At 72.0% G+C, this 54,880-nt stretch carries 54 protein-coding genes (2 of these 54 running past the window's edge); 19 read left to right on the top strand and 35 right to left on the bottom strand.

All coding sequences use genetic code 11. From position 1 onward, the window contains the following. Both pheA and AC1DWJ_RS04280 read right to left on the bottom strand, forming a co-directional pair. Positions 1-357 carry the 5' portion of a prephenate dehydratase gene (pheA, locus tag AC1DWJ_RS04285; RefSeq protein WP_457254336.1) on the bottom strand. The gene continues 582 nt to the left of window position 1, outside the view, so 357 of the gene's 939 nt are visible here — the first part of the coding sequence; the start codon lies at positions 355-357; its stop codon lies off the left edge, out of view. After that, on the bottom strand, positions 354-770 hold the full coding sequence (locus AC1DWJ_RS04280) for a DUF4446 family protein (RefSeq protein WP_457254338.1): 417 nt from the start codon (positions 768-770) through the stop codon (positions 354-356). Before AC1DWJ_RS04280 ends, pheA begins: the two co-directional genes overlap by 4 nt. Before the next feature lie 42 nt (positions 771-812). Between AC1DWJ_RS04280 and AC1DWJ_RS04275 the strand changes: the two genes are divergently transcribed. Next, a complete protein-coding gene (locus tag AC1DWJ_RS04275) occupies positions 813-1,433 on the top strand; it encodes a TMEM165/GDT1 family protein (RefSeq protein ID WP_477620061.1) in 621 nt (206 codons plus the stop codon). A gap of 5 nt (positions 1,434-1,438) precedes the next feature. Here AC1DWJ_RS04275 and AC1DWJ_RS04270 read toward each other — a convergent pair whose 3' ends face one another. The 4 genes from AC1DWJ_RS04270 to AC1DWJ_RS04255 all read right to left on the bottom strand — a co-directional run bounded on the left by AC1DWJ_RS04270 (position 1,439) and on the right by AC1DWJ_RS04255 (position 6,813). Beyond that, positions 1,439-2,839 (bottom strand): ATP-binding protein, encoded by a 1,401-nt coding sequence (locus AC1DWJ_RS04270; protein ID WP_477620060.1) that lies wholly within the window; start codon positions 2,837-2,839, stop codon positions 1,439-1,441. Positions 2,840-2,849: 10 nt separating this feature from the next. Beyond that, positions 2,850-4,508, bottom strand: a complete 1,659-nt coding sequence (locus tag AC1DWJ_RS04265) for an FAD-dependent oxidoreductase (protein WP_477620059.1) — start codon at positions 4,506-4,508, stop codon at positions 2,850-2,852. Positions 4,509-4,633: 125 nt separating this feature from the next. Next, positions 4,634-5,587: a D-2-hydroxyacid dehydrogenase family protein gene (locus AC1DWJ_RS04260; protein WP_477620058.1), complete on the bottom strand. Its 954-nt coding sequence runs from the start codon at positions 5,585-5,587 to the stop codon at positions 4,634-4,636. Next, a complete protein-coding gene (locus tag AC1DWJ_RS04255) occupies positions 5,584-6,813 on the bottom strand; it encodes a glycosyltransferase 87 family protein (protein WP_477620057.1) in 1,230 nt (409 codons plus the stop codon). Before AC1DWJ_RS04255 ends, AC1DWJ_RS04260 begins: the two co-directional genes overlap by 4 nt. Before the next feature lie 41 nt (positions 6,814-6,854). Here AC1DWJ_RS04255 and AC1DWJ_RS04250 point away from each other — a divergent pair, with 41 nt between their 5' ends. Continuing rightward, positions 6,855-9,092, top strand: a complete 2,238-nt coding sequence (locus AC1DWJ_RS04250; protein ID WP_477620056.1) for a hypothetical protein — start codon at positions 6,855-6,857, stop codon at positions 9,090-9,092. On the opposite strand, the gene AC1DWJ_RS04245 is transcribed toward AC1DWJ_RS04250, so the two are convergent. The 5 genes from AC1DWJ_RS04245 to AC1DWJ_RS04225 are packed head-to-tail and all read right to left on the bottom strand — an operon-like array spanning position 9,031 to position 13,596. Further along, complete coding sequence (locus tag AC1DWJ_RS04245) at positions 9,031-10,551, bottom strand: MptA/MptB family glycosyltransferase (protein WP_477620055.1); 1,521 nt, start codon at positions 10,549-10,551, stop codon at positions 9,031-9,033. The two genes, AC1DWJ_RS04250 and AC1DWJ_RS04245, sit on opposite strands and share 62 nt — an antisense overlap. An 8-nt stretch (positions 10,552-10,559) precedes the next feature. Beyond that, on the bottom strand, positions 10,560-11,300 hold the full coding sequence (locus AC1DWJ_RS04240; RefSeq protein WP_477620054.1) for a glycosyltransferase: 741 nt from the start codon (positions 11,298-11,300) through the stop codon (positions 10,560-10,562). Positions 11,301-11,314: 14 nt separating this feature from the next. Beyond that, positions 11,315-12,205 carry a DUF5926 family protein gene (locus AC1DWJ_RS04235; protein WP_477620053.1) on the bottom strand — a complete coding sequence of 297 codons (891 nt, stop codon included), beginning with the start codon at positions 12,203-12,205 and terminating at the stop codon, positions 11,315-11,317. A gap of 25 nt (positions 12,206-12,230) precedes the next feature. Further along, the gene (locus AC1DWJ_RS04230) at positions 12,231-12,704 is read right to left on the bottom strand and encodes an ATP-binding protein (RefSeq protein WP_457254348.1); all 474 of its coding nucleotides are present in this window, start codon (positions 12,702-12,704) and stop codon (positions 12,231-12,233) included. Between the two features lie 40 nt (positions 12,705-12,744). Continuing rightward, positions 12,745-13,596 carry a glycerophosphodiester phosphodiesterase gene (locus AC1DWJ_RS04225; RefSeq protein ID WP_457254349.1) on the bottom strand — a complete coding sequence of 284 codons (852 nt, stop codon included), beginning with the start codon at positions 13,594-13,596 and terminating at the stop codon, positions 12,745-12,747. A 161-nt stretch (positions 13,597-13,757) separates the two neighbouring features. Between AC1DWJ_RS04225 and AC1DWJ_RS04220 the strand changes: the two genes are divergently transcribed. Genes AC1DWJ_RS04220 through AC1DWJ_RS04210 form a run of 3 tightly spaced genes read left to right on the top strand, consistent with a single transcriptional unit; the run spans position 13,758 to position 15,352 of the window. After that, positions 13,758-14,243, top strand: a complete 486-nt coding sequence (locus tag AC1DWJ_RS04220) for an RNA polymerase sigma factor (protein WP_457254350.1) — start codon at positions 13,758-13,760, stop codon at positions 14,241-14,243. Next, positions 14,240-14,830: a methylated-DNA--[protein]-cysteine S-methyltransferase gene (locus AC1DWJ_RS04215; RefSeq protein ID WP_457254351.1), complete on the top strand. Its 591-nt coding sequence runs from the start codon at positions 14,240-14,242 to the stop codon at positions 14,828-14,830. Before AC1DWJ_RS04220 ends, AC1DWJ_RS04215 begins: the two co-directional genes overlap by 4 nt. A 30-nt stretch (positions 14,831-14,860) precedes the next feature. Then, complete coding sequence (locus AC1DWJ_RS04210) at positions 14,861-15,352, top strand: nucleoside deaminase (RefSeq protein ID WP_457254352.1); 492 nt, start codon at positions 14,861-14,863, stop codon at positions 15,350-15,352. Here AC1DWJ_RS04210 and AC1DWJ_RS04205 read toward each other — a convergent pair. From AC1DWJ_RS04205 to AC1DWJ_RS04190, 4 genes are read right to left on the bottom strand one after another with little or no spacing between them, the layout of a single operon-like run. Further along, positions 15,349-15,951 (bottom strand): DUF421 domain-containing protein, encoded by a 603-nt coding sequence (locus tag AC1DWJ_RS04205; protein WP_457254353.1) that lies wholly within the window; start codon positions 15,949-15,951, stop codon positions 15,349-15,351. The two genes, AC1DWJ_RS04210 and AC1DWJ_RS04205, sit on opposite strands and share 4 nt — an antisense overlap. 21 nt (positions 15,952-15,972) lie before the next feature. After that, complete coding sequence (locus tag AC1DWJ_RS04200; RefSeq protein ID WP_477620052.1) at positions 15,973-17,013, bottom strand: aldo/keto reductase; 1,041 nt, start codon at positions 17,011-17,013, stop codon at positions 15,973-15,975. After that, positions 17,010-17,582 (bottom strand): dihydrofolate reductase family protein, encoded by a 573-nt coding sequence (locus tag AC1DWJ_RS04195; protein ID WP_457254355.1) that lies wholly within the window; start codon positions 17,580-17,582, stop codon positions 17,010-17,012. The genes AC1DWJ_RS04200 and AC1DWJ_RS04195 overlap by 4 nt, the downstream gene beginning before the upstream one ends. Positions 17,583-17,603: 21 nt before the next feature. Further along, positions 17,604-20,198: a glucosidase family protein gene (locus tag AC1DWJ_RS04190; RefSeq protein ID WP_477620051.1), complete on the bottom strand. Its 2,595-nt coding sequence runs from the start codon at positions 20,196-20,198 to the stop codon at positions 17,604-17,606. A 265-nt stretch (positions 20,199-20,463) separates the two neighbouring features. On the opposite strand from AC1DWJ_RS04190, the gene AC1DWJ_RS04185 reads away from it, so the two are divergent. Genes AC1DWJ_RS04185 through AC1DWJ_RS04175 form a run of 3 tightly spaced genes read left to right on the top strand, consistent with a single transcriptional unit; the run spans position 20,464 to position 22,710 of the window. Further along, the gene (locus AC1DWJ_RS04185) at positions 20,464-21,012 is read left to right on the top strand and encodes a dihydrofolate reductase family protein (RefSeq protein ID WP_477620050.1); all 549 of its coding nucleotides are present in this window, start codon (positions 20,464-20,466) and stop codon (positions 21,010-21,012) included. 6 nt (positions 21,013-21,018) lie between these two features. Beyond that, positions 21,019-21,420, top strand: coding sequence for a YciI family protein (locus tag AC1DWJ_RS04180; RefSeq protein ID WP_457254358.1), 402 nt, complete (start codon positions 21,019-21,021; stop codon positions 21,418-21,420). A 27-nt stretch (positions 21,421-21,447) separates the two neighbouring features. Next, a complete protein-coding gene (locus AC1DWJ_RS04175; RefSeq protein WP_477620049.1) occupies positions 21,448-22,710 on the top strand; it encodes an RNA polymerase sigma factor in 1,263 nt (420 codons plus the stop codon). Positions 22,711-22,746: 36 nt separating this feature from the next. On the opposite strand, the gene AC1DWJ_RS04170 is transcribed toward AC1DWJ_RS04175, so the two are convergent. The 4 genes from AC1DWJ_RS04170 to AC1DWJ_RS04155 all read right to left on the bottom strand — a co-directional run bounded on the left by AC1DWJ_RS04170 (position 22,747) and on the right by AC1DWJ_RS04155 (position 25,441). Next, positions 22,747-23,184 carry a VOC family protein gene (locus AC1DWJ_RS04170; RefSeq protein WP_477620048.1) on the bottom strand — a complete coding sequence of 146 codons (438 nt, stop codon included), beginning with the start codon at positions 23,182-23,184 and terminating at the stop codon, positions 22,747-22,749. Between the two features lie 63 nt (positions 23,185-23,247). Further along, on the bottom strand, positions 23,248-24,459 hold the full coding sequence (locus AC1DWJ_RS04165; protein WP_477620047.1) for an ATP-binding protein: 1,212 nt from the start codon (positions 24,457-24,459) through the stop codon (positions 23,248-23,250). Positions 24,460-24,588: 129 nt separating this feature from the next. After that, complete coding sequence (locus tag AC1DWJ_RS04160; protein WP_457254362.1) at positions 24,589-25,104, bottom strand: DUF3806 domain-containing protein; 516 nt, start codon at positions 25,102-25,104, stop codon at positions 24,589-24,591. Positions 25,105-25,114: 10 nt separating this feature from the next. Next, positions 25,115-25,441, bottom strand: coding sequence for a rhodanese-like domain-containing protein (locus AC1DWJ_RS04155; protein WP_477620046.1), 327 nt, complete (start codon positions 25,439-25,441; stop codon positions 25,115-25,117). An 82-nt stretch (positions 25,442-25,523) separates the two neighbouring features. Between AC1DWJ_RS04155 and AC1DWJ_RS04150 the strand changes: the two genes are divergently transcribed. The 3 genes from AC1DWJ_RS04150 (at position 25,524) to AC1DWJ_RS04140 (ending at position 29,627) form a co-directional block, all read left to right on the top strand. Continuing rightward, a complete protein-coding gene (locus AC1DWJ_RS04150; protein ID WP_477620045.1) occupies positions 25,524-26,468 on the top strand; it encodes an aminoglycoside phosphotransferase family protein in 945 nt (314 codons plus the stop codon). A 62-nt stretch (positions 26,469-26,530) separates the two neighbouring features. Beyond that, the gene (locus AC1DWJ_RS04145) at positions 26,531-29,482 is read left to right on the top strand and encodes a helix-turn-helix transcriptional regulator (RefSeq protein ID WP_477620044.1); all 2,952 of its coding nucleotides are present in this window, start codon (positions 26,531-26,533) and stop codon (positions 29,480-29,482) included. A 4-nt stretch (positions 29,483-29,486) separates the two neighbouring features. Further along, positions 29,487-29,627 (top strand): hypothetical protein, encoded by a 141-nt coding sequence (locus tag AC1DWJ_RS04140; RefSeq protein ID WP_477620043.1) that lies wholly within the window; start codon positions 29,487-29,489, stop codon positions 29,625-29,627. Here the strand turns inward: AC1DWJ_RS04140 and AC1DWJ_RS04135 are convergent. Next, positions 29,620-30,480: an Fpg/Nei family DNA glycosylase gene (locus AC1DWJ_RS04135; protein ID WP_457254366.1), complete on the bottom strand. Its 861-nt coding sequence runs from the start codon at positions 30,478-30,480 to the stop codon at positions 29,620-29,622. The two genes, AC1DWJ_RS04140 and AC1DWJ_RS04135, sit on opposite strands and share 8 nt — an antisense overlap. A gap of 83 nt (positions 30,481-30,563) precedes the next feature. On the opposite strand from AC1DWJ_RS04135, the gene AC1DWJ_RS04130 reads away from it, so the two are divergent. Continuing rightward, positions 30,564-32,009 carry an MFS transporter gene (locus tag AC1DWJ_RS04130; protein ID WP_477620042.1) on the top strand — a complete coding sequence of 482 codons (1,446 nt, stop codon included), beginning with the start codon at positions 30,564-30,566 and terminating at the stop codon, positions 32,007-32,009. Positions 32,010-32,014: 5 nt separating this feature from the next. On the opposite strand, the gene AC1DWJ_RS04125 is transcribed toward AC1DWJ_RS04130, so the two are convergent. The 4 genes from AC1DWJ_RS04125 to AC1DWJ_RS04110 all read right to left on the bottom strand — a co-directional run bounded on the left by AC1DWJ_RS04125 (position 32,015) and on the right by AC1DWJ_RS04110 (position 35,848). Continuing rightward, positions 32,015-33,103, bottom strand: a complete 1,089-nt coding sequence (locus AC1DWJ_RS04125) for an App1 family protein (protein ID WP_457254368.1) — start codon at positions 33,101-33,103, stop codon at positions 32,015-32,017. Positions 33,104-33,112: 9 nt separating this feature from the next. Then, the gene (locus AC1DWJ_RS04120) at positions 33,113-33,763 is read right to left on the bottom strand and encodes a DsbA family protein (RefSeq protein WP_457254369.1); all 651 of its coding nucleotides are present in this window, start codon (positions 33,761-33,763) and stop codon (positions 33,113-33,115) included. Between the two features lie 81 nt (positions 33,764-33,844). Next, positions 33,845-34,624: a GAF and ANTAR domain-containing protein gene (locus AC1DWJ_RS04115; RefSeq protein ID WP_457254370.1), complete on the bottom strand. Its 780-nt coding sequence runs from the start codon at positions 34,622-34,624 to the stop codon at positions 33,845-33,847. 54 nt (positions 34,625-34,678) lie between these two features. Then, positions 34,679-35,848 carry an endonuclease gene (locus tag AC1DWJ_RS04110; protein WP_457254371.1) on the bottom strand — a complete coding sequence of 390 codons (1,170 nt, stop codon included), beginning with the start codon at positions 35,846-35,848 and terminating at the stop codon, positions 34,679-34,681. A gap of 160 nt (positions 35,849-36,008) precedes the next feature. On the opposite strand from AC1DWJ_RS04110, the gene AC1DWJ_RS04105 reads away from it, so the two are divergent. After that, positions 36,009-36,794: a fructosamine kinase family protein gene (locus AC1DWJ_RS04105; protein WP_457254372.1), complete on the top strand. Its 786-nt coding sequence runs from the start codon at positions 36,009-36,011 to the stop codon at positions 36,792-36,794. 12 nt (positions 36,795-36,806) lie between these two features. On the opposite strand, the gene AC1DWJ_RS04100 is transcribed toward AC1DWJ_RS04105, so the two are convergent. Genes AC1DWJ_RS04100 through AC1DWJ_RS04090 form a run of 3 tightly spaced genes read right to left on the bottom strand, consistent with a single transcriptional unit; the run spans position 36,807 to position 39,154 of the window. Continuing rightward, on the bottom strand, positions 36,807-37,313 hold the full coding sequence (locus AC1DWJ_RS04100) for a mycothiol transferase (protein WP_477620041.1): 507 nt from the start codon (positions 37,311-37,313) through the stop codon (positions 36,807-36,809). Between the two features lie 18 nt (positions 37,314-37,331). Further along, positions 37,332-38,441: an S-adenosylmethionine:tRNA ribosyltransferase-isomerase gene (locus AC1DWJ_RS04095; RefSeq protein ID WP_477620040.1), complete on the bottom strand. Its 1,110-nt coding sequence runs from the start codon at positions 38,439-38,441 to the stop codon at positions 37,332-37,334. Further along, positions 38,438-39,154 (bottom strand): SDR family NAD(P)-dependent oxidoreductase, encoded by a 717-nt coding sequence (locus AC1DWJ_RS04090; RefSeq protein WP_457254375.1) that lies wholly within the window; start codon positions 39,152-39,154, stop codon positions 38,438-38,440. The genes AC1DWJ_RS04095 and AC1DWJ_RS04090 overlap by 4 nt, the downstream gene beginning before the upstream one ends. A gap of 66 nt (positions 39,155-39,220) precedes the next feature. On the opposite strand from AC1DWJ_RS04090, the gene soxR reads away from it, so the two are divergent. Both soxR and AC1DWJ_RS04080 read left to right on the top strand, forming a co-directional pair. Continuing rightward, entirely contained in the window at positions 39,221-39,688 is a 468-nt protein-coding gene (gene soxR / locus AC1DWJ_RS04085; protein ID WP_457254376.1) for a redox-sensitive transcriptional activator SoxR, read from the top strand. Between the two features lie 5 nt (positions 39,689-39,693). Then, complete coding sequence (locus tag AC1DWJ_RS04080) at positions 39,694-40,416, top strand: endonuclease/exonuclease/phosphatase family protein (protein WP_477620039.1); 723 nt, start codon at positions 39,694-39,696, stop codon at positions 40,414-40,416. Here AC1DWJ_RS04080 and AC1DWJ_RS04075 read toward each other — a convergent pair. The 3 genes from AC1DWJ_RS04075 to AC1DWJ_RS04065 all read right to left on the bottom strand — a co-directional run bounded on the left by AC1DWJ_RS04075 (position 40,406) and on the right by AC1DWJ_RS04065 (position 42,157). After that, positions 40,406-40,843, bottom strand: a complete 438-nt coding sequence (locus tag AC1DWJ_RS04075; RefSeq protein ID WP_477620038.1) for an HIT family protein — start codon at positions 40,841-40,843, stop codon at positions 40,406-40,408. The two genes, AC1DWJ_RS04080 and AC1DWJ_RS04075, sit on opposite strands and share 11 nt — an antisense overlap. Then, a complete protein-coding gene (locus tag AC1DWJ_RS04070; RefSeq protein WP_477620037.1) occupies positions 40,836-41,048 on the bottom strand; it encodes a hypothetical protein in 213 nt (70 codons plus the stop codon). The genes AC1DWJ_RS04075 and AC1DWJ_RS04070 overlap by 8 nt, the downstream gene beginning before the upstream one ends. A gap of 62 nt (positions 41,049-41,110) precedes the next feature. Further along, the gene (locus AC1DWJ_RS04065) at positions 41,111-42,157 is read right to left on the bottom strand and encodes a hypothetical protein (protein WP_477620036.1); all 1,047 of its coding nucleotides are present in this window, start codon (positions 42,155-42,157) and stop codon (positions 41,111-41,113) included. A gap of 227 nt (positions 42,158-42,384) precedes the next feature. Between AC1DWJ_RS04065 and AC1DWJ_RS04060 the strand changes: the two genes are divergently transcribed. Together AC1DWJ_RS04060 and AC1DWJ_RS04055 are read left to right on the top strand one after the other, a co-directional pair. Then, the gene (locus AC1DWJ_RS04060; RefSeq protein ID WP_477620035.1) at positions 42,385-44,607 is read left to right on the top strand and encodes an MMPL family transporter; all 2,223 of its coding nucleotides are present in this window, start codon (positions 42,385-42,387) and stop codon (positions 44,605-44,607) included. Positions 44,608-44,662: 55 nt separating this feature from the next. After that, the gene (locus AC1DWJ_RS04055) at positions 44,663-45,382 is read left to right on the top strand and encodes a hemerythrin domain-containing protein (protein ID WP_477620034.1); all 720 of its coding nucleotides are present in this window, start codon (positions 44,663-44,665) and stop codon (positions 45,380-45,382) included. A 15-nt stretch (positions 45,383-45,397) separates the two neighbouring features. Here AC1DWJ_RS04055 and AC1DWJ_RS04050 read toward each other — a convergent pair whose 3' ends face one another. From AC1DWJ_RS04050 to AC1DWJ_RS04040, 3 genes are all read right to left on the bottom strand, one after another. After that, positions 45,398-48,742, bottom strand: a complete 3,345-nt coding sequence (locus tag AC1DWJ_RS04050) for a BTAD domain-containing putative transcriptional regulator (protein ID WP_477620033.1) — start codon at positions 48,740-48,742, stop codon at positions 45,398-45,400. Positions 48,743-48,893: 151 nt separating this feature from the next. Beyond that, positions 48,894-50,309, bottom strand: a complete 1,416-nt coding sequence (locus AC1DWJ_RS04045) for an FAD-binding oxidoreductase (RefSeq protein WP_477620032.1) — start codon at positions 50,307-50,309, stop codon at positions 48,894-48,896. A gap of 84 nt (positions 50,310-50,393) precedes the next feature. Further along, on the bottom strand, positions 50,394-51,074 hold the full coding sequence (locus AC1DWJ_RS04040) for a hypothetical protein (RefSeq protein WP_457254382.1): 681 nt from the start codon (positions 51,072-51,074) through the stop codon (positions 50,394-50,396). 352 nt (positions 51,075-51,426) lie between these two features. Between AC1DWJ_RS04040 and AC1DWJ_RS04035 the strand changes: the two genes are divergently transcribed. Then, complete coding sequence (locus tag AC1DWJ_RS04035) at positions 51,427-51,933, top strand: hypothetical protein (protein ID WP_457254383.1); 507 nt, start codon at positions 51,427-51,429, stop codon at positions 51,931-51,933. Here the strand turns inward: AC1DWJ_RS04035 and AC1DWJ_RS04030 are convergent. Further along, complete coding sequence (locus tag AC1DWJ_RS04030; protein ID WP_457254384.1) at positions 51,917-52,288, bottom strand: MmcQ/YjbR family DNA-binding protein; 372 nt, start codon at positions 52,286-52,288, stop codon at positions 51,917-51,919. The genes AC1DWJ_RS04035 and AC1DWJ_RS04030 overlap by 17 nt on opposite strands. 56 nt (positions 52,289-52,344) lie before the next feature. After that, a complete protein-coding gene (locus AC1DWJ_RS04025; protein WP_477620031.1) occupies positions 52,345-54,450 on the bottom strand; it encodes an NAD(+) synthase in 2,106 nt (701 codons plus the stop codon). Between the two features lie 127 nt (positions 54,451-54,577). Between AC1DWJ_RS04025 and AC1DWJ_RS04020 the strand changes: the two genes are divergently transcribed. Continuing rightward, on the top strand, positions 54,578-54,880 hold the 5' portion of the coding sequence (locus AC1DWJ_RS04020; protein WP_457254387.1) for a cyclic nucleotide-binding domain-containing protein. Its footprint extends 90 nt past the window's final position; only the first 303 of its 393 coding nucleotides appear in the window; the start codon lies at positions 54,578-54,580; its stop codon lies beyond the right edge, outside the window.

Below are 54,880 nucleotides of genomic sequence, written 5' to 3'. Positions count from 1 at the left end.
CCAGCCGCGGACCTGGGCCCACGCGTGGCTGTGGGTGCCGACGGCACGGACCTGGCCCAGCGGCATACCGGCCGGCGCAGCCAGCACGAAGGTGATGGGGACCAGGACCTCGCCCACGACGACGAGCGGCTCACCGCTCGCGAGGGCGTCGAGGGTCGCACTCACGCCGCCCTCGACGGAGTTCTCGATGGGCACCATCGCAGCGTCGACCTCGCCGGCGCGCAAGGCGTTGAGGGCGGCCTCGACCGACGGGAGCGGCACGTGCTCCTGCCCCTCGGCAGGGGCCCACGCCTGCAACGCCATCTGGGTGAAGGTGCCTGCGGGGCCGAAGTAGCCGTGTCTGGTCACTGAGGTCATGCTCCTGAGGATCCGGTGCGGGCAGCGGCGAGTGCCTGCTGCTCCTCGGGGGTCAGGGTCGCGTCGGAGCCGCCACCCACGATCCCCTTGGCGTAGGTGCGGGACTCACCACGGGCGTGGATCGAGGAGAACACCAGCCCGTCGCCGCCGTCGTCGATGACGGCCGCGCTGAACGAGAGTCGCCCACCCATGTCGCCGAAGGCGTCGTAGCGCACGACCGCGACGTGCCGCAGCGCCTGCGCGATGTCGGCGCGCAGGGCGGCGAGGTCACCCGTGCCGACGGGGCGCTGCCCCTCGAGCTCGCGCAGCTGCCCGCGCACCCGGTGGAGGACGACGAGGGCGAGCAGGGCCACCAGCAGCGCGAGGCCGGCCACGACGAGCGCGGCCACGGCGAGGGTCTGGGGGTCGGACACCAGGTCAGCGTATTGGGGCGCCGCGGATAGAGTCGACGCGATATGGATTTCGACCTCGCCACCATGGCCATCGTCTTCGGCGCGATCTTCCTCGTCGAGCTGCCGGACAAGACGTTCATCGCGACCCTGGTGCTGGCCACCCGGTTCCGACCGCTCTACGTGTGGATCGGTGTGTCCCTGGCGTTCGCCGTCCAGACGCTGGTGGCCGTGACCGTCGGTGGCCTGCTGGCCCAGCTCCCGAAGCGGCCGGTGGAGGTCTTCGCCGCCGTGATGTTCCTCGTGGGCGGGGTCATCCTCCTCCGCGGGGCGGGCCGGGCCGACGAGGAGGAGGCCGAGACCGAGGAGGAGTTCTCCCACAAGGGGGCGGCGACCGCGGTCGGGCTCCGGGCGGTCGGCGTCTCGTTCGGCGTGCTCTTCCTGGCCGAGTGGGGTGACCTCTCCCAGCTGCTGACCGCGTCGATGGTGCTCCAGTTCAAGGAGCCCGTGTCGGTCTTCATCGGCGCCTTCTTCGCCCTCGCGACCGTGTCGGCCCTCGCGGCCGTGCTCGGGCGCGCGTTGCTGGCCCGGGTCAGGCTCGCCACGATCCGTCGGATCGGCGGTGGCGTCTGCCTGCTCCTGGCGGCGCTGACCGTCCTGCAGATCTTCGAGGTCATCTCGATCTGAGGCGCTCAGCCCTCCGCGGCCCGCAACGGCACGCGCACCCTGACCAGGGCCCCACCACCGTCCCTCGCCTCGAGGGAGATCTCCCCGCCATGGCGTTCGACGATGATCCGGCGGGAGATGTCGAGCCCGAGCCCGGTGCCCTTGCCGACCTCCTTGGTGGTGAAGAACGGCTCGAAGGCGTGTGCCGCGACGTCCTCGGGCACCCCCGGTCCGTCGTCGGCCACCTGGACGTCGACGCCGGCCCCCGACTCCGCGACGAGGACGGTGAGCCACAGGGTGCCGGAGCCGTCCATGGCATCCACGGCGTTGTCGATGAGGTTGGTCCAGACCTGGTTGAGCTCGCCGGGGATGGCCTCGACCCGAGGCAGGTCCGGTGCGTAGTCGCGGACCACGGTGACGCCGCCGCGGAGCTTGTGGCCGAGCATGACCAGGGTGCTCTCCAGGCCTTCGGTGACCTCGGTCTGCTGCACGAGCGCACGGTCCAGCTGGGAGTAGGACCGCACGGCGCCGACGAGCTCGGAGACCCGGTGTGTCGCCTCGCGGATCTCCCCCAGCAGGCCGTCGACGGCCAGTGAGCTGGCCATCCACTCGAGGGCCGGCGCGAGCTGGGCGGGCCCCAGACCCGCCGCGACCCGGTCGAGGAGGGCCACGTCGGCCCCGGCCGCCGCCAACGGTGGGGCGATGACCCAGTCGCGGTCCACGTCATGGCGCACCAACCAGTCGGACAGCTCCTCCTCACGGTCTGCCGCGGCCACCGGATCGAGCTCCGCCCCTGCCTCGGCGATCGACCCGCGCAGGGTGTCGAGGGCGACGAACTGCTCGGGGGTCGCGCCGCTCTCGGCCAGCCGGCGCAACGACGACCCGAGCGCCTCGGTGGCGCGGTCCAGGGCGTCGACGGCGCGAGTGGCTGCCGACGCGGGGTTGTTGATCTCGTGGGCGAGCCCGGCGGCCAACGTGCCGAGCGCGACCAGCGACTCGCGCTGGCGGGCCTTGGCCTCGATGCTGCGCACCGTGTTGACCAACCCGGCGATCAGGTGGACGCCGAAGGGGAACCACGCGCGGGCCGCCTCGCCGAGCGCCTCTGCGGGCACCTTCAACATCCGGCCGGGGGTCACCCCGCGCGCGGTCGCCATGTAGACGCCGTGCGCGTCCCACGCCTGGAACCCCCCGGCCCACTGACCCGGGTTGCTCATCACCCCCAGCTCGGTCTCCTGGTGGCCCACCCGTCGCCCGAGGCTGAGCGACCCCTCGAGCAGCACCCACCAGAAGTCCGCGGGCTTCCCCTCGCGGAAGGCCACGTCGCCGGTGTCGAACGACCACTCGGTCCCGGCCGTCCAGAGCCGCTCCCGCTGCTCGGCGGTGAGCCCGTCGAACAGCGCGATGTGCGCCAGCTCCTCGGCGCTCATGGCTGGGCGCTCACGTCGTCGCCAGGAACCGGTGCACGAGGTGGACGGCCATGCCACCCTCACCCACCGCCGAGGCGACTCGCTTCATCGAGTCGAGCCGCACGTCGCCGGCCGCGAAGACGCCCGGGACGCTCGTCTCCAGCGCAAAGGGGGCCCGGTCCTCCGGCCAGGACGACCGACCGGGTCGCTGCAACAGCTCCGGTCCGGTGACGACGAAGCCGTGGTCGTCGCGCAGCACGTCCTCACCCAGCCAGTCGGTCCGGGGCATCGCGCCGATGAAGATGAACAGCGACGAGGTGTCGACGTCCTCGGTCTCGCCGGTGGCGCGGTCGCGCAGGGTCAGTGACTCGAGGTGCTCCTCGCCCCGGGCGGCAGCGACCTCGCACCCGACCCGGACCTCGATGTTCGTGGCGGCCTCGATGCGCGCGACCAGGTACTGCGACATGGTGAGCTCGAGACCGGCTCCGCGGACCAGCATCACCACCCGCTTGGCGAAGCGCGCCAGGTTGAGTGCCGCTTGGCCAGCGGAGTTGGCCGCCCCGACCAGGTAGACCTCCTCCCCCTCGCACTGGGCCGCCTCGGTGGCGGAGGCGCCGTAGTGCACTCCCCTGGCGCCCAGCTCGTCGAGCCCGGCCGCCTCGAGCCGCCGGTAGGACACGCCCGTCGCGATGACCACCGACCGGGCCTCCAGCTCGTCGGCCCCGTCGATGACGACCGAGCGCACCGGACCCTTCACCCGCAGCCCCACGGCCTCCCGGGCGACCACCATCTCCGCACCGAACCGCGCCACCTGCGCGACCGCACGGTGGGTCAGGTCGGCCCCGGACAGCCCCTTGGGGAAGCCGAGGTAGTTCTCGATCGAGGCGCTCTGCCCGGCCTGGCCACCGGGGGCATCGCGTTCGACCACGACGGTCCGCAGCCCTTCCGAGGACGCGTAGACGGCGGCCGCGAGCCCGGCCGGTCCACCGCCCACGATGCAGAGGTCGTAGAGGGGGGCGTCGGCGAGCGTGTGCAGACCCAGCGCGGCGGCCACCTCGCGGTTGGTGGGGCTGCGCAGCGGCTCCCCCTCGGGCACCAGCACGAGCGGCAGGTCGTCCGGTCGCGCCCCGGCCAGCTCCACGAGCTCGGCCGCTCCGTCGTCCCGCTCCACGTCGAGCCACGCGTAGGGCACGTGGTTGCGGGTGAGGAAGGTCTTGACCTCCTGGCTGCGGTCGGACCAGCGGTGGCCGACCACGCGCACCTGGTCGGCGGTGTCGCGGTGACCGTCCTGCCAGTCGCCGAGCAGGTCCTCGACGACGGGGTAGAGCTTGTCCTGCGGGGGGTCCCAGGGCTTGAGCATGTAGTAGTCGAGGCCGATGTCGTTGATGGCCTTGATGGCGACGTCGGTGTCGGCGTAGGCCGTGAGCAGGAGCAGCTTGGTGTCGGGGCTGATGTTGCGCACCCGCTCCAGCAGCTCGATCCCCGTCATCCCGGGCATCCGCTGGTCCGACAACACGAGGGCGACGGCCCGGCCGCGCAAGGTGAACTCGGTCAGCAGCTCCAGCGCCCCCGGGCCGGAGGTGGCGCCCGCGACCCGGAAGTCCGCACCGAACCGGTAGCGCAGGTCGCGGGTGATCGCCTTGGACACCACGGGGTCGTCGTCGACGGCCAGGATCGTCGGCTTCGCCACGCTCGGAGGCTACCCGCAGCCCCGGACCTGCGCCATGGTCCGACCGCACCAGGGCCGAGCGCAGGGCCGAGCGCAGGGCCGAGCGCAGGGCCGAGCGTGGGGCCGAGCGTGGGGCCGAGCGTGGGTCAGGTCGCGACGACGTCGACCGGTGCGCCGTCCGCGAAGGCCAGGACCTGGTCGACCGCCGCGTCGTAGAGGGCGGCGATGACATCGCGCTCGACGTAGCCGAGGTGGGGGGTTGCCGTCACGGTGGGCAGCGCCAGGAGCGGGTCGGCGGCGTCCAGCACCGGTTCGTGCTCGAAGACGTCCACCGCCGCCCGGCCCGGACGGCCCGCCTCGAGGGCGGCCACCAGCGCACCGGGCGCGACGACCCCGGCGCGGGAGGTGTTCACGAACAATGCGTCGGGCTTCATCAGGGCGAGGTCCTCGGCCGTGACGATGCCCGTGGTGTCGGGGTTGAGCGGCAGGTGCACGGCCAGCACGTCGCACTCGCGGAAGAAGGCCTCGCGACTGGCCGCCGCGGCATACCCGGCCTCGGTGGCTCGCGCGAGGGAGCCCGCTCGACCCCACACCACGACCTGCATGCCGAACGCCCGCCCGACCTCCGCGACGAGCGCACCGATCCGGCCCAGGCCATAGACACCAAGGGTTTTCGCGTGGAGGCCGATGCCGACCGTCGACTGCCAACGACCCTCGAGCAGCGCGGTGACCTCCTGCGGGAGCTGCCGCTGGGCGGCGAGGATGAGCGCCCAGGTGAGCTCGGCCGTCGCGTGCGGGCCACCCGCTCCCCCGGCGCTCACGACGATCCCTCGCGCGGCCAGTGCGGCGAGGTCGAGGTGGCTGGTGTTGCGGCCGGTCTGGCTCACCAACCGCACGGTCGACAGTCGCTCGACCACCTCGCGCGGGAGCGCGGTGCGTTGCTGGAGCAGCACCACGGCATCGAACCCGTCGAGCCGCTCCACGAGCGCGGCGCCGGTCACCGAGTCGGTGAAGGCGACCACGTCGTGGCCGGCCAGCCGCTGCGCGCACGGCAGCGAGCCGAAGGCGTCGGCGTAGTCGTCGAGCACCGCGACCCTCACGGCGCGACCTCGGTATGCCGCGCGGGCGCCGTGCGGTGCAGGGCCCACCAGAGCAGGGCGAGGGCGAGCAGTGACCCGAAGGTGTCGGCGTTCTGGAGCACGCGGCCGATCCAGCGCGGCCAGTCGGGGTGGCTCAGCCAGGTGATGCCCCACCACGGCATCCGGCACAGGAAGAACGCCGTCACGACGCCCGCAGCGAGCAGCCGTCGGCGGTCACGGAGCGGGTCGGCGCCGAGCACGGCGAAGATCACCACGACCATCCAGTGCAGGTGGTGGATCCACGCGACCGGCGACAGCAGCACCGCCATCAGCCCGACCGCGGCGACCTCGCTGATCGAGTCACCGGCCAGGTAGGCGCGCCGCGCGAGCTGGAACCCGACGAAGCCGACCACGGCGACCAGCACCAGCCAGAGCGCGTCGCCGACCAACCCGTCGGGCCCGACCCGCAGGAGGAAGCCGCGGATGCTCTGGTTGGACGTGCCGGCGTTCGGACCCAGCCGGGCCGGGTCCTGGAGCGCGCCGCCCCAGAAGGCGAACGACGCCTCGGGGAGCAGCAGCCAGGCGCCCACGGTGACGGCGACAGCGGTGCCGACCGCGGTCGCGGCCTCCTTCCACCGCCGGTTCAGGAGGTAGTGGATGACGAAGACGCCGGGCGTGAGCTTGATCGACATCGCCAGCCCGACCAGGACGCCGGGTGGGATGCGCCTCAGCAGGCCGGGGCGCGGGCTGCGCAGGTCCATGAGGCAGGCCAGCACCATGAAGGCGTTCACCTGCCCGAACCTGATGCCGTCCGAGACGGGGTGCAGCCACAGCATCGGCACGGTGAGCAGGGCGAGGGTGATCGGCACGAGGGCGCCGGTGCGGTGGATGAGGCGCCACCCGGCATACCAGACGATCGCGGTCGTGGCCGCGATCTGGGCGAGTGTCCACAGCCAGCCGACCGCGCCGAAGGGCAACAACGCCAGGGGAATCGCGATGACGGCCGCGAACGGCGGATAGGTGAACGGCAACAGCTGGGGTGCCTCGGTCATCGCCGAGTAGATCGGTCGGCCGGTGAGGATCGACACGCCCGCCTCGCGGTAGACCTCGACGTCGACCTGCCACTGGTCGAGCGGCCAGAAGACCAGGTAGCGCAGCACCGGGATGGCAGCTCCCGCGAGGACCACGACGACCGCGAGCGCCCACCTGGCCCGGAGTGAGGGGGTGTTGCGGGTCGCGGTGGTCACGCCTCCATTCTGTCGTGCTGGCCGACCCGTAGCCTGTACGGGTGACCCGCCGCGCCAAGAGCTCCCTCGTCGGCCCGTTCGCAATCCTCCTCAGCGTGTTCTCGGGCCTCGTCCTGCTGTTGGCCCTGCTGCCGGGTGCCAGCGCAGCCGCGGCCCCCGCCACGACCCCCGACGCAGTCGCCGCGGACGGTCCGAACCCGATCATCATCATCGGCACCGGCGGGCTCACGTGGAGCGACGTCAGCGCCAAGGGCACACCGTCGTTGTGGACCTTCCTGCGCGACGGGTCGACCGCCGCGGTCTCGGTGCGCTCGGTCTTCACCAACACCTGCCCCGTCGACGGCTGGCTCAGCCTGTCGGCCGGCAACCGCGCCGCTGCCCCGGGTCCGGGCAAGAACGGCTCCCGCACGACCACCGACCCGTGTCCGCCCATCCCCGTCGTGGACAGCGGCGTCGTTCCCGGGTGGGACGGCTACGTGAAGGCAGCCGACGCCCTCAAGTTCGACTCCACGCTCGGCACGCTGGGCGAGCAGCTCGCCAGCAACAAGCAGTGCATCCAGGCGGTCGGCCCGGGGGCCGCGCTCGGCGCCGCCCACCCGTCCGGTGCGGTCCCCCGGTATGCCGCGTACGACGCCTCCGCGCTCACCGGCCTCCTCACCGGGTGCCGCGTGACGCTGGTGGATGTCGGCTCCCTGCGCGACCCCGCCGACCTCCCCGCCAGCGAGGCGAGGACCACCCCGGGCAACCGAGCGGAGCAGGCCACCGCGATCGACCGGCGCATCGGGGAGGTGCTGGCGGGCGCCCCGAGCGGGTCGGACATCGTCGTGGCGAGCCTGTCCGACGCGGGGAGAAGCGAGCGGCTGCGGCTGGTCGCCGCCAAGGGCCCGCACTACGGGTCCGGCACCCTCTACTCCCCCTCGACCCGGCAGGACGGGCTGGTCCAGTCGGCCGACCTGACCGTGACCGCCCTGACCGCCGCCGGCGTCCCGATCCCCGACTCGCTCGGCGGGACGGCGCTGCGCAGGAGCGACGCGGGCGGTGGTGAGACGGGCAGCAACTCCGATGCCGCGGCGCAGGACCGGCTGCGACAGCTGCTCGACTTCGACGAGGCCAGTCACGAGGTGCACCCGCTGGTGCCGCCGTTCTTCAACGGGGTCGTCTACACGCAGATCGCGATCTACCTGCTGGCTGCGGTGGTCTGGCGGCGCGACTTCGGGTCGACCGACCTGCGGCTGCGGATGCTGCGGATCACCCGCAGGGTCGCGGTCGTGGCCTCGACGGTGCCGGCCTCCACCTTCCTGGCGAACCTCATCCCGTGGTGGCGCTTCCCCATCCCGATGATCGCCGTCGTGCTCAGCGTCGGGCTGTTCGTGGCGATCATCTCCGCGATCGCCCTGCTGGGTCCCTGGAGCCGGCGGCTGACCGGCCCGCTGGTCGTCGTGGCACTCACGACCCTGCTCGTGCTCGGTGGCGACGTCATGCTCGGGTCGCACCTGCAGATCTCGTCGCTGATGGGGCTCCAGCCCGTCGTCGGTGGCCGGTTCTACGGCATGGGCAACGTGACCTTCGCCCTCTTCGCGACCGCGGCCCTCCTGCTCTGCATCGCCGTCTCCAGCTTCTACCTGAAGCGGGGTCAGCCGAAGCTCGCGGCCATCGCGGCGCTGGCGATCGGACTGGCTGCGGTGGTCGTCGACGGCTACCCGGGCTGGGGTGCCGACGGCGGCGGCCCGCCCGCCCTGCTGCCAGGTCTGGCCTACCTCGTCCTGGCCATCCTCGGGATCCAGATGACGTGGAAGCGCGGGGCGATCCTCGCCGGTGCGACGGTCGGGCTGTTCCTGCTGGTCGGCTTCCTCGACTCGCTGCGTGGGGTCGAGAACCAGTCGCACCTCGGTCGGTTCTTCCGCTCGATCTTCAGCGGCGGGGCCCTCGACATCATCACCCGCAAGCTGCAGCAGAACATCGACATCCTGTTCGGCAACTACCGGCTGTCGCTGCTCGTGCCGATCGCCCTGGTCTTCGTCATCTACATCCTGGCCCGGCCGACGTCGTGGGGGTCGCGGTCGCTGCAGCGGTCCTACGAGGCGTGCCCGACCCTGCGGCCGGGGCTCATCGCGCTGCTGGTCACGCTCACGATCGGCTTCGCCATCAACGACTCCGGGGTCGCGATCCCCGCCAACGGCGCCATCATCGCGGTGCCGCTGATCATCGCCGTCAGCGTCAGGGTGCTGGAGGACGAGGCACGCTCGTCGGCGACGACCCGCGCGTCGCGGCGCGGGTGAGCCACCCCCAGACCAGCAGCCCGGCATACGGGACGGGGGTGCGGCGCACCCACAGCGAGACCCGCTCGACCGTCGGGGTCATGCCCACCACCCGACCCGGCACGTAGCCGACCGCCATCGCCGCGAGGCGCACGACGAGGATCGTGTCGAGCACGCTCGCCGCCAGCACGGGCAGGACGGCCCAGGTGATGAGGTCGTACCACGGCAGCGAGTAGGGGGCCGCGAGCGAGTAGGCGGCGCTGAGCACCAGCGTCCACCGCACCGCGGCGCCGGTCGCGGTCTCCGGGGCGAGGCCACGGGTCACCCGGGCGAGCAGCACGGCGAGCACCACGGCGACGACGACCGCCAGCCAGGTGACGACGGTCCGCGCCTGGCCGGACGGGAGCGGGCCGGTCAGCAGCTCGAAGAGCAGGCGCCACGGGGTCGCGAGTGAGATCGACCGGCGAGCGCGGTCGAGCTGGTCGAAGACGTGCGGGCCGGCCCAGAGGTGCAGCGGGACGACCAGGACCACCGCCGCCGCCACGAACCCGACGGCGCGACGCACGAACCCCCGGCGCTCGTGGACCCACCACCCGACGAGGACCGCCAGGACGACCACGCCGTAGGTGATCTTGCAGGAGACCGCCAGACCGGCGAACAGGCCGGCGGCGAGCGGGTTGCGGGCTGCCAGCACGAGGGCGGCCACGCCGAGCGCGGCGGCGACGAGGTCGACGTGGGCGCCCAGCACCCCGATCCCGAAGACGAGGGGGTTGAGGGTCCAGAGGGTGTCGACCCGTCGCGCGGTCGCGCCCGTGCGCAGGAGGAGGAACCGCACGCCCAGCCAGGCCAGGACGACCAGGACCTGCCAGCACCACACCGTCTCGCGGACGTTCGCGCCGCCGAGGAGGGAGGTGAGCGTCTGCAACAGCGTGGCGAACGGGCCGTAGACGCTTACCGTGTCGGTCCACGGCGGCTCGACCCCGGAGATGACGGGATCGGCGGGCGACCAGGCGCTCGGTGGGGTGAGGTAGGGGTCGCCACCGAGGGCCGAGATCCGGCCGTACGCGGCGTAGTTGGTGTGGTCGGCGGACCCGAACGGCCCAGTGAGCAGGGCCAGCACGCCCAGCGCGACCGGGACGGCCCACCCGCCCTGGACGGCCCACCCTCCGGGAGCCAGCCGTCTCCTCGCCCGGGCCGCGACCGCACTGAGCATGCCGGCTCCGGAGACGACGGAGGGCTCGCCCCTGAGGCGCAGCCAGACCGCGACCGCGCCGAGGAGGTAGGCGGCCCACAGGAGACCGGTGACCAGCGCCGGCGACGGCGACCACGCGAGGTCGCCGGGCGCCCAGCCGCGCGGCCCGAGCGAGGGCTTGGCGGCGCTCTCCCCCGCCACCCCGACGAGGAGCAGCAGCCCGAACGAGACGACCAGTGCGGGCATCGCGACGCGGTCGCGGACGGCGACCAGTCCCGAGGGGGTCATGACGGGGGTCAGCGCAGCCCGCGGCGGACCCGGCGGCGGGCCAGGGCGAGGGCGACGTCGCGGTACTGCTTGGCGCGGTGCACCTGTCCGCGCCAGTCGGCACCGCTGACCCGGTGGTGCAGCTCGCAGGGCACCTCCTCGACGCGCAGGCCGGCCATCAGGACATCGACGGTGAGGCCGACCTCGACGCCCCATCCCCGCGCGAGTGGGCTGGCGGCGTCGAACGCGGGGCGGGAGATGCAGCGCATGCCCGACAGCGGCTGCTGGGCGACGAACCCGGTGAGGTCCTCGATCCCCTTGCGCGCCAGCCGCACCACGAACCCGTGTCCGCCGCCGGCGGTCTTCTGGGGTGGCAGGGTGGCGATCGTCATGTCGGCCCGGCCCTCGAGCACCGGCGGCACGAGCACCCCGAGGTTCGCGGCGGTGCCCTCGAGGTCACCGTCGACGAAGAGCAGCGGGCGACGGCCGTCCGAACCCCCGCCCCGGCCCTCGACCCCCTCGTGGCGCGCGACGTAGCCGGCGCCGGTGGTCATCGCGGCGGCCTTGCCTCGGTTGCGGGCGTGCCGCACCACCTCGGCGCCCGCTTCCCGGGCGAGCTCGGCGGTGCCGTCGGAGCTCCCGTCGTCGACGACGACGACCAGGTCCACGCCCGGTATGCCGCGCACGGCACGGATCGTCGCGGCGATCCGGTCGGCCTCGTCCTTGGCCGGGATCACCGCGGCGACGGTCGGGGCCGGGTGCGCTGTCATGTCGGGGCGGCCGGTCAGCGCAGCGTGACCTGGCGGCTGAGCAGCCCGGACCGGGACCGGCGCTCCTCCGCGGTGAGGGGCGCGTCGGAAGCCGAGGCGGCGGCATACCGGGTCATGAACTCGCCCAGGGCTGCCTCGTAGTCGTCGGCGGCCTTGGCGGCGTCCAGGTCCCACACCGGCACCAGCAGGCCGCAGGCGCGGAAGGCGCCGAGCAGGCGGGTCTGGTCACCGAGGCCGCTCTCACCACCGGCGTGCAGGCGGGCGAGCGCGTCGGTGGCGACGTCCTCGTCCTCCGGCAGGACCAGGCGGATGTGGGTGCGCTCGCCGATGCGGCACCAGTAGGCCGAGTCGGTGGCGGTCATCTTCACCGTGGGGATGACGGACTCGTTCGCGCGGTCAAGGGAGGCCTTGGCATCGTCGTCGAGCTCGCTGTCGCCGACCCAGAAGTCGAAGCCCTCGTGCACGGTCACCTCGAACGGCGCGGAGGTGTCGAGCAGGTCCTGCAGGCGCGGGGTGTCGGCCGTGGCCGCCGGGGTGCCGGTGATCGGCGTGCCCTGCTCGGCGGAGGCCGCGGCCAGCAGCGAGGTGGCCAGGTCGCGGGACGCGTCACCGGAGATCGAGCCCGACTGGGAGCCGACGAAGACGGTGCCGTCGGCGCGGTGGAGGCCGGGCCAGGCCAGCGGCAGCACGGTCGCGATGGTCACCTCGCTCGGCGCCCCCTCGGGGGCCCGGCCCTGGGCGAAGGACACCGTGGCGGTGGCCGACGGCAGGATCTCGCGCATCGCGACCCAGTCGGTCTCGCCTGGCAGGCCCTCGAACGGACGAGCCACGAACGGTGCGGGCTCGACGCGTGCGGTGGCGGAGCCGTGGTCTGCGCCCTTGCGGCGACGTGTTGCCTTACCCATTTCGCAAACCCTAGTGGGAGGGAGCTCAGTGGCTGCGGCGGCGGGAGGGGCCGCCGAGGGAGGCCCACACCGTCGAGCCGGTGCGGTCCTCGGTGACGCCCCACTCGTGGGCGAGGCTGCGGACGATCCGCAGGCCGCGTCCCGAGGGAGCCCAGATCGTGCGCGGCGCCGGCCGGGGGGTGCTCTCGCTGCCCCCGTCGGTCACCTCGACCTCGACGACGCCGGTCTTGACCTTCCAGTGCACGCGCAGGTTGCCGTCGGCCAGCGGCCGGGCGTGGCGGATCGAGTTGGAGACCAGCTCCGAGACGACGATCTCGGCCTCGTCGATGACGGCGGCGGACACGTCGCGGGCCTCGAGGTCGTCGACGAGGGCCTTGCGCACCTGGGCCACGGAGGTGGCCCGCCACGGGACGCGGACGGTGCGGGAGGAGTCCCGGAGCCGACCGCCCGAGGGCGGGTCGGAGCGCGGGGAGCGTTCTCCCAGCGGTGCAGCTGCCATGCGCGGGCCCGTGTCCGATCTATGTGAGTTCGGTCGGAGACTACCGACTGGCTTCGACAGCGTCGAGGACCGCGCGGGGGTGGTTGCTGATGATGGCGTCCACCCCGAGCTCCAGGCACAGGGCGACGTCGGCCGGCTCGTCAACCGTCCAGACGTAGACCTCGTGCCCGTGGCGGTGTTGCCGCGCCACCGTCTGGGGGTAGCGGCGGACGATCTTGATGTCGAGCCCGACCGTGTGGATCCCCTTGGGCAGCGACCCGTCGCGGAACCGCAGGGGCACCGAGTCCTCGATGAGGTAGACCGCGGGGACGTCGGGGCAGAGCTGGCGCATCCGCTGGACCGCCAGCTGCGAGAACGACATGACCCGCACCCAGTGCCGGCTGTCGCGGCGCGGACCGGTGAGGTCGAACTCCTGCAGCACCCGGGCCAGCTGCCGCTCGACCAGTCCCGCATAGCGCGTGGGGTGCTTGGTCTCGATGACCAGGCCCACGGGACGTTCGGACTCCAGCACGTTGGTGAGCAGGGTGCGCAAGGTGAGCAACCGGTTGCGGTCGCGGTCGGGCAGCTCGAGGTCACGCGGGTGGTCCTCCTTCCACGAGCCCCAGTCGAGACCCTCGAGCTCGGCCAGCTCCAGGGTCGAGACGATGCCGTGGCCGTTGGAGGTGCGGTTGACCCGGCGGTCGTGGACGCAGACCAGGTGGGAGTCGGCAGTGAGCCGGACGTCGCACTCCAGGGCGTCCGCTCCCTCCTCGATCGCGCGGACGTACGCGCGCAGGGTGTGCTCGGGTTCGACGAGGCTCGACCCCCGGTGCGCGATGACGAGCGGACCATGCCGGGCGGGGTCAGGGCGGGCATGGCCGGCCGCAGGCGTGGGGACGCCGTCGTCGAGCACGCAACCATGGTTCCACAAGGGTCGCCGAAGCACCCGCGACCCCGGCCGAACGGCGACCGCGAGTTTCGCACCGCTGACCCGGGGACCACGATGCGGCACGATGGCCACCGCCCGGTGGCGTGCCGCCCCGGGGCTCACACGACGGGGAGGTGCGGCGTTCCATGGGTGTGAAACTGCCCGCCTTCCAGACCCTCGTCGACGCCCACTGGCGCGACGTCGCCCGCCTCGCCCACGCCCTCGCCGGCCCGGTCGACGGGGACGACGTGGCCCAGCAGGCGTGGACGCAGGCGCTCGCGGCCTACCCGTCGCTGCGCTCGGCCACGAACCTGAGGGGCTGGCTGCTCACGATCACACACCGGTGCGCCATGGACGTGCACCGGGGACGGGCCCGCCGCGCGGTGCCCCACGACGACCCGGCCGCGTTGGCCACGGGACCGGCCGCACCCGCGGCCGACGCCGACCTCCCCGACGGCCCGCTCTGGGCCTCGGTGGCCGCCCTGCCGCCACGACAACGCGAGGCCGTCGTCCTCAAGTACGTCGCCGACCTCGACCACCCCACCATCGCCGCCGCGCTGGGCACCTCGCCCGCGATGAGCCGGCGCCTCGTGAGCGATGCGCTCGCGACCCTGCGTAAGGACGTGTCATGACCGACCCCACCACCCGCCTCGCGGCCTTCGGGCGCGACACCTCGTCCCTGCACCCTCCGGTGCTCGCCCCGAGTGACGTCTCCTACGTCGTGGAGGACACCCCGATCGGGCGAATGCTGTTGGCCCGCAACGACTCCGGCGCGCTGGTCGCCTCCGCGTTCGTGGCCACACCCGAGGACGAGGAGCACGTGCTGACCCGCCTCAGCGAACGCATCTCGCCGCGCGTGCTGCGACAGCCGGGTGAGCTCGACGAGGCCCGCACCGAGCTCGAGGCGTTCCTCGCGGGGCGCACGCGGGCGTTCACCCTGCGCACCGACCTCGCCCTCGCCTCGGACTTCCAGCGGTCGGTGCTCCCCCGCCTCGCGGCGACCGTGGGCTACGGCGACCGGGCCACCTACGGCGAGCTCGCGGCCCGGGTCGACCGACCGAAGGCCGCGCGCGCGGTCGGGGCCGCGCTGGGCGCGAACCCGTTGTGCGTCGTGCTCCCGTGCCACCGCATCGTGGCGTCGAGCGGCGCACTCACCGGGTATGCCGGTGGGCTGGACGCCAAGCGCTACCTCCTCGACCTCGAGGCCAGCCACCGCTGAGGTCCTGGGCATTCGTGCGAGCATCGGGGGATGGCTCTCTCCGACGTCGACCTGACCCACCTGCGCCAGTGCGTGGACCTGGCCCGCGAAGGCCTCGAGGCCGGCGACGAACCGTTCGGCTCGGTGCTGGTCGACGGCGTCGGGCAGGTGCGGTTCGCCGACCGCAACCGTGTGCAGGACGGCGACCAGACCCGACACCCGGAGTTCGAGGCCGCGAAGTGGGCGGCCGTCCACCTGCCGGCGGACGAGCGGGGCGCGTGCACCGTCTACACCTCCGGCGAGCACTGTGCGATGTGCTCGGCGGCGCACGCGTGGGTCGGCCTCGGCCGCATCGTGTATGCCGTGTCGACCGAGCAGCTCGTCGGCTGGCTCCGCGCGTGGGGCGTGCCACCGGGACCGGTCAACCCGCTGCCGGTCCAGGCGGTCGCCCCGGGACTGGCCGTGGCCGGGCCGGCACCCGAGCTCGAGCAGGAGGTGCGGGAGCTGCACCGGCGACTGCACGGCATACCCGAGGGCAGCTAGCCCACCGGGCCACCGCCCTGCGCCTCGAGGCGCGCCGTGAGGGCGTCGACCGCGCGACGGAGGTCGCCGATGGTGGCGGTGCGCGCCTCGGGCTGGAGCTCGACCGTCACCGAGCCACCGGGTTCGACGGCGACCCGGCGCACCTGGCTCAGCGAGTCGGCGCCCTGGGCCTGGATGGCGTTGTCGAGCTCTTCGGGGGTCATGCCGAGGTGCATCAGCGCGCGGTGGTCGAGGAGCCCGTCCGTGACCACCACGGTCGGACGACCGTCGAGCAGCCACGCGAGCCACGGGATGCGCAGGGTCAGGCGGTCGAGGCCGGCGTTGACGACGACGAGCACCGCGGCGCCGAGCAGCCCGCCGATCAGCGAGTTGTCCTCACCGATGATGGCGTTCTGGACCACGTTGGACAGCAGCAGCACCACGACGAGGTCCTGCGAGTTCATCTGTCCCATCAGGCGTTTGCCTGCGATCCGGATGACGATGAGGATCCCGAGGTAGACCGCGACCGTGCGGATGACCTTCTCGGCCACGGGCATCTGCAGGTGGAGCAGGTCGTCGACGACTCCCTGCGACGCTGCGGCGACGACGTGCTCGAACATGGCTGGCTCCCTGGCTGGTGGCTACTCGCGCCCGGAGGAGATCCAGGCGGGGTCCTTGCTGAGGTTGCGGTCGCCCTCGGCGAGCGCCGCGGCCTGGTCGAGCCGGGCCAGCTGGTCGACGCCCAGCTGGACGTCGAGGGCACCGAGGTTCTCGTCGACGCGCTCCGCGCGGCGGGTGCCGGGGATCGGGACGACCGGCAGCCCGAGCCGCTCGCCCTGCGCGTAGAGCCAGGCGAGCGCCACCTGCGCCGGGGTGGCCCCGACCTCGGTGGCCACCTCGGTCACGACCTGCACGACCCGCTGGTTGGCGTCGAAGCCGGCGTCGAACCTGGGGTGGCCCTTGAGCATCGACCCCGCAACGGCCGCCTTGGTCATCGCGCCGGTGAGGAAGCCCCGACCCAGCGGCGAGTAGGGCACGAACCCGGCGCCCACCTCGACGGCGGCCGGGACGACGTGCGCCTCGACGTCGCGCGACCAGATGCTCCACTCGCTCTGCACCGCGGTGATCGGGTGCACCGCTGCCGCGGCGCGCAGCTCGGTCGCGGTGACCTCTGAGAGGCCGAGGTGCCGCACCGTGCCGGCCGCCACGAGCTCGGCCATCGCCCCGACAGTCTCCTCGATCGGCACGCGGACATCGCGTCGGTGCAGGTAGTACAGGTCGATGACGTCGGTGCCGAGTCGCCGCAGCGACGCCTCGGCCGCACCGCGCACGTATGCCGCGTCGCCCCGGACCCCGGTCGCGCCCGGCCCCTGGTTGGGGACGCCGGTGATGCCGAACTTCGTGGCGAGCTGCACCTCGTCGCGCCGGTCGCGCAGCAGCTGGGCCACGAGCTCCTCGTTGGTGCCGGCCGGACCCTCGACCCCCTCGCGGGGCTCGCCGTACACGTCCGCGGTGTCGATGAACGTCACGCCGGCGTCGACCGCGTGGTGCAGGGTGCGCAGCCCCTCGGCGGGGTCGGTCTGGCCGTAGACGTGGGTGATCGCCATGCCGCCGAACCCGAGCCGGCTGACCTCGAGTCCGTGGCCTAGGTCGACCCGACGCGATCCGCCGGTGGTGCTCATGCCCCAGCCTCCGACGACGCAGCGGGCACGGGGCCGTAGGACAGGTGGACCACACCGTTGGAGTAGACGTCGCTGCCCAGGAGGGCCAGCCTCGTGGGGCCGCTGCCCTCGGTGAACAGCCGCTCCCCCGCGCCGAGCGCGATCGGGTAGACGAAGAGGTGCAGCTCGTCGACCAGTCCGTCGGCGAGCAGCCCGCGGACGAGCTGGCCGCTGCCCGAGACGTAGATGCTGCCGTCGGTGTCGTCCTTCAGCCGTCGGATGACGTCGGCGTCGTAGGCCCCGAGGCGCTCACTCGGGCCCCACTCCTCGGTCGGCTCCTCCTTCCCCACGACGTACTTGGTCGTCTCGTTGAAGAACGGCGCGCCCGGGTCCTGCTCCACCGTGCGGTCGCGCCAGGCGGGGGCGAACATGTCGAACGTCGTGCGGCCGAGCAGGATCGCGGTGGCTCCACCGGTGACGCCGGCGAGGGTCTCCCCCATCGCCGGGTCGAAACCGAACTCGAAGGTCCAGCTCGGCGACTCGAAGACGCCGTCGAGGGAGATGAACTCGTGGACTGCGATCTGACCCATGGAGCCGACCCTGCCACGCCGTCAGGAGGTAGTCACCTCCAGGGTGTGCGTCCCCGCCTTGGTCGGGACGGTCACCTCGAGGCCACGGTTCGTCGTCCGGCTGGTCCAGGTGGACAGCACCGAGCCGTCGAGCACGACCCGCGTCACGGTGCTGCCGCGCGGGACGGTGTGCCCGATCCAGACCTTGTCGGCGCCGACGGCCGAGCCGACCTTGACCGTCGTGGTGTAGCGCGACCCGGCGACCGAGGCCGACACGTCGGCGAAGCCACCGCCGAGCCGGATGTGCGCACCCGAGGCCGACGGCTGACCGGCCGGCACCTGCGGGACCACGACCAGCTGGCCGTTGCCGAGGTCGGGCTGGAGACCGAGCCACTGGTGCACGACGGCCCAGGCGGTGCCGTAGTTGCCCCACGCCTGCATGAACATCGAGCGGCAGGTCCAGCAGCGATCGATGTTCGCGCCCTGGTCCGGCGAGGGGAAGATCTCCGGCATCGCGCCCGGCTGCTCGTCGGGCGTCCCGCCGGTGGCGGGCTCGGCGAACATCGGGTCGGCCAGCGCGTGGGTGTAGCGCTGCTGCTGTCCGGCCCCGAGCCGGCCGTAGTTGCCCTCACCGATCGACTGGATCGAGGTGGTCAGGCCGAAGACGACCTTCTCGCCCGCGCCGGTCTGGCCGCCGCCGCAGCCCGTGTGGAACAGGCCCGTCGACAGGGGCGCGGTCCCGCTGTAGCAGGGGTCCTCACGGCCGGCGAGCGCCGTGCTCCCGTGGGCGTAGGGCGCGAGCCCGGGCACGGTGCGGCCGTTGACCTGGAGCTCGGCCTCCATCGGCGTCTGTCCGATCCAGTGCTTCTGGAAGGACTGGACGTTGCCGGGGTCGGCGAGCGAGTCGGCGTACTGGGACGCCGCGGCATACCACCACGCCTGGTCGAACCGGTCGCTGATCTGGCCGGCGAGGGTGTTGGCCCAGGCGAAGGTGGTGCCGTCGTGCTTGGCCTTGGCCATGGTGGCCAGGTCGTAGAGCCCACGGATGTAGTAGACGGTGTTGTCGAGCTTCTCGGTGCCCATCCCGCCGCGCTCGACGTTGCCGAGGCCCTCCGGGAAGCCGTCGTGGTCGGCGTCGAGGGTGGCCGTGACGTACCTGAGGTTGCGGACCGAGAAGTCGTACATCTCGTCGCGGAACCGGTCGTCGCCGGTCCAGCGCCACAACAGCGCCACGGTGCTCGGGAACTTCACCGTCTCGTCGGTGTTGAAGTTGTACGTCGTGGTGCCGTCCGGGTTGGTGCTGCGCGAGTCCTGGCCGTACCAGATCGAGCCGTCCGAGATGACCTCGTGCGTCACGACGCCGGAGCGGTTGTTGAGGATGTCGGACACGTCACGCAGGGCCCGCAGGTGGTCCTTGATCGCCTCGAACTGCCCGACCGACACCGACGCGAACGCGGTGTACTCGGCGTCCGTGCCGAAGAGCCACGGGTAGTCGGGGTAGCCCGCCCCGATCCAGGTCGCCTTGGCGACGGTCCCCGACGGCGCGGGGAACTGCTTGCCCTGGTTGGTCCAGCGGATCTGCAGGTCCGTCGCCGTCTGGGTGAGGTCGGCGATGTTCTGCTTGCCCCACTGCACTGCGTCCTGCACCAGCGGGTCGCCGGGCAGCGACAGCTGGGTCATCTGCGCGAGCGCCTGTCGCGAGGCCTTCTTCGCGGCCAGCGCCGCGGCCGGGTCGGCCAGCGCCTTCGCGAGCTCGCCACGGGCGGAAGCCAGCCCCTGGTCGGAGCCGGCGACGGCGAGCCAGATGGTCTTCGAGCCACCGGCCGGCAGGTCGAGGCTGTAGGTCAGCCGGCCGCCGGTGCCCTTGCCGAATGGTCCGTCGTCACAGGCCGAGGGCTTGGGGTCCGCCGGGGCGCCGGTCTCGGTGCCGGTGCAGCGGTTGCCGGCCTGGGCGCCGTAGAACTGGGAGCCGATCTGTCCGGTGGTCGGCGTCGCCGCGGTGCCGACCACGGCGGCGTAGTGGTGGACCGGCGCACCGGGCAGCGCACCGTCATCGGTGAAGACGAGGTTCGTGCCGTCGAAGGCACCCGTGTCCGGGAGGTTGTCGCTCGCGTTCGGCGTCACGCCGCCGAACCCCCACGGGTACTGGCCCATCAGCTCGGAGTGGGCGTCGACCGACAGCTTCGCCGTGCGGGCCGCGCCCGGGTTGGTCACGGTGAGGCCGAAGAGCGCGCCCCGCACGCCGTCGGGCACGAAGTCGGTGCGCGCGACCTCGAGGCCCGCGGTGTCGGGCAGGGCGTAGCGGCTGTAGCCCCACCCGCTGGTGAACGACGAGGCCGGCCCGACCCACTGGTCGTCGAGGCCGAACCACACGCCGTCGACCATCTTCATCGGCGGGGTCCAGACCCCACCCATCTCACCGGTGATGTGCCAGCCGTTCGCGTAGAACCGACCGTCCTCGAACCCGATCGAGTAGGCCCGCGTCCCGGCCGAGACCTCCCGCCGGTCGGCGAGCCGGGTGCTCACCGACAGCTCGTCGCCGGCCGCGGCGACCGCTGCGGTGACGGGTACTTGTGTCGCCATCACGGCCGCTCCGAGCACGAGCGCTGTGGCACCGGCGAGGTGAGATCGAGACATCGTCGTCCTCCGACCCAGAAGGGGCAGCGACGTCGGGCGGCGTCGCCTGGGTGGTCAGGACCCTTTGTCCCTGCGAATGCGGACGAATGGTCCGGACCTTCGGACGTTACACCCGCCGTCGCGGTGTGCCGCGTGGAAATTTCCCGAGAAATTTCAGGGAGGCTGTCGAAACGGTGGCGCGCCGTTCGGCGAAGGGGGTGAAGGCACCGAGAGGCGGTGCCGCCGGGACCGGTCGAGAGGCCACCCACTCACCGAGGAGCACTCCATGGGATCCATCAAGGCAAGCCTGTTCATCTCCCTCGACGGCGTCATCGAGTCGCCGGAGAGCTGGCACTTCCCCTACTTCAACGACGAGATGGGCGCCGTGGTGGGCGCCCAGATGGCCGCAGCGGACGCGACCCTGCTGGGCCGCACCACCTACGACGCGTTCGCCGGCTACTGGCCGGGCGCCGACCCCGCCGACCCGTTCACCGCGGCGATGAACGGGGCCCGCAAGTACGTCGTGTCCGCCACCCTCACCGAGGCCACCTGGGAGAACTCCTCGGTGGTCAGCGGTGACGTGGCCGCCGAGCTCACCGCACTGAAGCAGGACACGAACCTCGGCACGACCGGCAGCGCGACCCTCGTGCGCTGGCTGCTCGAGCAGGGGCTGGTCGACGAGCTGCACCTGCTGGTGCACCCGATCGTGGTCGGTCACGGGAAGAAGCTCTTCGAGGACGGCGCGACCGTGCCCCTGCAGCTGGTCTCGTCGCAGACCTTCGAGACGGGGGTCGTCTACCTCGTCTACGGGCCCACTGCCGCAGCCGACGCGTGAGGAAGAATGCGACGGGAACCGACCGAGGAGACGACCGTGCGCTACATGGTGATGCACTACCAGACCCAGGCGATGGAGGACGGCATCCCGCCGTCCGCCGAGGACCAGGCCGCCATCGGCGAGTACATGAGGGAGGCGGCGATGTCGGGCGTCCTCCTCTCCGGCGAGGGAGTCGCCTCCAGCGCCAAGGGCGCCCGCATCGAGGTGCAGGACGGCGCGACCCGGGTGATCGACGGACCGTTCGCCGAGGCCAAGGAGCTGATCGCCGGCTTCGCGATCCTCGACGTGGGGTCGCTGGACGAGGCGATCGAGCACGCCCGCCGGTTCGCGCTGCTCGTGGGCAGCGACCGGGTGGACGTCCGCAAGGTCATCGAGGTGGAGGACCTCGTCCTCCCCGAGCAGCGCTGACCACGCGCTGACACCGGGGACGAGGCGGTGAGCACCGAGGTCGACCGGCGAGTGGCGGCCCTGTGGAGGGTCGAGTCGCCGCGGGTGACCGCCCGGCTGGCTCGGCTCGTGGGCGACCTCGACACCGCCGAGGAGCTCGCCCAGGACACCTTCGTGGCGGCCCTCGAACGGTGGCGTCGCGACGGCATACCGGACAACCCGGCGGCCTGGCTCACGAAGACCGCACGCGACCTCGCCGTCGACCGGCTCCGCCGGCGCGACACCGGGAGGGCGAAGTACCAGGTCGTGGCGGCGAGCACGCCCCTGACGGTGGAGCACGACCTCGACGAGGTGGTCGACGGCGACCTCGCGGACGACCTGCTCGGGCTGGTCTTCATGTCGTGCCACCCGATCCTGTCGGCCGACGCGCGCTCGGCGCTGACCCTCAAGCTGGTGTGCGGACTGCGCACCGAGGACGTCGCCCGCGCGTTCCTCGCGCCCGAGGCGACCATCGCGCAGCGGATCGTGCGGGCCAAGCGGACCCTGGCCGCGGCCAACGTGCGGTTCGAGCTGCCGGGGCCGAAGGAACGGCCGGCCCGGCTCGACGCCGTGCGCGAGGTCATCTACCTCGTCTTCAACGAGGGCCACACGGCCACGACCGGCGACAGCTGGACCACCCCCGAGCTGTGCGCGGAGGCGCTGCGGCTGGGTCGGATGCTGGCCTCCCTCACGCCGGGTGACACCGAGACGCTCGGGCTGTTGGCGCTGATGGAGATCCAGGCGTCACGGCTGCCGGCGCGGGTCGCCGCGGACGGGTCCCCGGTGCTGCTGATGGACCAGGACCGCAGCCGGTGGGACCAGCTGCTGGTGCGCAGCGGGCTGGCGCACGTCGGCCAGGTCGACGCGCTCGGCGGCACGGTGGGCCCCTACGCGCTGCAGGCCGCCATCGCGGCCTGCCACGCGCGGGCCCGCGTCGCCGAGGACACCGACTGGGAGCGGATCACGGCCCTGTACGACGGGCTCGCCCAGATCAGCCCCTCACCCGTCGTCGAGCTCAACCGGGGTGTGGCGACGGCGCAGGCGTTCGGTCCGCAGGCCGGCTTGGAGATCGTGCTCCCGCTGCTCGAGCGGGCGGACCTGCGCGGCTACCACCTCTTGCCAGCAGTCGTCGGAGACCTGCTGTGCCGCAACGGATCCCACGTGGAAGCCCGCGAACACTTCCTGCGGTCGGCAGCCCTGACCAAGAACACCCGCGAACGCACCACCATGCAGGACCGCGCCGCGCAATGCGCCTCCGGGCACCCGGCCTGAGGCCGGCCACGGGTCAGGCGACGGCGGGCGACCCGGTCAGCTCTTCTTCAGCTCCTGAGCCAACATCACGATGATGCCGCTGGGGCCCCGGACGTAGGTGAGCCGGTAGATGTCCTCGTAGGTGCCGACGCCGCGCAGGGGGTGGCAGTCATGCCGCGCGGCGATCGCCAGCGCCTCGTCGAGGTCGTCGACCGAGAAGGCCACCCGGTGCATGCCGATCTCGTTGGGCAGGGTGGGCTCGGTCTCGATCGCGTCGGGGTGGAGGTACTCGAAGAGCTCGAGGCGGCCGTTGCCGTCGGGCGTCTGGAGCATGGCGATCTTGGCGTGGTTGCCGTCGAGGCCGACCGCGGTGTCGGTCCACTCACCGCTGACCGTGTCGCGGCCCAGGACGGTCAGGCCGAGGTCGGTGAAGAAGGCGATGGTCGCTTCGAGGTCGCGGACGGCGATGGCAACGTTCTCGAGCTTGATGGGCATGCGCAGCACGCTACCCAGTCGCAGCCGTCCGTGGTGGCTGTCGGGTGGTGGGTGTCGGGGTGGTCAGCCCTGGGTGCGGAGGTAGCGGCCGAAGTGGGGCACAGTGAACGCGATCCGACCGCGCTCGCCCGAGTAGATGAGCCCCTTCTTCAGGAGCGCATCCCTTGCGGGAGAGAGGGATTGGGGCTTGCGGTCGAGCACCGTGGCAACCGCCGAGGTCGGCACCGACTCGGTCTCGTCGACCTCCTCGCCGCTCTCGACGAGGCCCTGGGCGGCGTCGGCCATCGCCCGCAGGTACTCGCGCTCGGCCGGCGTCGCTCGCTCGAAGCGCGAGCCGAAGAACCCCACCGCCAGCTCCGCCTCGGCCTCCGGTGCGGCGACCGCGATGTCCTCGGCGGTGATCGGCGACCGAGGCGCGACGTCCCACGCGACCTTGCCGTAGGCCTGGACGAAGTAGGGGTAGCCGGCGGTCGCGGCATACATCGCATCCAAAGCCTCTGGCGTGAACACCGCATCCTCGTCAGCGGCTGGCGCCACGAGGGCGAGGTCGGCCGCGGCGCGGTCGAGCCGGTCGATCCGTTGGTAGCGGAACAGCCTCTCGGAGTAGGACTTCGAGGCAGACAGCACCGCCGGGAGGTGCGGAAGCCCGGCACCGACGACGATGACGGGCAGACCCGACTGCGAGATCTCGTGGCACGCCGCGCAGACGGCCGACACGTCGTCGGCCGAGAGGTCCTGCATCTCGTCGACGAAGACCGCGACTCCTCGGCCGACGTCTGCGGCGAGCCCGCCCACGTCGGTGAGCAGCTCGACGAGGTCGATCTCGATGTCTCCGGAGTCGGCTCGCCCGGTGGCGGCCGGTGCGTCGATGCCCGGGTTCCACTTCTCCCTCAGCTTCGCGCCGGGGGCGGAGTCGCGCTGGGCGAAGGCCTTGATGACGCCGAGGACGTGGTCGACCTGGTCGCCGGCCGGGTGGCCGAGCTCGCGGACGGCGACGTGGAGCGCCGCGGACAGCGGGCGGCGCAGGCCCTGGTCGGGTCGCGCCTCGAGCTTGCCGGTGCCCCAGTGGGCGCGGACGGCGGCCGAGCGCAGGGCGTTCAGCAGGACGGTCTTGCCGACCCCGCGCAGCCCGGTGAGCACGATCGAGCGCTCCGGCCGGCCGCGGGCGATGCGTTCGAGCACGACGTCGAAGGCGTGCAGCTGCTCGTCACGTCCGGCCAGCTCGGGCGGGCGCTGGCCGGCTCCGGGGGCGTACGGGTTGCGTATCGGGTCCACGATTGCAGCGTATGGGTGTTTCTAGCGTTTCCCTGAGATTTGGCGATACGCCGCGATCGTGTCGTGGCGCGGCCGTCTAGCGGAGGTCCGAGACACCGCGAGACAGCCCGAGAAGGCCGAGCAGCAGCCTCAGCGGCGACTGCGGCGCTTGACGATGTGGCCGACGACGGCGGGGATCCAGCCGGTCTCGCCCCGCATCCAGCGTCCGGCCACCAGGTTGTGCGGCACCACGACGAACGACCCCTTGTAGCCCTCGGTCAGCGACAGGTCGGTCCCGAAGACGTCGGTGACGACCTGCCAGTCGAGGTCGGTGTTGCGGTCGAGGTACTCGCCGATCCCGATGGCATAGCGCTCGACGATCGCGGCGTGGTCGGGACGGTCGTCCTCGGGCGACGCCGACCACGCGGCATACGCCCGGTCGAGGCCGGCACCGATCGAGGCGAGGTCGTCGACGTCGACGCCGTCGGCGGCCAGCGCTTCGAGGGCTGCACTGATCCGGCCGCGTTCGGCGTCACCGAGGGGGTCGACGAGCGGGCGCAGCGAGGCGTTGGGGTCGAGGGTGTCGCCGGCGCTGGGGAGGGTGCGCTCCTCGACCTGCGGTTCCGAGGTCGCGTCGTCGTCACCACGCCGACCGAACCACGCCATGTCGACGGCCCTACTTGACCGTGGCGGGACCGGAGGCGGCGACGAGCGGCTTGCCCGCGCCCTCCCAGGCCTTCATGCCGCCGTGCAGGTTGGCGACGTCGAAGCCCTGCTGCGAGAGCCACGCGACGGCTCGCGAGGAGCGGCCGCCACCGCGGCAGACCACCGCGAGGACACCGTCGTCGGTGTCGGGCAGCTCGTCGAGGCGCGACGGGAGCTCGCCGAGCGGGATGTGCACGGCGCCCGGGGCGTGCCCGGCGTCCCACTCGTCCTGCTCGCGCACGTCGAGCACGAGGGCGTGGTCCTGGACGTCGGTCACCGGCACCTGGGGAATGCTCATGTGTCCATGTAACCACTGGCCGGCTGCCACCCCTAAACCAAAACCAGTGGGCAGGAGTCCCACCACACGGCACAGTGGCGCCATGACGGGCCAGGACGAGCAGATCGCACGGGTGGTGGCCACCTGCCGCGACGCGGTGGGTGACCACCCCGCGCTCGCACCCGTGCTCGACGGGTTGGGCGAGCTGCTCGCCGACCTCGTGCAGCGCTGGTCGCTGACGCTCGGCGAGGTCTACGGCGAGGGTCTCGGGGTGCCCGTGGTGGCCGTCGACGCCGACGGCCACCCGGCTGTCCTCAAGATCGACCGGGCGGCCCCGGCCTTCGCGGCGCAGGTCGCCACCCTCGAGGCAGCGCAGGGCCGGGGGTATGCCGCGGTGCTGGCTTCCGACGTCACGCGCGGGGCCGTCCTCATGGAACGGCTCGGGGCCAGCCTCGCGTCGTCGCGGCTCTCGCCGGCGGCCCAGGTCGACCACCTGGCGGCGGCCCTGCGACTCGCGTGGGAGCTGCCGCTGGACCTGGCTCCGGCGATCGCACCCGCGGACGACAAGGCAGCGCAGCTCGCGGGCATCGTCCGACGGTTCCGGCAGGGCGACGACGAGGACCGCTGGGGGGCGGCGCTCGACCGGGCCCACGAGCTCGCCCGCCACCTGTCGGCCACCCGCGACCCACTCCGCGACGTGCTGTGCCACGGCGACCCACATCCCGGCAATGCGTTGCAGGCCAACGGGATCCCGCGCTACAAGCTCGTCGACCCCGATGGCTTCCGGTGCGAGCCGGAGTACGACGTCGGGGTCACCGTGCGCGACTTCAGCAGGGAGGTCCTGGCCAGCCGCGACCACCGGGCCGCCCGCGCGCGGCACGACGCCCTGTGCGACCGGGCCGCCGACCTCACCGACACGGATGCCGAGCGGGTGCGCCAGTGGGCGTTCGTCGAGCGCGTCACGACCGGGCTCTACCTGCGGTGGTTCCACGACGAAGAAACCGCCGAGTCCTTCCTCGACGCGGCGACGGTCCTGCTCCCCGACTGACCGCGCGGTCAGGGTTCGCCGAGGGCACGACGGGACACCGCGTCGGGGTGGATGATCAGTGGATGGACCCCCCGCGTCGGCTGGTGGGCCGCTCCGCCGAGCAGGCGCAGCTGCTCCGCATGCTCGACGGGGCCGCGGCCGGCGAGCCGCAGGCGACCCTGCTCCACGGTGAGCCCGGGATCGGCAAGACCGCCTTGGTCCGCGACCTGGTCGACGCGGCGCGAGCGCTGGGCTTCCATGTCCTCTTCGGCCAGTGCCTGCGGTTCGGGTCCGAGGTCACCACGAACGGGCCGATCACCAGGGCGATCGAGCGGTGGGCACGAGGCGTGGACTCCGCAGCCCTCGACCGAGTCTTTCCGGGCGCGGTCTCCAGCCACGACGCTCTGCACGCTCCCGGACAGGATTCTGAGAGCGGATCGCAGGGGAACCTGTTCCGTCTGGCTGGCGCCGTCGATCGTCTTGCGGATGACGCACCCACGCTGGTGGTGATGGACGACCTCCAGTGGGCTGACCCGAGCTCCCTCGACGTCCTGTCCTTCGTGGTCGCAGGGCTGCACACGGGGCAGCACCTCGCCCTCGCGTTCACGTACCGGGACACCGAGCTGGGCGAAGGCCACCGATTGCACGGGTGGTTGGCCGACGTGCGCCGCGTCAGGGGGGTCAGCCGGCTCCCCCTCTCCCGCCTCACTGCGGGCGAGACGGAGCAGCTCGTGCTCGGGCTGCCGGGCAGGCAGTCCGACGTCGCACTGGCTGAGCGAGTTTTCGCGCGCTCCGAGGGAAACCCCTACCTGGCCGAGCTTGTCGCCCAGGAGGTCGGCGACACCGTCGGCGGCGAGAGCCCGCTCGGCGAAGCGCTCCTCGCCTCGTGGCACAGGCTCGGGCCTGAGACCAGGGCGGTCACCCAGCTGGTGGCGGTCGCGGGTCGCCCAGTCGCGTTCCGGGTGCTGCAGGACCTCGTCATCCGCCGCGGCCTGGAGGTCGACGTGACGGCCGCGATCAGAGAGGCGGTCGACGAGGGCATCGTGATCATTCAAGACACCAGCGACGTGTGGCTCCGCCATCCCCTCCTCGGGGAGGTGATCCTCACGACGCTGCCCCCCTGGCAGCTCCCGGAGGTGCACCGCGCCTTCGCAGCATCCTGGGAGGTGGCCGAAGACGTCACCGACGCGGAGCGGGCCACCCATCTTGCCCTGCACCATGCCGCTGCACAGGACGCGGAACCGGCGTACCGGTGGGCCCTGCGCGCCGCGGACGAAGCGCTCCGTCTCCATGCGATCTCCGAGGAGGCGACGCACCTGACCAGTGCGGTCGACCTGCTCGCACCGGGGTTCACGGGCTCGGGCCCTCCCGCGTGCGAGCTGCTCACCAGAGCAGCGCGGTGCCTGCTCGCGGCTGGCCGCCCCGGTCGCGCACTGGAGTTCTTCGAACGTGCCCTGTCAGGCCTCGACCCGCACGACGAGCCCTTGGCAGCCTGCCGGGTGCTGATGGCTCTCAACTTCGCCAAGGGTGTGAACGTGACCGGGAGCGCATCGGCGTCGGTCGCCGACTTCGAGCGGGCCGTTGCCCTGACCGACCCGTTCCCGGACTCCAGGGAACGAGTTCTGGCGCTGGCCCATCTGGCCTACTTCCAGGTCTTCGAGGGGGTCTCGGCCGCAGCCGAGCACGCTGCGGAGGCCGTTCGCCTCGCCGAGGAGCTGGGTGCCGATGACGCCCTCGCCTGGGCTCTGGTCGTCCGGGCGCAGACGAGGTGGGGCACTCGCGCCGGCGTCGTCGATGCCGAACGAGCGTGGACCCTTGCCAAGACGGTCGACGAGACCGAGCTGCTCATCCGGGTGTCGATCAACGTCTGCAACAGCTACGAGTCCATGGGACAGCTGACTGCGTCGGCTGCGCTATCGCGCGAGGTACATGCCCTGATGCGGGAGCGGGGCAGCGCCCAGGGCATCTCGTGCACGGGTGCCCGGGGAGCGCTGACCCTCGTCCAGCTCGGCGAGTGGGACGTTGCCCGGTCCGTCATTCGCGAGACGCTGGCGTTGCGGCTGAACACACGCTGGGGCGGCGCCGCCCGCTGCGGCGCTGCGGTGCTCAGCGCGCTGGAGGGCGACCTCGAGGCGGCCGAGACGCATCTGTCCCGGGCCAGGGAGCTGATGCCGGTCAGCGACCTGGGTGACAACCTGGTCCTGTCCGAGATGATCGTCGCCATCGAGGCGGGGCAGCCTCGACGCGCCCTCGAGCTGGTCGAGCTCTGGATGACCCGGGCCGTGGCCCTGGACCACTCCGCCGCCGACCAGCTTCTCCAGCTGGCGGCCCGGGCTGCGGCCGACCTCGCTGAGGGCGCCCCGGCCGCTTCAGACGAACCGAGGCGCTCGGCGATCATCTGGCTGGAGCGGATCGAGTCTCTGCGTGGCGACTCCCCCCGCTACCTGCCGTTGGGGCTCGACGACGCGGTGCACCCGGCTTGGGGGGCTCTCTACGTCGCCGACCGCGCCCGGTGCAGCAGGGAAGAGCCCACCATGGTGCCCCTCTGGCAGGCGGCCACCGAAGCCACTGAGCGCGCTGGCCTGCTGTTCGAGCACGCCAGGTCGCTGTACCACTGGGGCCGATCGCTCGTGGGGGAGCCGAAGGGCCGCGAGCGGGCGGCCGACGCACTGGGCCGGTCGGCACTCATCGCGCAGGCGCTGGGGGCGGCCCCGCTGGCGGCGCTCGTCGAACAGGTGGCCCTGCAGGCGCACCTCCCCCTGACTGCCTCCGGAGACGACCACTCCACGGCTGACCTCGTCAGCCGGTTGGCGGGCGTGGCCCTGACACCGCGCGAGGCCGAGGTCCTGGACCATCTCGTCGCCGGCGAGACGTACTCCCAGGTGGCGCGCCGCCTGTTCATCAGCGAGAAGACGGTGAGCACCCACGTCTCCAACCTGCTGCGGAAGACGGGCACGACCAGCCGTATCGAGCTGGCCGCCATCGCTGTCCGGGGCAAGACGACTCCCGATTCGGGATTCACCGGGGCATCATGAGCCCATGGCCTCCGCCCTGGAACGCGAGATGCGCCGACTGATCGCCGAGCAGGACGCGCAGATCCTTCGGACCCACGGCACGGCAGACGAGCTGGACGTCCTCGTCGAGTGGACCGGCGCCAGGCTGACCCTGAGCGCTACTTGAGGAGCCGGGACATTCGTCGGTCGGCCAGCGGCTTGCCGCCGGTCTGGCAGGTCGCGCAGTACTGCAACGACGAGTCGGCGAAGGACACCTCACGCACGGTGTCGCCGCAGACCGGGCAGGTCTCACCCGTGCGGCCGTGCACCCGCATGCCGGCCCGCTTGGCGTCCTTGAGCTCCTTGGCGGGCTTGCCGGACGCGGTCGCGACCGCGGAGGCGAGCGTGTCACGCAACGCGGCATACAGGCGGTCGGTGGCCTCGTCGTCGAGGCTGGACGCCATCGCGAACGGCGACATCTTCGCGACGTGCAGGATCTCGTCGGAGTAGGCGTTGCCGACGCCGGCGATGAACCCCTGGTCGCGCAGGAGTCCCTTGATCTGGGAGCGGCGCCCGGCGAGCAGCGCTCCGAACGCCTCCCGGGTGAACTCCTCGGCCAGCGGGTCGGGGCCGAGGAAGGCGATGCCGGGCACGTCCTGCGGGTCGCGCACGAGGTAGGCGGCCAGCCGCTTCTTGGTGCCGGCCTCGGTGAGGTCGAAGCCCGAGCTGTCGGAGAACCGGGTGCGCAGCGCGATCGGCGACTTGCCGGGCCGCAGCACCGTGTTGGGCACCGCATCGGACCAGCGCAGCCACCCGGCGCGGGCCAGGTGGAAGATCAGGTGGACGCCGTCACAGTCGAGGTCGACGAACTTGCCATGGCGCGAGACCCCGTCGACCGGGGCGCCGGTGAGGGCCTGCGGCGGAGGGTCGAAGGTCTTGAGCACCGAGAACGACCCGAGCTCGACGCCGGTCACGGCCAGCCCGACGGTGCGCTCGGCGAGGAAGTCGACGAGCGCCTGGACCTCGGGCAGCTCCGGCACCCGCCCAAGTCTGGCAGACCACCCCGTCACGGAGCCGGAGTTCCGCCGCGGTGCGACGATGAGCCCATGACGAGAGCGGCAGCATGACGACAGAAGTGGCCCCGCACGAGCTCCTCCGGCTCAAGTCGCCCGCGGGACGCCTGGCCCTGGCCACGACCGTGCTGGGCAGCGGCATCGCCCTCCTCGACAGCACCATCGTCAACGTCGCGCTCCCCACCATCGGACGCGACCTCGACGCCGACCTCGCCGGGCTCCAGTGGGTGGTCAACGCCTACGCCCTGACGTTGGCCGCCTTCATCCTGCTCGGCGGCTCGCTGGGTGACCGGTTCGGGCGACGGACCATGTATGCCGTGGGCGTGGGCGGCTTCGGTATCGCCTCCGCGCTGTGCGCGCTGTCACCCACCGTGGGGGTGCTCGTCGCCGCCCGGGCCGTCCAGGGGCTGTGCGCTGCCCTGCTGGTGCCGGGCAGCCTGGCCGTCCTCCAGGCGTCGTTCCACCGGGACGACCGGATGGCTGCCATCGGTGCGTGGACCGGTCTGCTGGGCGTGGCGTCGGCCTCCGGCCCGGTCGTCGGTGGATGGCTCGTCGAACACGACTGGAGGTGGGCCTTCTGGCTCAACGTGCCGCTCGCCGTGGTGGTGGTCGTGCTGGCCGTGAAGTTCGTGCCCGAGTCGCGGAACCCGTTGGCCAGCAAGCACATCGACCTCACCGGTATCGCCCTCGCGGTGGTCGGGCTGGCTGCGCTCACGTACGGTCTGACCGCCCTGTCGGACGGGGTCACCGCGCGGGCGGTGGTGGTCGGCGTGATCGGGGTGCTCGCCCTCGCCGGCTTCGCGTGGGCCGAGGTCCATGCCCGGGCGCCGATGGTCCCGCCCTCGCTCTTCGCCAACCGGGTCTTCACGACGATCAACCTGGTCACGCTGCTCGTCTACGCGGGGCTGTCGGCCGCGCTGCTATTCCTCATGCTCTTCCTGCAGACGGTGGCGGGCTGGTCGGCACTCGAGGCCGGGGCGGCGACGCTGCCCCTGAGCATCATCATGCTGGTCCTCGCCCGCCGGTTCGGCACGATGGCTGCCCGGTCGGCCCCCCGGCCCTTCATGATCGGCGGCACCCTCGTCGGCGCAGCGGGATTCGCCCTCCTCGCGATGGCTCCTCGCGACCCTTCGTTCGTCCTCCACGTCCTGCCCGGCATCTCGCTCGTCGGGCTGGGGCTGTCGATGACGGTCGCACCGCTGACCGGCACGGTGCTGGCCGCAGCGCCCGACGAGCTCGCGGGCACGGCCAGCGGGGTCAACAACGCGGTGGCGCGGACGGCCGGCCTCCTGGCCGTCGCGGCCCTGCCGCCGCTGGTCGGGCTGGGTGGGGCCGACTACGCGTCGGCCGACGCGCTCGCGCCGTCCTACCGCCTCGCGATGATCGTGTGCGCCGGCCTGCTCGTCGGCGGCGCGGCGCTGACCGCCGTCGGCCTGCCCTCACGCGAGGACACGCCCTGCGCCGACTCCCCCCACCTGGACATCGCCGCCCGCTAGGCGGCTCAGGCGTCGGGTGCGGTCGTCGCACCCAGGGCCACGCGCAGGAGGCGCACCAGCCCGTAGCCGTCGCCCGCGCGGCATACCGGCACTTCCTTCTCGTGCCGCCCGCGAGCCGGCGTGAACTCCTCCAACGACACCGGTATGCCGTGTGACAGCACCTGCTCGCTCGGCGTCAGCTCGCGGATCGCAATGGCCGCAACGGTGTCGGGGCGCTGCTCGACGAAGTCGCCATAGATCTTGGGGTCGTGCTGGCCGTCGTCGCCGACGAGGACCCAGCGGATGTGGGGGAACTCGTTGGCCAGCCGGTGCAGGCAGGCGCGCTTGTGGTCCTGACCGGACCGGAACCACCCGGTGTTCGTCGGGCCCCAGTCGGTGAGCAGCAGCGGGCCGGGCGGGTAGCCGTGGCGACGGAGGAAGCGGGTCAGGGTCGGCGCGGTGTTCCAGGCGCCGGTGGACACGTAGACCATCGGGGCGTTGGGGTGCTCGGCCAGCAGCTCGCGGTACATCGTCGCCATGCCGGGCACGACGTGGCGGGCGTTCTCGCTCTTCACGAAGGTGTTCCAGGCCGCGATCATCGGGCGCGGCAGCGAGGTCGAGATGACGGTGTCGTCGATGTCGCTGATCAGCCCGAAGGTCTCGTCGGACCCGACCACGAGCACCGTGGCCGTCGTGTCCTCGGCGTCGACCGCGGTCAGCCTGGCCTCGTGCCAGCCGGGCGGAAGGCCGTGGTCGCGCACCTTGGTGTCGATGTAACCGCTGCGGTCGGTGCGGGTGTGCACGGTCTTGGCGCCCAGGGTGATCGTCACCGGGACGTTCATGGCCGGGGCCGTGATGAAGGCCCGCCACCCACGGCGCTCGTCCTCGGCCGACCTCAGCTCGGCAGTCGAGGCGCCTGCGTCGGCGCGCTCACCTCCCTCGCTCCGATCGGAGCGGCGGGTGAGCAGGACCCGTCCGAGGACGCGCGCGAACTCCTCCGAGCCGTAGCCGGTGTGCGCGACGATGCGGGTCTGCCACCCGCGGCGGCGCAGCACCGAGTCGACCTGGCGGTGCCAGGCGTCCTCGACGATGGAGGCGGCGTGCGGTCGGGCCATGTCCAGACCCTACGGCCTCGTGAGCACCGTCCTGAACTGGTCCACCAACCGGTCCCCACTCGCCCCCGGACCGTCGAACTCGAAGATGTGCTCACCGCGACTCGCCAGCAGGACGGGGCCACCACCGAGGTCGAGGTCGTGGGCCAGCTCGAAGTCCTCCGACGCGAGCTGCCGCGCGCGCGGGCTGTGGGCGAAGATCTCGATCGCCGGTCCGTCCAGCCCCAGGTCGTTCGCGATCGAGCCGAGCACACCCGGCGCATCGAGGGGCTGGCCCCCGACGAAGTACTGGTGCTGCACCGCACCCAGCACGGTCGACACCGGGAGGTCGGCCGCAGCCAGCAACGCGATGAGGCAGGCCGCGGGTGACCCGGTGGCGAACCGACCGGACTGGACGACCTCGACGTCGACGAGCGAGCAGGCTGCGCTCAACACGGCGCTGACCGATGGGAGGTAGGCCCAGGACGCCGGGTCGTAGATGTCCATCACGTAGACCAGCAGCGTCGACGGGTCGGCCGTGGACGGGGGAGCGAACGCGGTCCCGCCGGGGCTCCGCAGGGCAGGGCGACGAGGCGCGTGGGCGCACCGCGCACCGAGACCGGGAGAGGTCCGACTGCCGCAGTCGGTGACGCCCGCGCGACAGCTGTGAGGGGTACTGCGCATCTCGCAACCTCCAGGGCACAAAAAAAGCAACCGAGTGGCCAAGTGGCCGACCCGGTTGCTTCAGGTGCTTCGGAGACTAGCTCAGATTGCCTCTGAACGGGAAGATCGAGCTTCGGCAACCAGCTGGGCAGCCAGCACGCGCAGCTTGAGGTTCTGCTCCTGCGACTGGCGGCGGAGCAGCTCGAAGGCCACCATCTCGTCGATCTGGTGCCGACCCATGAGCAGCCCCTTGGCCTGCTCGATGACGGCCCGGGACGCCATCGCCTGCTCCATCTGACCGGCCACCTCGCGTGCGCCGACCAGGTGGACCGCAGCGGCCAGGGCATCCGCAGCGCGCCGGGCTGCCATCCGCACGAGCTCGAGATCGGTGTGGTCAAAAGCGTTTCGCGCATAGCCGTAGAGGTTGAGCGCGCCGAAGCGACGACCACCCGACTCGAGCGGGAGCGCCAGCAGGGTCTGCACGTCACCCGGGTCGCAGCCCTGGATGAAGGCCGGCCAACGCTCCTCGCCACCGGCGAGGTCCACGAGGTTCTCCCGGCCGTTGCGGAAGGCGTCGAGGCACGGCCCGTCGCCCACGGCGTACTGCACCGCATCGATCTCGAGGGTCCCGGCCGTCGTGTAGGCGGCGGTGCGCGGACGGTCCTCCATGACGACGGTGACGCCCACGCAGTCACATCCGTCGATGTTGGCGTTGACCGCCTGCACGAGCCGCTCGAGGTACGGCGTGAGGTCGTCGAGCCCCTCGAGGTTGCCCGCGAGCGCGTCCATCAGGCGCTTGGCCGCCTCCAGGCCACGCTGGCCCGCGTCCTCGTGGAGGGCCTCCGCGCGACGCGCGTCCTCGTCGGTGGTGTCGATCGTCACCAAACCACCGTACCCGCAGGTCAGCGACCCAGCCGAGGGTTTGGCGCGACGGAGCTAGGGCCAGATCGAGGAGACCCACTCGGGGTGGTCGACGAACGGGTTGCGGTTGTGCTGCCAGGTGTCGTAGATGACCTGGTTTCGGCGCTTTTCGAAGGCGTCCGGTGGGTCACCCGCGCTCCACGCCTTGAGCACCGTGAGCTTCCCGATGTAGGGGGCGGTGCCGTTGGCGACCGAGTTGTTCGGCTCGAGGTTGGGCCAGCCGTCGTCGCCCTCGTAGCGGATCGCCATGTAGAGCACCATCCGCGCCACGTCGCCCTTGACGGCATCGCGCGGCTCGAACGAGTCGGCGTCGCGCCAGCAGTCGGAGCACTGGTTGACGGCCGAGCCGCCGTTGTCGAAGTCGAGGTTGCCGCGGTCGCTGTTGACCGTGACGTCCTCGGGGCGCAGGTGGTGGACGTCGGTGCCCGGGCCGTTCGCCGTGCCGAAGTCACCGTGGCTCTTGGCCCAGACGTGCTCGCGGTTCCACTGGTCGACCCCGCCACCGTTGTCGGACTTGGCGATCGAGCGACCCGAGTAGATCTCGATCACGTTGTTGCTGTTGGCCGGGTCCTGGTCGGTGTCCTTCAGCGCGTCCCAGACCTGGTCGTAGGTCAGCACCGTCTGGTTCTTGATGATCGAGTGCAGCGAGCTGCGCAGCGCCGAACCCGACTTGCCGAGGGCGCTGGCGTAGTAGGTGTCCGTCGGCGAGCTGGTCGTGGTCGTCGGCGGCGGGGTCGTCGTGGTCGGATCGGGGTCGGGGGTGCCACCGGTGATGGCGGTCGGCGACTTCTGGCCGGCGTGGGCGAAGTAGGCCGTCAGCTGGCCGGTGACCGTGACCTTCGTGCCGAGCTTCGACGGGTTCGTCTTCAGCCCCCACGCCGAGCGCCACTGGGTCGTCAGCTGCACGTAGAGCATCCGCGAGGTGCCCGTCTCGGAGGCGCTGTCCGCCAGCGCGATCGCCAGGTCACCGGTGAAGCCCGACCGGTTCACCGTGCTGGTGGCGACCGGCTCACCGACGATGTAGCCGGTGACCGCCTGGCTCGAGCCGTCCTGCGTGGCGATGGCCTGGGCCACCGTCAGGGGGGTGGCGGCGAGGGCGCTGCGCGCCGTGGTGGCCAGGAAGGCGACGAGCAGGAGCGCGGCAATGGCCGCCAGACGGGGACGCACCCGGATCGTGAGCTGCATGCAGGCACCGTGCCAGCCGCGCGGCATACAACGGGCGAACGGGCGGTATGCCCTCCGGCCGGGCTTGGCAAAGATCCGGTATGCCGCGCAGGCGGCTCGGCGGGCCCACGCGGTTAGATGGCGGGATGGTCGGCGTGCGCCTCCGAGAGGGGGACCCTTCGTGAGCGAGCAGCAGCCGGCGGCTGTCTTCCGCAAGGGCAGCCGCTCGGCCCCGGCCGGCTACTTCCAGTGGGAGGCCGCGGGTCTCGCGTGGCTGGCCGACGCGCCGGGTGGGGCAGCGGTCGTCAAGGTGCTCGACGTGGGCGACCAGCACCTCGACCTGGAGAAGCTGTCGTTCGCCAACCCCGACCCCGCGATGGCCGAGGCGTTCGGGGCGGCCCTCGCGAAGACGCACGACGCCGGCGCGCCCGCGTTCGGGAGCCCTCCACAGGGGTGGGAGGGCGACGGGTTCCTCGGCCCGGCAACGCAGCTGCTGCCGCTGGGGCTGACCCCCGACGAGTCGTGGGGCTCCTTCTACGCCGACCAACGGCTCCTGCCCATGCTGGCAGCGGCGGTGGACCGGGGCCTGTTCCACCGACACGACCGGGCCGTCTTCGAGCGAGTCGCCCGCCGGCTGCACGACGGCGAGTTCGACGACGGGTCCGCGCCGGCGCGCATCCACGGCGACCTCTGGTCGGGCAACATCGCGTGGACCCCGACCGGGGCGGTCCTCATCGACCCGGCCGCCCACGGTGGGCACCGCGAGACCGACCTGGCGATGCTCGCGCTGTTCGGCTGTCCGCACTGGGACTTCGTGGTCGGCGGCTACCTGGGCCAGCACCGCCTCGATGCCCAGTGGCACGAGCGCGTCGCGCTGCACCAGCTGCACCCCCTGCTGGTGCACGCGGTGCTCTTCGGGGCCGACTACCCGCACCGCGCCCTCGAGCTGGCGCGCCGCTACCGCTGAGCCGGCTCCGCGTCAGCGGGTCAGCAACCCCCGGATGAAGGCGGCCTGCCCGACGTGCTGCTGGTCGTCGTTGACGACGCTCACCAGCCGCACCCCGAGGGTCACCGGCGGGTCCCAGCGTTCGTCGACCACGCGGCCGAGGTCGTCGGGGGTCAGCGGTCGGACGAACTCCACGGTGACCGCGTGCACCGCCTCGAGGTAGGCGACGAGGTCGTCGGCCGCCAGGCCCCGCACCTGCGCGACCTGCTCGCTCGTGTGGCCGTAGCCGGTGTCGTCGGCGTCGAACGGCAGCCCGAACCGCTCGTGCCAGCCCTCGCCGGTCCAGACCTGCTCGCGGTCGGCCACCGCGGCGACGTGGTCGTCCTGCACCCGCGCGAGGTGCCAGACCAGCCACCCGATCGAGTTGGCCCGGTCGCTGGGGCGCTCGGCGAGCTGGTCGGGCGTCAGTCCGTCGACGGCGTCGCACGCGCCCTCCCGGATCCGGTCGAAGGCGTCGACGAGCAGCTCACCCAAGGTCATGTCCGGATCCTAGGCAGGTCAGGACCTGGGCGCGCCCCGTGGTGCCCGACCGGGCAGCAGGAGGGCGGAGTCGCCGAACTCGTGCCACAGGTAGCCGCCCCTGGTGGCCTCGTCGTAGGCCCGCTGGGTCAGCTCCCGCCCCGCCACGGCCTCCACGAGCAGGAGGTGCGAGGCCTGCGGGTCGTGCCAGCCGGTGACCAGCCCGGTCACCACGCGGGGCGGGTCGTCGCGGGAGACGACCCGCGTCGTCCAGCCCGCCCTGGGGACGACGACCGGCTCGTCGGGGGCCGACCGCTCCACCGCGGACTCGAGGGCTCGGGTGACGGTGGTGCCCACGGCCACCACCCGACCGCCCTCGGCGCGGGTCGCGTTGACCAACCGGGCCGCCAGACCCGAGACCTCGAACCACTCGGGCTGCGGCGCCTCGCCGGCCTCCTGGGACGACACCCCGGTGTGGAGCGTGACCGCAGCCACCCCGATGCCATGCGAAACCAGGTCGCTCACCAGCTCGTGGCTGAACGGCCTTCCGGCACTGGGCATCTCGGCACTGCCGGGTCGGCTGGCGAAGACCGTCTGGTAGGCGGAGAGCGGGTAGCTCCGATCGAGGTAGCCGTAGGCGATCGGCCGTCCGTAGCGGACCAGGTGCTGCTCGATGGGTCGAGGGCCGCTGACCGCCGCCCTCCAGAGCCGGTTGCCGCGACCGGTCGGGGAGGAGTGCGGCCGGGGATACGGCGCCAGCAGGGTCAGTCGGCCACCGCCGGGCAGGTCGAGCTCCGCCCCGGCGGCGGAGTCGAGCACGGCGCGGGCGGCATCGGGGGCGGAGCGCAGCTCGACCACCCACGTGCCGTCGTCGAGACTCGTCGCCGCGTGCACGACCACCGGACCGCGGCCCCGCAGGACGGCGTCGAACTCCGCCGCCAGGGTGGCGGAGTTGTTGATGACCACGAGGTCGCCGGGCGCGAGGTATGCCGCGAGGTCGCGGAAGCGCGCGTGCGCCACCCCTTCGTCGGTCGCCACCAAGAGGCGCACCTCGTCCCGGGCCACCCCGCGTTCCTCGGGCGGCGCCGGGGCCGTGGTGTCGCCCGGGCTGGCGAACTGCGTCAGCGGCGCGACGGACAGGCGGGTCACGCGGACACCGCCTCGGTCGACGGGTGGACCGGCTCGGGGGCGAGCTCGGAGGCCCGGTAACGGCCACTGGCCGGACGGGTGCGCAGCAACGCGCGCAGGGCAGGCACCACCGACTCCGGGAGCGGTCGGTCGCTGATGTCCTCGCCCGGGAAGGCCGCCTGGTGCATGGCCGTGCGCATGTCGCCGGGGTCCACCGCGTAGGCGGCGACCTCCGGGTTCTCCGCGCCCAGCGTGAGGACGACCTGGTCAAGGGCGGCCTTCGACGCGGCATACGCACCCCATCCCTCGTAGTGCTCGACGGCCGCGTCCGAGGAGATTCCGAGCAGCATCCCACCGGTGGCACGCAGGGCCGGCAGCACGAGCTGCGTGAGCGCGAGCGGTGCCACCACATTGGTCAGCCACACGCCGTCGAAGGCGTCGAGGTCGAGGTCCGCGAGCGCCGGCAGCGGGGTGGGGCCGAGCGTGCTGGCGTTGTGGACGAGCAGGTCGAGCCGACCGGTGGCCAGGGCCGCAGCCGCCAGCGCCTCGCGGTGGTCCGGGTCGGTCACGTCGCCCGCGACCGCCGTGACCCTGCCGTGCAGCGACCCGACCACGTGCGTGAGCCGATCGGCGTCGCGGGCGTCGACCACGACGTGCCAACCGTCGGCCGCGAGGTCGCGGGCCAGGGCCAGGCCCAGACCGGCCGAGCCGCCGGTGACGAGTGCGGTGTTCATGACAGGTGCCCTCCGTTGCGCCCCCCCCCCCCCCCCCCCCCCCCCCCCGACCGAAGGAGGCAGATCGTGGACACCACCGACGTGCTCACGGTGTCGGAGGTCGCGCACCGCAGCGGTTTCGCGGCCTCTGCACTGCGCTACTACGAGCGGGAGGGCCTCGTCGAGGCGTCCCGGACGGCCGGCGGCCAGCGGCGCTACCAGCGCAGCGTGCTGCGTCGGCTCGCCTTCATCCGGGCGGCGAGCAACGTCGGCCTCACCCTGGAGGAGATCCGCGCGGAGCTGGCCGGCCTGCCGTCCAACCGCACGCCCACCAAGGCCGACTGGCACCGGATCTCGGCGCACTGGCGGACCCGGCTGGACGAGCGAGTGGCCGCCCTGGAGGCGCTGCGGGACAAGCTGGACTCCTGCATCGGCTGCGGCTGCCTCTCACTCAAGCAGTGCGGCATCTCCAACCCCGCCGACCGCGCGGCCACCGGACCCGATGCGCCCGGCGCGGCCTACCTGCCACCCATGCTGCGCCGTCAGCAAGGCTGACCCGCATGCCTCTGGGGTTGCTCAGCTACAACATCCACAGCGGTGTCGGGCTCGACGGCCGACTCGACCTCGACCGGCTCGCCGACGTCATCGACGACAGCGGCGCCGACGTGGTGGCGCTCCAGGAGGTCGACCGCTTCCGCCGCGAGCAGAGCGGGTTCGAGGACCAGCCCGGCGTCCTCGCCCAGCGGCTCGGCATGCACCTCGCGTATGCCGCGAACCTCGACGGGGAGCCCGCTCACCCGGGCGCCCCGCGCTCGCAGTACGGCACGGCCCTGCTCAGCCGCCTGCCGCTCGAGTCGTCGACGAACACCCTGTTGCCGTGCTTCGAGGGCAGCGAGCAGCGCGGCCTGCTGGAGGCCACCGTGGTGGTCGAGGGAAGACCGCTCAGGGTGCTGGGCACCCATCTGCAGTGGGACAGCGAGGTCGAGCGGACCCGACAGGCCGAGGCGATCGTGGCCACCCTCGACGCGCGCCCGACCGTGCTCCTCGGCGACCTGAACACGACACCCGGCTCACCGGCATACCGGTGCCTCGCGGCTCGGCTCGACGATGCCTGGACCCTCGTCGGGGAGGGCGAGGGGCACACCTTCGACGCCGAGCCGCCGCCGCGTCGCATCGACTACGTGTGGGTGGGCGGGGGAGTGGTGGCGGTCTCCGCACAGGTGCTGCCGTCGGTCGCCTCCGACCACAGCGCGCTGCGGGTAGAGGTCAATCTCAGTCGATAAATGCGCCAGCCAATGTCGAGAGAATTTTGTCTCGAGTCGCCCGATCCAGCACACCTCTTGGCCGTGGGTCAGCCCAGGGCGATTGCTGTGGCAATGGCTCGTTCATACACATGCGCGGAATAACGTGGGCATGAACATGACTCTCTTGGTTTCCGAGGATTGCAATATTCACTCTGTCCGCGCCCAGTGTCTTTCGTAGCTCCTGCGCAGCCCTCTGAACATCGCGCACGAACGCCTCCATCAACTCCTCTGGCACCTCGTCAAAATGATCGAAGTGCGATCGAAGGGTGATGATAAGCCTGCCAGGAAACCGTGAATCGTCATACAATCCCACCCACGACGAAGTAAGCCGTCCAATGGGATTCCACAATACAAAACCACAGTCAGGACAGGGCAAACTGTCCTCGAACGTCTGTGAGTCAACCATGACTTACACGCAGCGGTATGCGCAGCAAATTTGCGACGGTCAGGCCGAGATCTAGGTCCCAGAATTCCTGCTCAATCATTTTTTCTACACTCGATGTTGGGACTCCAAGAGAGGTCGCCAATATCGCCTTCAGATCGGGATCCGTCGCCAGGCGCTCCACAACCGTCGCGCGCACGCCTGCGCCGACCTCCTGTCGGGCTTCCACGATCACAGTCTCGTCCTCTCCCGTACGAACGTCCATGCCTAGTGAACCACCGCGCCCCGACACTAGAACACCAGCATCTTTCGCGCGTCCGCCTTGAGCAGTTCCCAATCGAAGAAGATCAGCTCAAGGTTGGCCTGCAACTTGCTCGCTTCGTCACGCATCTGGGCAAAATTGCTCCCCACGACGTGCTCCGACCTCTTGGCGCTGGCGACGTCAGTGCGCCACTCAGCAGCACTACTGCACTCAATAAAGAGATCTGCGATGCGCACCACGTCTGCCATTGCCTCTTGAACGTGGCCAGGGGCAAGCAGGTAGGGCGCAACGAGTCGATCTAACGGCGACATCTCGAACTGGTCGCACAAGTCATCGACGGTCGACGCGTGCCCCCCAGTCTTGCCGCACATGAGCAGGGACATGAGCGTTCCCGCGAACATCAACTTTCGGGGGATCAGCAACTTGAGGTACCTCAACCCAGACGCCGACTCCTCGCCCCACGCCTTCGCTTGAAAGTCGACCGTGATGGTGCGCCAGTACCTCACTACGTCGTTGAGGAGGAACCGCGGCACCTTCCCAGTGTCGGCTCCCTCGAGATCCAGGTAGCGAGCAAGTGCGGCACGGACGACTTGTTGGTGCACCTCGGGGCGCATCAGGCTTCGTGACTCCTCGAGAAGGAGCATACGCCGAGTTAGGGAGTGGTTTGTGTCGTCCTGCAGGCCAATGCATTCGATGAGGTCGAAAGCACCGATGGCTCGTCCGAAAAGGCCGCTGCTCCCCGGAGGGCGCGTCGCCTCCGTAAGACTCCTTCCCTCTTCGATCACCCATTGAAGCCTGAGTGCGTCGACCTTCGAAAGAAGAAGTCGGATGGTTTGGGGATCGTCGGGCAGACGATTCGCGATAACAAGAAAGTCGAAGTCACTCTCGGCGGTAGCCTCCAGCCGACCCATGGACCCAAAGACTACGGCGTCGAGACCGTCGGGAACATCGCCGTCAGCGTTGAGGGCTACCTTCGCGCGTTCGATTCGACTTCTGCTGAATTCATCGGCAGCGAGAATGTTGGTGATGTCGACCGAGTGCCGCCTTGCCACGTCGCGCAACTGCTCCCCCGCCATGAAGGCACCATAGTTTGCGAGGCCCCTAGGGCGCACGCAAACACGCCTTGGCGTCTCCATCCGTGCCGTCGGTCGCCTCCGACCACAGCGCGCTGCGGGTGGAGGTCACGCTCCCCGGCTGAGCTCGGGCGCGGGGAGGCACCCCAAGTCAGTCCCAAGTGGCGCACAAGCAGGTGAGCCGACGCTGGTCCCGACCAGTTCACCTCCGCACCACTCGAAGGACCACCATGACCGCCCTGCTGCCCCGGCCCACTGCGCGCCGACACCGCTCCGATCGACTCAGCCTCTACCGCCTCGGCCACGGTGCCGCCGCCCACCCGTGGCGCACCCTCGGTGCCTGGGTGGTCCTCGCCCTCGTCGTCGTCGGCCTCGCGGCCACCATCGGCGGCACCCCGCAGGACGACTACAACGTCCCCGGCGCCCGCTCCCAGGTCGGCATCGACCAGCTGCGCGCCCACCTGCCCGGCGCCGGCAACACCGCCGCCCGCGTCGTCGTGCACGACCGCACCGGCGCACGACCGACCGACGCCTCCCTCGCGGAGCTGGCGACCCGGCTGCAGGCCATGCCCCACGTCGTCCAGGTCTTCCCGGCCGAGCGGTCGGCCGACGGCGACACCGCGGTCGTCAACGTCAGCTACGACGCCCCCGTCACCGACCCCGACCTGATGGGCAACCTCGACCCCATGGAGGCCGCCGTCGCCCCCCTGCGGGCCACCGGGGTCCAGGTCGAGCTGGGTGGCGAGCTGCCCGAGAGCGCGGCCGCCCCGATGGCGGGTCGTGGGGAGCTCATCGGCATCGTCGCCGCCCTCGTCATCCTCGTCTTCGCCTTCGGGTCCGTGGTCAGCGCCGGCCTGCCGATCGGCACCGCGTTGGTCGGGCTCGGCGTCGGCAGCGCGGGCATCACCCTGCTCGCCGCCGCCACCGACGTCAGCACCGCAGCCCCCATGGTCGCCACCATGGTCGGGCTCGGCGTCGGCATCGACTACGCGCTGCTGCTCGTCACCCGGCACGCCGAGTACCTCGCCCAGGGTTTCAGCGTCACCGAGTCGGCCGGTCGCGCCGCAGCCACCGCGGGTCGCTCGGTCGTCTTCGCGGCCAGCACCGTCCTGGTCTCCCTCATGGGGCTGCGCCTCGCGGGTCTGCCGGTCTACAGCTCGTTCGGCTTCTCGACCGGGATCGCGGTGCTGAGCGTGATGGCCGCCTCGCTGACCCTGGTGCCGGTGCTGTGCCGGTTCGCCGGTCGCCGGCTCCTGCCCCGCTCGGTGCGTCGGGCGGCCCGTCGCTCCGACACTGGCGACGTCGTCGCCAAGCCGGTCCGTATGCCGCTCACCGCCCGCTGGGCGGTCAAGGTCGCCAAGCGTCCGCTCCTGTGGGCGATGTCGGCCGCGATCGTGATGCTCACCCTGGCGGTGCCGGCGCTCGACATGCGCACCTGGCCGCAGGACCCGAGCAGCCAGTCCACCGAGCTCACCACCCGTCGTGCCTACGACCTCGTCAGTGCCGAGTTCGGCGCCGGCACCAACGGCCCCCTCACGGTGGTCGTCGACCGCGCCAAGCTCGACGAGTCGGCCGTGACCGGCCTGGCTCGCGACCTCGAGGCCCGGGCCGACATCGTGGCCGTCACGCCGCCCGTCACGTCGCCCGACTCGGCCATCACCGTGTTCGACGCCATCCCGGCCTTCGGGCCGACCGACGAGCGCACCGCGGGCCTGGTCCGCGCCGTGCGGGCGCAGCTGCCCGCCGGAGCCGAGCTCACGGGTGGCACCGCGTTCTTCGCCGACATCGCCGAGATGCTGGCCGGGCGGCTGTGGATCGTCATCGCCTTCGTGGTGGCCGTCTCGGTGCTGCTGCTGGCGATGGTTTTCCGGTCGGTCGTGATCCCGGTCAAGGCCGCGGTCATGAACCTGCTGAGCATCGGCGCGGCCTACGGCGTCCTCACGGCTGTCTTCCAGTGGGGTTGGGCCACCGACCTGCTCGGCCTCGACCACCCGCTGGCCGTGTCGAGCTGGGTGCCGATCCTGATGTTCGCCATCCTGTTCGGCCTGTCCATGGACTACGAGGTGTTCCTCCTGTCCCGCATCCGTGAGGACTGGGCGCGCACGGGCGACTCGCACGGGAGCGTCGTGCGGGGACTGTCGGCCACCGGCCGGGTGATCTCGAGCGCGGCGGCGATCATGGTCGCGGTCTTCCTGGGGTTCGCCAGCGAGGTCGACGTCGTGGTCAAGCAGCTCGGCGTCGGCATGGCCGTCGCGATCCTGCTCGACGCCACGGTCGTCCGCATGGTCCTGGTCCCGGCCACCATGTCGCTGCTCGGCGACTGGAACTGGTGGGTGCCGCGCTGGCTCGACCGCGTCCTCCCGCACGTCCGTGCCGAGGTCGAGGACGACGACGTCGAGCTCTGGGACGAGGAGCTGCAGGACGAGGAGCTCGAGCCCGTCACCACCCACTGAATCCGCGAACTCCCGACAACTCTCTGAATACCATTGACCTGAAAGGCGTTACACCATGACCACCACAGCCACACCGCTCTGGCCGGAGCAGCTCACCTTCCCCGGCCAGACCGCGGCCCACCCGGGCCCGGTCGACATGATGATGATGTACGTGATGCACCACGGCTTCCGCCGCGACCTGGCAGCGTTCGCGGCCGCGGCCAGCGTCACCCCGACCGAGGCCCGCAGCACCTGGCGCGCCCTCGCCGCCCGGTGGGAGCTGTTCGCGGAGGTGCTCCACCACCACCACTCGGGCGAGGACGCCGGTCTCTGGCCGACCCTCCTCGAGCGCGCCGACGAGTCGGAGCGCCGGGTCCTCGAGGCGATGGAGGCCGAGCACGCCGAGATCGACCCGATCCTGACGGCGTGTGCTGCCGGGTTCGAACGCCTCGCGCAGCACGCCGACGAAGACGCCCGGGCGGCGCTGGCCGTGCGACTGTGCGCCGCGCGGGAGAGCCTGGGCCGCCACCTGCGGCACGAGGAGACCGAGGCCATCGCCATCATCCAGCGGGTGATGACGAACGAGGAGTGGGAGCAGGTCGAGGAGGAGCACTTCCGCAAGGACGTGACCTTCGCGCAGGTCCTCGCGCTCGTGCCGTGGGCCGCCCACGACGTCCCGGGACCACTGCGCCGGCAGGTGTTCGCGAAGACCGGTCGGCCCAACCACATCCTGTGGCTGCTCACCCGACGCGGCTTCGAGCGGCGGGAGGCACTGGCCTTCCGCTACCTCGACTGAGCTCGACCGGAACGACTAGAACGAGAACGCCGCCCGCTGGTCGCGCAACCACTGCGCGGCCAGCGGGATCTGCCACTGGTCGCAGAGCTCGAGCGCCCGGTCGGCGTGCCTGCCGGCCAGCTCCCGCTCACCCACCGCTGCGGCCGCGAGCGCGAGGAACGCGTCCACCGGACCGATGGCGTTGCCCGACCCGGCCGAGCACGAGTGACCGGCGAACGGCGCCATGCGGTCGTAGGCCGCGGAGGCGAGCGGGTGGTCGTCCAGGGCGAGCGCGGCCTCGGCAGCGGCACCCCAGTTGAGCATCGAGAACCAGTCGTCGTCGTCCACGCCGACGGGATGGGTCGCGGCATACGCCGTGGCCTGGTCCGCCTGCCCGGCCCGCAGCCAGTACACCAGCATCGTGGCGGTCACGGGCAGCACGCTGTGCTCGGCGAACTGCTCCAGGATCGGCGCCATCTCGACCGAGCGGCCCTGCCACAGCCGCAGCGACATCAGCGCCCCGGCGGTCGCGTCCTCGGTCTGGCCCAGCGCCATCTCCTGGTCGAGTCGCACGATGTCGGCCATCCGTTGCTCGCACTCGTCGAACCGCCCGGCCATCGCGAGCCACGGCAGCTCCAGGCTGTCGAGGACGATCAGGCCGTAGGGCAGTCGCAACCGCTTGGCCCAGTCGCGCGCCACGACGGCGTGCTCCCACATCTCCTCGACCAGGCCGAGCTCACCGGCCACGACCGCCCGCAACGTCGTGGTGACCACGTAGGCGCGCTCGTCGCCGAGGCGGTGGGCCAGCTCCATCCCCTCGCTCACCAGGTCACGACGCAGCTCCGCGGTCGAGCGCCGCCACAGCGCGACGTAGGCGAGCTGGCAGGCGTCGAGCAGGAGGGCCTCGTCGCCGATCCGCCGCGCGATCGCGATGCCCTCCTCCACCAGCGCGCTGCGTTCCTCGAAGGTGGAGCCGTAGTAGATCTCGAGCGCGAGCGCGAGCATCACCCGGCACCGCAACGCGCCGTCGGTGGTCGGCAGCCCCTGCAGCACCCGGCGCAGCGCACCGACCACGACCTCGTTGACCGACCCGTGCGGCCCGGACTGCCAGAGCGCCCCCACGGAGGTCGCGGTGGCGGCCCGGCCGAGGAGGACGACGTCACCGATCTCGTCGGCGACGGCGATGGCCTGCTCGGCGGTGCCGACCAGCCCCTCCCAGTCACCGGACCAGCGCTGGGCGTCCGCGAGGTCCATCAGCACGTCGTAGCGCTCGCCGAGGGTGGCGTCGGGGTCACCCGGCAGGGCGTCGAGGGCCGAGCGGAGCAGGTCCGCGGACTCCTCGTAGGCGTGCAACCGGCGGGCCACGGTCGCCGCCCGCACGCACGCCAGCCAGGCTCGGGCGGCGTGGGCGGGACCAGCGGACAGCCAGTGCCTGGCCACCTCGTTCTCGCGGCCGGCGATGCCCGACAGTGCCTCCGCGACGCGGGCGTGTGCCCTGGCCCTGCGGGTCGCAGGGATCGCCGCGTAGATGGTGTCGCGCACCAGGGCGTGACCGAAGAGGAACCGCTCGATGCCGTCGTCACGCACGAGACCCGCCTCGAGCGCGGGGTCGAGGTGGTCGAGCAGGTCGTCCTCGTCGATCCGCGACACCGCAGCGAGCGTGGCGAGGTCGAACTGCCGTCCGACCAGCGCAGCCCAGCGCAGGGTCGAGACCGCCTCTTCGGGGAGCCGTTGCAGGCGCCGCGCGAGGACGTCGTGCACCGCGGCCGGTGGGTGCGCCTCCGCGATCAGCCCCGACAGGTCGCCACCCTCGCGAGCCAGCCGGGCGTACTCGACGAGGAAGAAGGGGTTGCCGTCCGTGCGCTGCCGCAGGGCCCGGGCCTCACCGTCGGACGGCGTCGACTCGCTGACCGCCTCCACCACCCGCGAGGCGTCGTCGGCGCTGAGGCCCTGCAGGTCGAGGCGCACGGCGTGCCTGCGGGCGAAGGTCTCGACCGCGTCGAGCAGGGCGTCGGTGGGTTCGGGGTGGCTGCGCCAGGTGCCGAGCACCAGCAGCCGGCCCTGCTGGACGGTCTCGCCGAGCAGTCGCAGCACCCGCAACGACGCGACGTCGGCCCAGTGCAGGTCGTCGAGCAGCACCACGATGGTGCGCTCCGACGCCGCCTCGGCCACCGCTCCCGCGATCGCCTCCCAGGTCCGGAACCGGCCACCGCCGTCCTCGTCGCCCTCGGTCTCCTCGGGCAGGTCGCGCCCCAGCGCCCGCAGCACCTGCTGCCACGGCCACAGCGGCGGGGCTCCGTCGTCCTGCGAGCACCGGCCCAGCAGCACCGTGGCGCCGCGTTCGCCGGCCAGCTTGGCCAGCTCGCCGGCCAACCGGCTCTTCCCGATGCCCGGCTCCCCGACCAGCGCCGCCAGCGCGACCGACCCCGACTCGGCCTGCTCGAGGGCACCGACGAGGTCGGCCAGCTGGTCGTCCCGCCCGACGAGGGGCCACGGCGGCAGGGTCGGGACGAACGACTGGATGCGGGCCGTGGTCGTCGCGCGCACCGGCTCGGGGGCTGGAGCGGAGATCCCGGGCTGCCAGTCCAGCGTGGGGTCCTGGCGAAGCACGGCCGACTGGAGGTCGCGCAGCTCCTGACCCGGCTCCAGCCCGAGCTCGTCGGCCAGGACGTCGCGCACCTCGCGCAGCGCGTCGAGGGCCTCGGCCTGCCGGCCGGCCCGCGTCAGCGCCAGGGCCCGTAGCCCCCACAACCGCTCGCGCAACGGGTAGGCCGTGGTGAGCGACTCGAGCTCGCCGGCCACCGTGGCGTGCTGGCCCAGCTCGAGCGACGCGACGGCGCGGTCCTCCAGCGCGACGACGCGCAGCTCCTCAAGCCGAGCCCGCTCGGCGACCGCGGAGGGCGCGTCCTCCAGCTCGAGGTAGGGCGTGCCGCGCCAGAGCGACAGGGCCTCGTCCAGCTCGGCGATGACCGCCGTGAGCTCCTCGGTCGACAGGCCGCTGGGCTGGTGGAGCCCGGCCAGCTGGCCGATGCGTCGGTGCGCCCGGCTGACGGCTCGGTCGAAGCGCGCCGCGTCGAGTGCGTCGTCGGCGACGCGCAGGGCGTATCCCGGCGCGACCGTGACCAGCACGGTCGACGGCGCGCGGGCGGCCCGGTCCGGCTCGAGGGAGCGCCGCAACCCCGCGACGTAGGCCTGCAGGGTGCCGCTCACCCCGGGGGGCGCACCATGGGGCCAGAGCAGGTCGACGAGGGCGTCGACCGAGACCGGACGCCCGTGGTTCATGGCGAGGGCAGCCACCAGGGCACGTTGCTTGCGCGTGCCCAGGTCGACGGGGCCGTCGCCCAGGGACGCCTGCACGGCACCGAGGACACCCACTCTCACCCGCCCGAGGATACGGGCGCACCCGTGTCGCCATCTCATACAAAAGGCGAGTATGCGCCGCCGTCGCCTGTCGCCACCTCATGCAAAAGGCGAGTTAGCGCCAGTGGGAGGCGGCGCTAACTCGCCTTTTGCATGGATGAGCGTCGGTAGGTCAGTCGGTGACCCGACCGTTCTCGACGAGCCGCGGGATGCGGTGGTTGCCCACGAACCGGCCGTGCGGGTCGACCGCGGAGCGGATTCCCTTGAGCTGCAACCACGCCCGCTCGTCATAGGCGGTCCGCGGGTCGACGGCGTTCTCGGCGAAGTTGAGGTAGCTGCGACCGTTGGCCCACGGCGACAGCACCTTCGTGAGGCGGTGCGCGTCGTGCTCGCCCTGCGCAGCCATCTCGGGCGTGAGGGCCATCGCACCGGCGAAGGAGACGAACGCGGCGTCGAGCTGCTTCAGCGCACCGCCCCCCTCGTGCTCGCGTCCCAGGGCGCCACCGAGCTGCCGCAGCTCGGCCATGAGCAACGACGAGGTCGAGCCCGGCCCGACCTCGGACAGGAACGCGTCGACCGCCGCGTCGGGCATCCCGTCGAGCATCGCGGAGTCGGACACCACGGGCGTGGGCCCCTCCGGGTCCATGTGCAGCCGCACCAGCGTCCGTGCCGGCACCCGTCCGAACGTGTCGATCTCCGGCGACAGCGCGCGCAGGTCGGCGATGGCCGCCGCCCCCGCGTCGTCCGATCCGAGGACCGCTCCGTCGATGACGACCACCGACCGGCCCCGCAGCATCTCGGGGATGTCCGGGATCGGGGGGAGGTTGAGGATCCGGAACGACGTGGTGACGTCGTCGGGGGCGCCGGGAGCCCACTGGGCCCAGCGGCGCAGCACCGGCTCCGCGACCTCACGGTCCCAGATCAGCATGCCGGCGTACGCCGACTCGATGGCGTAGAGGCGGAACTCGAGCGCCGTGACGACGCCGAAGCTGCCGCCACCGCCGCGCAGCGCCCAGAACAGCTCGGCGTTGCGATGGGCGTCGGCGCGCAGGTGCTCGCCGTCGGCGGTGACGAGCTCGACCGCGGTGAGGCTGTTGGTGGCCAGGCCGAGGCGGCGGGCGTACCAGCCGATGCCTCCTCCGAGGGAGTAGCCGGCGATCCCGACGTCGGGAGAGCTGCCGTGCAGTGCGGCCAGGCCGTGGTCACCCGCGGGCTCGGTCGCGTGCATCCACAGGGCGCCGCCCTCCACCCGGGCGATCCGGCGCACCGGGTCGATCGTGACGCCGGTCATCGCCGAGGTGCGCAGCACGACGACGTCGTCGAGACCCTGCGCGACGAGGGGGCCGGCGTTGTGGCCGGTGCTCTGTGGCGCGATCCGCAGGTCCGCGGCGGCGGCCGCACGGACCACCTGCTGCACCTGGGCGACGGTCCGCGGCTGGGCCACGGCGGCCGGGCGCTGGTCGAGGGCGGCGTTCCACGGGAGGCGCGCTGCGTCGTACCCGGGGTCCCCGGGCAGGTGGACCCCACCGTCGCAGAGCCCGCGCAGGGACTCGGCGCGGAGGCTGGTGGGGGTGGTCTGGCTGGTCATGGGTGACTCCTTGTTCCGCTGTCAGTTGGTGTGCGGAACACGGTGCAGCCACCCGCTTGGGCACCACTTGGTGCCGACTTGGGGTCAGTCGGAGAGCAGCTGGTGCGCCAGGTGGGGCAACGGCTCGGTGCGTTCGGGGCGCTCGATGCGACCCGCGACGTCGGCCACGACCTGCTCCAGGAGGTGCACGAGCCGGTCCGCGACGTCGGGGACGCAGGCCACGGCGATGCCCTCCACGGCATACGCGACGGTGTGGGGAGCGGTCTGGCGGCGGTAGGTGCGCTCGCTGACGACTGCGCCACGGGCATAGCGCTCGGCCCAGGCGTGTGCCTCCGGGACGGCGGCGAATGCCGCACCGCACAGCTCGTCGACGAGGTCGCGGACGCCCGGACGCGTCGACGCGAGCCGCTGGGCGGTCAGCAGTCCGACCGCCAGGACGTTCTGGCGGGTGGCCGGGGCCACGGGCAGGGCCGCCGCTGCTGCCCGGGTGGCGATCGCGAGGTCGAGGTCGAGGTCCGACCCGGTCAGCCCCACGACGTCGGGGATCAGCGTGACCAGCCGGCCACGGTCGGCGTCGCCCAGCGAGTCGTTGACGAGCCGGGCCAGCGACGCGAGCAGCGGATGGGTGCAGGCCGGGTGGTCGCTCCAGCGCTCGCCGGCGAGGAACGAGGCCATCTCCATGAAGCAGGCACCCTTGCGCGGGTTGCGGTGCCGGCCCGCGGACAGCACGGGCACCAGCTCTGGCAGGGTCGTCACGCGGCTCATGGCACCTCCAGGCGGTCAGTCAGGGCCATGCGCTTCTCGCATCATCGGCCCGACTTCCACTATGCGCCGGGCGCACGGCAGGCGCCACCCCTACCCCGTCGGCCGTTCCCACCTCACCGCTTTGGCCTAGTCCGACCGTCCAGAGATCGGGCCACGCTGACGCGCGTCGTGCGGGACAGCCGCGACCAAACCACGGCATCCGCAGGGTTCGTCTCGTGCACGTGGTGGAGGGCGTCTGCCCCCCACTGTCGGATGTGACGGAGCACCCTCGGCCCCACGATGGTGACTACCGGGAGGACGTCGCAGCAGACGCCTCCCGGACCACCATCTGGCTCGTGCAAGGGGAACCGCCATGACGGTCATCGAACGGCTCTACGACAACGCGTGGTACGTCGCGAACGCCTCGCCGGGCGCCCGCGACCTGCTCGCGGCCGACGTCACCCGCGCCTGGATGGAGCGGGAAGCGGCTCGGGAGGACGCAGAGCGGGCCCGCAGCGTGGCCAGCGTGTACCCGGCCCGCTCCGCGCTCGCGCTGTCGCTGGGCAACTCGCGGCAGGCCGGCTACGACCGGGCCCGGTCCCGCGCCGCCGAGGCCGCCCGCTGCACCGACATCGTGCTCGGCCACGCGTTCACGGTGAAGCGCGACCTGCACCCCTCCGGGGCCATGGCCGTGGAGATCTCGTCCTGCACCCTCCTGCGTCGGGCGACGCTGAGCGCCTCCGCCCGGGGCGACGTCTGGTCCGGCACGTTCCACGACCCGCAGAACCGGCACGCCGGCTCGTTCACGACGACGCTCGGCACCGACCCGTGGGACGCCTTCCACCAGGCCTGCGAGTGGATCGTCACCGGTCAGCTCTGAGCCCCTCGCCGAGCCCTGCGAAGTAGGGCGCGGACACCGACTTGGGCACGACCATCGCCCACGCGTCGAGCACCAGCTCGGGCAGCCGGTCGAGGTCGATCGCATCGGTCCACGCCTCGACCCACTGGTAGCGCAGGTCGACCTGGCCGGGCATGAAGAACACGTCGGGCTCCGACTCGACCAGGGCCGCCCGCTCCTCACGCGGAAAGGCGAAACCCATCTCCGTCTCGTCGCGCGAGAAGGCGAGCCACACGATGCTGCCGACCCGCCACTTCACGCGGTCGCGGACCACCACTTCGTAGGCGCGCGGCAGCGGCGCCGCGATGCGGCGCACGTCCTCGACGGTGACTGCCACGCCACCACTGTCGCATCGGGCGGCGACAGCGCAGTAGTGCAGGAGTGCTAGGCCGCTCAGCTCTCCGGGACGGAGGAGCGCAGCTCCTCGAGCCACGCGCGTCCGGTGACGTCGGACGGCATACGCCAGTCACCGCGGGGCGAGAGCGAGCCTCCCGCAACGACTTTCGGACCGTTGGGCAGCGCGGAGCGCTTGAACTGGTTGCTGAAGAAGCGCTGCACGAAGACCTCCATCCATCGCCGGATCGTGGCGAGGTCGTATGCCGTGCGCCGGCTCTCGGGGTAGCCCGCCGGCCAGTCGCCCGCCGCAGCGTCGGACCACGCGTGGAGGGCGAGGAAGGCGATCTTGCTGGGCCGGTAGCCACGGCGCAGCACGTGGTAGAGCGTGAAGTCCTGCAAGGCGTAGGGGCCGACGGAGTCCTCGGTGGACTGGATCTTCTCGCCCGCCTTGGTCGGCACCAGCTCGGGGCTGATCTCCTGGTCGAGGATCGCCGTGAGGGTGCCGTTGACCTCGCCCTCGAACTGGCCGCTGCTGACGACCCATCGGATCAGGTGCTGCATCAACGTCTTCGGCACGCCACTGTTCACCCCGTAGTGCGACATCTGGTCACCGACGCCGTAGGTGCACCAGCCGAGCGCGAGCTCGGAGAGGTCACCGGTGCCGAGGACGATGCCGCCGCGCTGGTTGGCGGCCCGGAAGAGGTAGTCGGTGCGCAGCCCGGCCTGGACGTTCTCGAAGGTGACGTCGTAGACCTCCTCGCCACGGCCGAACGGGTGCCCCAGGTCCTCCAGCATCTGGGTGGCCGCGGGGCGGATGTCGAGCTCCTCCCACGTGATCCCGAGCGACTCCATGAGGTGGACGGCGTTGCCCTTGGTGCCCTCGCTCGTCGCGAACCCCGGCATCGTGAAGCCGACGATGTCGGTGCGCGGGCGGCCGAGCCGGTCCATCGCCTTCGCCGCGACGATCAGCGCGTGCGTCGAGTCGAGCCCACCACTCACCCCGATGACGATCTTGGGCTGCCAGCTGTCCGTGGCAATGGCCCGCAGTCGCTGCTCGAGGCCGGAGACCTGGATGTTGTAGGCCTCGTAGCAGTCGAGCGCGAGCCGGGCCTCGTCGTCCGGCACGAACGGGAACCGGTCGACCTTGCGGCGCAGCCCGATGTCGCCGGTCGGCGGCTTGAGCGTGAACCCGAGGGTGCGGAAGTCCACCCCGTCACTGGCGTCGACCCGCTCGGTCCGACGGTTGTCGTCGAAGGACCCCTGCCGGATCCGCTCCTGCCGCAGCCGGTCGAGGTCGACGTCGACGACGGTCGACCGTGGCCCGTCGGGGAACCGTTCGCTCTCGCCGAGCAGGTCGCCCAGCTCGTAGACCATCGTCATGCCGTCCCACGACAGGTCGGTGGTCGACTCCCCGGCCGATGCGGCGGCATACAGGTAGGCGGCGTTGCAGCGCGCACTCGCGGAGCGCGCGAGCAGGTGGCGGTCCTCGGCGCGGCCGACGGTGATGGGTGACGCCGACAGGTTGAGCAGCACCGTGGCGCCTGCGAGCGCGGCCTTCGCGCTCGGCGGCACGGGCACCCACATGTCCTCGCAGATCTCGACGTGGACGGCCAGCCCGGGGACGTCCTCTGCGTCGAACACGAGGTCGGGGCCGAAGGGGAGGTCGCCGTCCTCGTCGGCCCCCGGCCAGTGCGGCGCGTGGAACCAGTCGTTGCGGGTGTCGTCGCCGGGCGCGAAGTGGCGCTTCTCGTAGAACTCGCGGTAGTTGGGCAGGGTCGACTTCGGCACGACGCCGAGCACCTCGCCCCGGTGGATCACGACGGCGCAGTTGAACAGCCGGTTGCCGTGCCGCAGCGGGGCGCCCACGACCACGACGGGCAGGAGCGACTTCGTGGCCGCCGCCACGGTGGTCACGGCCCGGTCGACCTCGTCGAGCAGCACGTCCTGGAGCAACAGGTCGTCGATGGCGTAGCCCGACAGGCTCAGCTCGGGGAACAGCGCGACCGCCACGGCGTCCTCGTGCAGCCCCCGCACCTGCTCGATGACGGCCTCGGCGTTGCGCGCCGGGTCGCCGGCGGCCACCGGGATCGTGCACGCGGCGACGCGGGCGAAGCCGTGCCGGTAGGCCGACGCGAAGTTCGAGGGTGAAGCCCCGTGGTCCATGGTTCCGAGTCTGTCAGAGACCGTGCGACCGCCGACCACCGATCGCCACGGTCCGTCCGGTGGTGGTTGACGGGATCCCGCACGGGGGTCATCGTGAGGCGAGGGGTCACCGGTCCAGGGAGGCGTCATGGATGCTCAGGAACTCGCCTCGATACCGCTTCTGGCCGATCTGACCACGGAGCAGCGGGCGATGGTCGCGGAGAAGCTGAGCGAGCGGCAGGTCGACGTCGGCACCGTCCTCGCGCGCGAGGGCGACTACGCGTACAGCCTGTTCTTCGTCGTCGACGGCCTGGCCGCCGCGGCCCACGACACCAGGCTGTTGACCACGCTGCGCCCGGGCGACTGGTTCGGCGAGATCGGGGTCCTGACCCACAGCACGCGGTCGGCGAACGTCGTCGCCCTCAGCACGATGCGCCTGCTGACCCTGATG

The sequence above is a fragment of the Pedococcus sp. P2_D7 genome (assembly GCF_056404295.1).
The sequence above is the reverse complement of the archived record's forward strand: the minus strand, read 5'-3'. Positions and strand labels throughout refer to the sequence as shown.

Bases quoted from the DNA above. Each gene is read 5' to 3' on its own strand.
- AC1DWJ_RS04275 (WP_477620061.1), top strand. From the start codon at position 813: ATGGATTTCGACCTCGCCACCATGGCCATCGTCTTCGGCGCGATCTTC.
- AC1DWJ_RS04270 (WP_477620060.1), bottom strand. From the start codon at position 2,839: ATGAGCGCCGAGGAGCTGGCGCACATCGCGCTGTTCGACGGGCTCACC.
- AC1DWJ_RS04245 (WP_477620055.1), bottom strand. From the start codon at position 10,551: ATGACCCCCTCGGGACTGGTCGCCGTCCGCGACCGCGTCGCGATGCCC.
- AC1DWJ_RS04240 (WP_477620054.1), bottom strand. From the start codon at position 11,300: ATGACAGCGCACCCGGCCCCGACCGTCGCCGCGGTGATCCCGGCCAAG.
- AC1DWJ_RS04235 (WP_477620053.1), bottom strand. From the start codon at position 12,205: ATGGGTAAGGCAACACGTCGCCGCAAGGGCGCAGACCACGGCTCCGCC.
- AC1DWJ_RS04230 (WP_457254348.1), bottom strand. From the start codon at position 12,704: ATGGCAGCTGCACCGCTGGGAGAACGCTCCCCGCGCTCCGACCCGCCC.
- AC1DWJ_RS04220 (WP_457254350.1), top strand. From the start codon at position 13,758: ATGGGTGTGAAACTGCCCGCCTTCCAGACCCTCGTCGACGCCCACTGG.
- AC1DWJ_RS04215 (WP_457254351.1), top strand. From the start codon at position 14,240: ATGACCGACCCCACCACCCGCCTCGCGGCCTTCGGGCGCGACACCTCG.
- AC1DWJ_RS04210 (WP_457254352.1), top strand. From the start codon at position 14,861: ATGGCTCTCTCCGACGTCGACCTGACCCACCTGCGCCAGTGCGTGGAC.
- AC1DWJ_RS04205 (WP_457254353.1), bottom strand. From the start codon at position 15,951: ATGTTCGAGCACGTCGTCGCCGCAGCGTCGCAGGGAGTCGTCGACGAC.
- AC1DWJ_RS04200 (WP_477620052.1), bottom strand. From the start codon at position 17,013: ATGAGCACCACCGGCGGATCGCGTCGGGTCGACCTAGGCCACGGACTC.
- AC1DWJ_RS04195 (WP_457254355.1), bottom strand. From the start codon at position 17,582: ATGGGTCAGATCGCAGTCCACGAGTTCATCTCCCTCGACGGCGTCTTC.
- AC1DWJ_RS04190 (WP_477620051.1), bottom strand. From the start codon at position 20,198: ATGTCTCGATCTCACCTCGCCGGTGCCACAGCGCTCGTGCTCGGAGCG.
- AC1DWJ_RS04185 (WP_477620050.1), top strand. From the start codon at position 20,464: ATGGGATCCATCAAGGCAAGCCTGTTCATCTCCCTCGACGGCGTCATC.
- AC1DWJ_RS04180 (WP_457254358.1), top strand. From the start codon at position 21,019: ATGCGACGGGAACCGACCGAGGAGACGACCGTGCGCTACATGGTGATG.
- AC1DWJ_RS04170 (WP_477620048.1), bottom strand. From the start codon at position 23,184: ATGCCCATCAAGCTCGAGAACGTTGCCATCGCCGTCCGCGACCTCGAA.
- AC1DWJ_RS04160 (WP_457254362.1), bottom strand. From the start codon at position 25,104: ATGGCGTGGTTCGGTCGGCGTGGTGACGACGACGCGACCTCGGAACCG.
- AC1DWJ_RS04155 (WP_477620046.1), bottom strand. From the start codon at position 25,441: ATGAGCATTCCCCAGGTGCCGGTGACCGACGTCCAGGACCACGCCCTC.
- AC1DWJ_RS04150 (WP_477620045.1), top strand. From the start codon at position 25,524: ATGACGGGCCAGGACGAGCAGATCGCACGGGTGGTGGCCACCTGCCGC.
- AC1DWJ_RS04145 (WP_477620044.1), top strand. From the start codon at position 26,531: ATGGACCCCCCGCGTCGGCTGGTGGGCCGCTCCGCCGAGCAGGCGCAG.
- AC1DWJ_RS04140 (WP_477620043.1), top strand. From the start codon at position 29,487: ATGGCCTCCGCCCTGGAACGCGAGATGCGCCGACTGATCGCCGAGCAG.
- AC1DWJ_RS04130 (WP_477620042.1), top strand. From the start codon at position 30,564: ATGACGACAGAAGTGGCCCCGCACGAGCTCCTCCGGCTCAAGTCGCCC.
- AC1DWJ_RS04125 (WP_457254368.1), bottom strand. From the start codon at position 33,103: ATGGCCCGACCGCACGCCGCCTCCATCGTCGAGGACGCCTGGCACCGC.
- AC1DWJ_RS04120 (WP_457254369.1), bottom strand. From the start codon at position 33,763: ATGCGCAGTACCCCTCACAGCTGTCGCGCGGGCGTCACCGACTGCGGC.
- AC1DWJ_RS04110 (WP_457254371.1), bottom strand. From the start codon at position 35,848: ATGCAGCTCACGATCCGGGTGCGTCCCCGTCTGGCGGCCATTGCCGCG.
- AC1DWJ_RS04100 (WP_477620041.1), bottom strand. From the start codon at position 37,313: ATGACCTTGGGTGAGCTGCTCGTCGACGCCTTCGACCGGATCCGGGAG.
- AC1DWJ_RS04090 (WP_457254375.1), bottom strand. From the start codon at position 39,154: ATGAACACCGCACTCGTCACCGGCGGCTCGGCCGGTCTGGGCCTGGCC.
- AC1DWJ_RS04080 (WP_477620039.1), top strand. From the start codon at position 39,694: ATGCCTCTGGGGTTGCTCAGCTACAACATCCACAGCGGTGTCGGGCTC.
- AC1DWJ_RS04075 (WP_477620038.1), bottom strand. From the start codon at position 40,843: ATGGTTGACTCACAGACGTTCGAGGACAGTTTGCCCTGTCCTGACTGT.
- AC1DWJ_RS04065 (WP_477620036.1), bottom strand. From the start codon at position 42,157: ATGGCGGGGGAGCAGTTGCGCGACGTGGCAAGGCGGCACTCGGTCGAC.
- AC1DWJ_RS04060 (WP_477620035.1), top strand. From the start codon at position 42,385: ATGACCGCCCTGCTGCCCCGGCCCACTGCGCGCCGACACCGCTCCGAT.
- AC1DWJ_RS04055 (WP_477620034.1), top strand. From the start codon at position 44,663: ATGACCACCACAGCCACACCGCTCTGGCCGGAGCAGCTCACCTTCCCC.
- AC1DWJ_RS04045 (WP_477620032.1), bottom strand. From the start codon at position 50,309: ATGACCAGCCAGACCACCCCCACCAGCCTCCGCGCCGAGTCCCTGCGC.
- AC1DWJ_RS04040 (WP_457254382.1), bottom strand. From the start codon at position 51,074: ATGAGCCGCGTGACGACCCTGCCAGAGCTGGTGCCCGTGCTGTCCGCG.
- AC1DWJ_RS04035 (WP_457254383.1), top strand. From the start codon at position 51,427: ATGACGGTCATCGAACGGCTCTACGACAACGCGTGGTACGTCGCGAAC.
- AC1DWJ_RS04025 (WP_477620031.1), bottom strand. From the start codon at position 54,450: ATGGACCACGGGGCTTCACCCTCGAACTTCGCGTCGGCCTACCGGCAC.